The sequence below is a fragment of the Mesorhizobium sp. P171375 genome (assembly GCF_057786075.1).
This window is the reverse complement of record NZ_JBYNWF010000001.1, coordinates 3,844,287-3,897,782: the sequence shown is the minus strand read 5'-3', so window position 1 is coordinate 3,897,782 and position 53,496 is coordinate 3,844,287. Positions and strand designations below refer to the sequence as shown.

Annotated in this window: 60 protein-coding genes (2 of these 60 running past the window's edge); 21 read left to right on the top strand and 39 right to left on the bottom strand. The window is 63.0% G+C overall.

All coding sequences use genetic code 11. The features are described from left to right. The 4 genes from ACYHH6_RS18780 to ACYHH6_RS18765 all read right to left on the bottom strand — a co-directional run. Positions 1–34, bottom strand: the 5' end (the start) of a protein-coding gene (locus ACYHH6_RS18780; RefSeq protein WP_352590134.1) for an SMI1/KNR4 family protein. The gene continues 365 nt to the left of window position 1, outside the view; 34 of the gene's 399 nt are visible here — the first part of the coding sequence; the start codon lies at positions 32–34; the stop codon falls past the left edge of the window. After that, the gene (locus ACYHH6_RS18775; RefSeq protein WP_352590131.1) at positions 31–2,271 is read right to left on the bottom strand and encodes a hypothetical protein; all 2,241 of its coding nucleotides are present in this window, start codon (positions 2,269–2,271) and stop codon (positions 31–33) included. The genes ACYHH6_RS18780 and ACYHH6_RS18775 overlap by 4 nt, the downstream gene beginning before the upstream one ends. A 360-nt stretch (positions 2,272–2,631) precedes the next feature. Then, positions 2,632–2,955: a Bbp19 family protein gene (locus ACYHH6_RS18770; protein WP_352590128.1), complete on the bottom strand. Its 324-nt coding sequence runs from the start codon at positions 2,953–2,955 to the stop codon at positions 2,632–2,634. Then, on the bottom strand, positions 2,952–4,721 hold the full coding sequence (locus tag ACYHH6_RS18765) for a portal protein (RefSeq protein ID WP_352590125.1): 1,770 nt from the start codon (positions 4,719–4,721) through the stop codon (positions 2,952–2,954). Before ACYHH6_RS18765 ends, ACYHH6_RS18770 begins: the two co-directional genes overlap by 4 nt. 100 nt (positions 4,722–4,821) lie before the next feature. Between ACYHH6_RS18765 and ACYHH6_RS18760 the strand changes: the two genes are divergently transcribed. After that, a complete protein-coding gene (locus tag ACYHH6_RS18760; RefSeq protein ID WP_352590122.1) occupies positions 4,822–5,931 on the top strand; it encodes an acyltransferase family protein in 1,110 nt (369 codons plus the stop codon). Between the two features lie 152 nt (positions 5,932–6,083). Here the strand turns inward: ACYHH6_RS18760 and ACYHH6_RS18755 are convergent, their stop codons facing one another. Next, positions 6,084–7,250, bottom strand: a complete 1,167-nt coding sequence (locus tag ACYHH6_RS18755) for an acyltransferase family protein (protein ID WP_352590398.1) — start codon at positions 7,248–7,250, stop codon at positions 6,084–6,086. Between the two features lie 569 nt (positions 7,251–7,819). Further along, positions 7,820–8,389 (bottom strand): hypothetical protein, encoded by a 570-nt coding sequence (locus tag ACYHH6_RS18750; RefSeq protein ID WP_352593182.1) that lies wholly within the window; start codon positions 8,387–8,389, stop codon positions 7,820–7,822. 410 nt (positions 8,390–8,799) lie between these two features. Here ACYHH6_RS18750 and ACYHH6_RS18745 point away from each other — a divergent pair, with 410 nt between their 5' ends. Then, positions 8,800–9,171 (top strand): nuclear transport factor 2 family protein, encoded by a 372-nt coding sequence (locus ACYHH6_RS18745; RefSeq protein WP_352593179.1) that lies wholly within the window; start codon positions 8,800–8,802, stop codon positions 9,169–9,171. A gap of 294 nt (positions 9,172–9,465) precedes the next feature. On the opposite strand, the gene ACYHH6_RS18740 is transcribed toward ACYHH6_RS18745, so the two are convergent. From ACYHH6_RS18740 to ACYHH6_RS18730, 3 genes are all read right to left on the bottom strand, one after another. Continuing rightward, positions 9,466–9,657 carry a hypothetical protein gene (locus ACYHH6_RS18740; RefSeq protein ID WP_352593176.1) on the bottom strand — a complete coding sequence of 64 codons (192 nt, stop codon included), beginning with the start codon at positions 9,655–9,657 and terminating at the stop codon, positions 9,466–9,468. A gap of 118 nt (positions 9,658–9,775) precedes the next feature. Beyond that, positions 9,776–10,534 (bottom strand): phage terminase large subunit family protein, encoded by a 759-nt coding sequence (locus tag ACYHH6_RS18735; RefSeq protein ID WP_352593173.1) that lies wholly within the window; start codon positions 10,532–10,534, stop codon positions 9,776–9,778. 300 nt (positions 10,535–10,834) lie between these two features. Continuing rightward, positions 10,835–11,536, bottom strand: coding sequence for an alpha/beta hydrolase (locus tag ACYHH6_RS18730; protein WP_352593170.1), 702 nt, complete (start codon positions 11,534–11,536; stop codon positions 10,835–10,837). A gap of 106 nt (positions 11,537–11,642) precedes the next feature. Between ACYHH6_RS18730 and ACYHH6_RS18725 the strand changes: the two genes are divergently transcribed. Next, positions 11,643–12,569 (top strand): LysR family transcriptional regulator, encoded by a 927-nt coding sequence (locus tag ACYHH6_RS18725; protein WP_352593167.1) that lies wholly within the window; start codon positions 11,643–11,645, stop codon positions 12,567–12,569. Here ACYHH6_RS18725 and ACYHH6_RS18720 read toward each other — a convergent pair. From ACYHH6_RS18720 to ACYHH6_RS18705, 4 genes are all read right to left on the bottom strand, one after another. Further along, complete coding sequence (locus ACYHH6_RS18720) at positions 12,533–12,757, bottom strand: hypothetical protein (protein WP_352593164.1); 225 nt, start codon at positions 12,755–12,757, stop codon at positions 12,533–12,535. The genes ACYHH6_RS18725 and ACYHH6_RS18720 overlap by 37 nt on opposite strands. 502 nt (positions 12,758–13,259) lie before the next feature. After that, positions 13,260–13,814, bottom strand: coding sequence for a terminase large subunit domain-containing protein (locus ACYHH6_RS18715; RefSeq protein ID WP_352593161.1), 555 nt, complete (start codon positions 13,812–13,814; stop codon positions 13,260–13,262). 79 nt (positions 13,815–13,893) lie between these two features. Further along, complete coding sequence (locus tag ACYHH6_RS18710; RefSeq protein WP_352593158.1) at positions 13,894–14,262, bottom strand: hypothetical protein; 369 nt, start codon at positions 14,260–14,262, stop codon at positions 13,894–13,896. Next, positions 14,255–14,671 carry a hypothetical protein gene (locus tag ACYHH6_RS18705; protein WP_352593155.1) on the bottom strand — a complete coding sequence of 139 codons (417 nt, stop codon included), beginning with the start codon at positions 14,669–14,671 and terminating at the stop codon, positions 14,255–14,257. The genes ACYHH6_RS18710 and ACYHH6_RS18705 overlap by 8 nt, the downstream gene beginning before the upstream one ends. Positions 14,672–15,013: 342 nt before the next feature. On the opposite strand from ACYHH6_RS18705, the gene ACYHH6_RS18700 reads away from it, so the two are divergent. Together ACYHH6_RS18700 and ACYHH6_RS18695 are read left to right on the top strand one after the other, a co-directional pair. Beyond that, positions 15,014–15,454, top strand: coding sequence for a Ros/MucR family transcriptional regulator (locus ACYHH6_RS18700; protein WP_352593152.1), 441 nt, complete (start codon positions 15,014–15,016; stop codon positions 15,452–15,454). Between the two features lie 33 nt (positions 15,455–15,487). Beyond that, complete coding sequence (locus ACYHH6_RS18695; protein ID WP_352593149.1) at positions 15,488–15,682, top strand: hypothetical protein; 195 nt, start codon at positions 15,488–15,490, stop codon at positions 15,680–15,682. A gap of 164 nt (positions 15,683–15,846) precedes the next feature. On the opposite strand, the gene ACYHH6_RS18690 is transcribed toward ACYHH6_RS18695, so the two are convergent. Both ACYHH6_RS18690 and ACYHH6_RS18685 read right to left on the bottom strand, forming a co-directional pair. Further along, positions 15,847–16,131, bottom strand: coding sequence for a DUF1330 domain-containing protein (locus tag ACYHH6_RS18690; protein WP_352593146.1), 285 nt, complete (start codon positions 16,129–16,131; stop codon positions 15,847–15,849). A 167-nt stretch (positions 16,132–16,298) separates the two neighbouring features. After that, on the bottom strand, positions 16,299–16,760 hold the full coding sequence (locus ACYHH6_RS18685; protein WP_352593143.1) for a cupin domain-containing protein: 462 nt from the start codon (positions 16,758–16,760) through the stop codon (positions 16,299–16,301). A 145-nt stretch (positions 16,761–16,905) separates the two neighbouring features. On the opposite strand from ACYHH6_RS18685, the gene ACYHH6_RS18680 reads away from it, so the two are divergent. Together ACYHH6_RS18680 and ACYHH6_RS18675 are read left to right on the top strand one after the other, a co-directional pair. Next, a complete protein-coding gene (locus ACYHH6_RS18680) occupies positions 16,906–17,175 on the top strand; it encodes a hypothetical protein (RefSeq protein WP_352593140.1) in 270 nt (89 codons plus the stop codon). 133 nt (positions 17,176–17,308) lie between these two features. Next, a complete protein-coding gene (locus tag ACYHH6_RS18675) occupies positions 17,309–17,614 on the top strand; it encodes a hypothetical protein (RefSeq protein ID WP_112566876.1) in 306 nt (101 codons plus the stop codon). Between the two features lie 12 nt (positions 17,615–17,626). Here the strand turns inward: ACYHH6_RS18675 and ACYHH6_RS18670 are convergent, their stop codons facing one another. Both ACYHH6_RS18670 and ACYHH6_RS18665 read right to left on the bottom strand, forming a co-directional pair. Next, positions 17,627–18,040, bottom strand: a complete 414-nt coding sequence (locus ACYHH6_RS18670; protein WP_352593137.1) for a DoxX family protein — start codon at positions 18,038–18,040, stop codon at positions 17,627–17,629. Between the two features lie 126 nt (positions 18,041–18,166). After that, entirely contained in the window at positions 18,167–18,640 is a 474-nt protein-coding gene (locus ACYHH6_RS18665; RefSeq protein ID WP_352593134.1) for an Lrp/AsnC family transcriptional regulator, read from the bottom strand. Between the two features lie 112 nt (positions 18,641–18,752). On the opposite strand from ACYHH6_RS18665, the gene ACYHH6_RS18660 reads away from it, so the two are divergent. Beyond that, on the top strand, positions 18,753–19,319 hold the full coding sequence (locus ACYHH6_RS18660; protein WP_352593131.1) for an RBBP9/YdeN family alpha/beta hydrolase: 567 nt from the start codon (positions 18,753–18,755) through the stop codon (positions 19,317–19,319). 84 nt (positions 19,320–19,403) lie between these two features. Beyond that, positions 19,404–19,769, top strand: a complete 366-nt coding sequence (locus tag ACYHH6_RS18655) for a VOC family protein (RefSeq protein WP_352593128.1) — start codon at positions 19,404–19,406, stop codon at positions 19,767–19,769. A gap of 206 nt (positions 19,770–19,975) precedes the next feature. On the opposite strand, the gene ACYHH6_RS18650 is transcribed toward ACYHH6_RS18655, so the two are convergent. Both ACYHH6_RS18650 and ACYHH6_RS18645 read right to left on the bottom strand, forming a co-directional pair. Then, on the bottom strand, positions 19,976–20,152 hold the full coding sequence (locus ACYHH6_RS18650) for a hypothetical protein (protein WP_352593125.1): 177 nt from the start codon (positions 20,150–20,152) through the stop codon (positions 19,976–19,978). Between the two features lie 102 nt (positions 20,153–20,254). Continuing rightward, the gene (locus ACYHH6_RS18645) at positions 20,255–21,220 is read right to left on the bottom strand and encodes an SDR family oxidoreductase (RefSeq protein ID WP_352593122.1); all 966 of its coding nucleotides are present in this window, start codon (positions 21,218–21,220) and stop codon (positions 20,255–20,257) included. Positions 21,221–21,411: 191 nt separating this feature from the next. Here ACYHH6_RS18645 and ACYHH6_RS18640 point away from each other — a divergent pair, with 191 nt between their 5' ends. Together ACYHH6_RS18640 and ACYHH6_RS18635 are read left to right on the top strand one after the other, a co-directional pair. Beyond that, entirely contained in the window at positions 21,412–21,588 is a 177-nt protein-coding gene (locus ACYHH6_RS18640) for a hypothetical protein (protein ID WP_185970293.1), read from the top strand. A gap of 185 nt (positions 21,589–21,773) precedes the next feature. Further along, entirely contained in the window at positions 21,774–22,079 is a 306-nt protein-coding gene (locus ACYHH6_RS18635) for a DUF982 domain-containing protein (RefSeq protein WP_352593118.1), read from the top strand. 33 nt (positions 22,080–22,112) lie between these two features. Here ACYHH6_RS18635 and ACYHH6_RS18630 read toward each other — a convergent pair whose 3' ends face one another. Beyond that, entirely contained in the window at positions 22,113–22,832 is a 720-nt protein-coding gene (locus ACYHH6_RS18630; RefSeq protein ID WP_352593115.1) for a Crp/Fnr family transcriptional regulator, read from the bottom strand. 197 nt (positions 22,833–23,029) lie between these two features. On the opposite strand from ACYHH6_RS18630, the gene ACYHH6_RS18625 reads away from it, so the two are divergent. Together ACYHH6_RS18625 and ACYHH6_RS18620 are read left to right on the top strand one after the other, a co-directional pair. After that, positions 23,030–23,260 (top strand): DUF6894 family protein, encoded by a 231-nt coding sequence (locus ACYHH6_RS18625; protein ID WP_352593112.1) that lies wholly within the window; start codon positions 23,030–23,032, stop codon positions 23,258–23,260. Between the two features lie 114 nt (positions 23,261–23,374). Next, positions 23,375–23,875, top strand: a complete 501-nt coding sequence (locus tag ACYHH6_RS18620) for a hypothetical protein (protein WP_435053484.1) — start codon at positions 23,375–23,377, stop codon at positions 23,873–23,875. Positions 23,876–23,908: 33 nt separating this feature from the next. Here ACYHH6_RS18620 and ACYHH6_RS18615 read toward each other — a convergent pair whose 3' ends face one another. The 4 genes from ACYHH6_RS18615 to ACYHH6_RS18600 form a co-directional block, all read right to left on the bottom strand. Then, on the bottom strand, positions 23,909–26,005 hold the full coding sequence (locus tag ACYHH6_RS18615) for an EAL domain-containing protein (protein WP_352593109.1): 2,097 nt from the start codon (positions 26,003–26,005) through the stop codon (positions 23,909–23,911). Positions 26,006–26,129: 124 nt separating this feature from the next. Next, the gene (locus tag ACYHH6_RS18610) at positions 26,130–26,699 is read right to left on the bottom strand and encodes a sigma-70 family RNA polymerase sigma factor (protein ID WP_352593107.1); all 570 of its coding nucleotides are present in this window, start codon (positions 26,697–26,699) and stop codon (positions 26,130–26,132) included. 106 nt (positions 26,700–26,805) lie between these two features. After that, complete coding sequence (locus tag ACYHH6_RS18605; protein ID WP_352593104.1) at positions 26,806–27,195, bottom strand: DUF427 domain-containing protein; 390 nt, start codon at positions 27,193–27,195, stop codon at positions 26,806–26,808. Positions 27,196–27,241: 46 nt separating this feature from the next. After that, positions 27,242–27,343 carry a putative RiPP precursor gene (locus ACYHH6_RS18600; protein ID WP_376740466.1) on the bottom strand — a complete coding sequence of 34 codons (102 nt, stop codon included), beginning with the start codon at positions 27,341–27,343 and terminating at the stop codon, positions 27,242–27,244. Between the two features lie 698 nt (positions 27,344–28,041). Between ACYHH6_RS18600 and ACYHH6_RS18595 the strand changes: the two genes are divergently transcribed. From ACYHH6_RS18595 to ACYHH6_RS18580, 4 genes are read left to right on the top strand one after another with little or no spacing between them, the layout of a single operon-like run. Then, entirely contained in the window at positions 28,042–28,533 is a 492-nt protein-coding gene (locus ACYHH6_RS18595; protein ID WP_352593101.1) for a Csu type fimbrial protein, read from the top strand. A 26-nt stretch (positions 28,534–28,559) separates the two neighbouring features. Further along, on the top strand, positions 28,560–29,282 hold the full coding sequence (locus tag ACYHH6_RS18590) for a fimbrial biogenesis chaperone (protein WP_352593098.1): 723 nt from the start codon (positions 28,560–28,562) through the stop codon (positions 29,280–29,282). After that, positions 29,254–31,671, top strand: a complete 2,418-nt coding sequence (locus ACYHH6_RS18585) for a fimbria/pilus outer membrane usher protein (protein WP_352593095.1) — start codon at positions 29,254–29,256, stop codon at positions 31,669–31,671. Before ACYHH6_RS18590 ends, ACYHH6_RS18585 begins: the two co-directional genes overlap by 29 nt. 14 nt (positions 31,672–31,685) lie before the next feature. Further along, positions 31,686–32,642, top strand: a complete 957-nt coding sequence (locus tag ACYHH6_RS18580) for a Csu type fimbrial protein (RefSeq protein ID WP_352593185.1) — start codon at positions 31,686–31,688, stop codon at positions 32,640–32,642. Here ACYHH6_RS18580 and ACYHH6_RS18575 read toward each other — a convergent pair. The 9 genes from ACYHH6_RS18575 to ACYHH6_RS18535 all read right to left on the bottom strand — a co-directional run bounded on the left by ACYHH6_RS18575 (position 32,636) and on the right by ACYHH6_RS18535 (position 42,053). Continuing rightward, the gene (locus ACYHH6_RS18575; RefSeq protein ID WP_435053482.1) at positions 32,636–33,616 is read right to left on the bottom strand and encodes a branched-chain amino acid ABC transporter permease; all 981 of its coding nucleotides are present in this window, start codon (positions 33,614–33,616) and stop codon (positions 32,636–32,638) included. The two genes, ACYHH6_RS18580 and ACYHH6_RS18575, sit on opposite strands and share 7 nt — an antisense overlap. A gap of 1 nt (position 33,617) precedes the next feature. Next, the gene (locus ACYHH6_RS18570) at positions 33,618–34,505 is read right to left on the bottom strand and encodes a branched-chain amino acid ABC transporter permease (protein ID WP_112566970.1); all 888 of its coding nucleotides are present in this window, start codon (positions 34,503–34,505) and stop codon (positions 33,618–33,620) included. Between the two features lie 210 nt (positions 34,506–34,715). After that, complete coding sequence (locus tag ACYHH6_RS18565) at positions 34,716–35,879, bottom strand: IS4 family transposase (protein WP_352593680.1); 1,164 nt, start codon at positions 35,877–35,879, stop codon at positions 34,716–34,718. A gap of 200 nt (positions 35,880–36,079) precedes the next feature. Then, positions 36,080–36,784, bottom strand: coding sequence for an ABC transporter ATP-binding protein (locus ACYHH6_RS18560; RefSeq protein ID WP_352587854.1), 705 nt, complete (start codon positions 36,782–36,784; stop codon positions 36,080–36,082). Further along, positions 36,777–37,559 (bottom strand): ABC transporter ATP-binding protein, encoded by a 783-nt coding sequence (locus ACYHH6_RS18555; protein ID WP_352587851.1) that lies wholly within the window; start codon positions 37,557–37,559, stop codon positions 36,777–36,779. Before ACYHH6_RS18555 ends, ACYHH6_RS18560 begins: the two co-directional genes overlap by 8 nt. Before the next feature lie 14 nt (positions 37,560–37,573). Further along, positions 37,574–38,782 carry an ABC transporter substrate-binding protein gene (locus ACYHH6_RS18550; RefSeq protein WP_352587848.1) on the bottom strand — a complete coding sequence of 403 codons (1,209 nt, stop codon included), beginning with the start codon at positions 38,780–38,782 and terminating at the stop codon, positions 37,574–37,576. 356 nt (positions 38,783–39,138) lie between these two features. Continuing rightward, a complete protein-coding gene (locus ACYHH6_RS18545) occupies positions 39,139–39,846 on the bottom strand; it encodes an SDR family NAD(P)-dependent oxidoreductase (RefSeq protein ID WP_352587845.1) in 708 nt (235 codons plus the stop codon). A 340-nt stretch (positions 39,847–40,186) separates the two neighbouring features. After that, the gene (locus ACYHH6_RS18540) at positions 40,187–40,783 is read right to left on the bottom strand and encodes a YdeI/OmpD-associated family protein (RefSeq protein WP_352587842.1); all 597 of its coding nucleotides are present in this window, start codon (positions 40,781–40,783) and stop codon (positions 40,187–40,189) included. Between the two features lie 358 nt (positions 40,784–41,141). Continuing rightward, the gene (locus tag ACYHH6_RS18535; protein ID WP_112566930.1) at positions 41,142–42,053 is read right to left on the bottom strand and encodes a S1C family serine protease; all 912 of its coding nucleotides are present in this window, start codon (positions 42,051–42,053) and stop codon (positions 41,142–41,144) included. A 379-nt stretch (positions 42,054–42,432) separates the two neighbouring features. Here ACYHH6_RS18535 and yghU point away from each other — a divergent pair, with 379 nt between their 5' ends. Further along, on the top strand, positions 42,433–43,302 hold the full coding sequence (gene yghU / locus ACYHH6_RS18530) for a glutathione-dependent disulfide-bond oxidoreductase (RefSeq protein ID WP_352587839.1): 870 nt from the start codon (positions 42,433–42,435) through the stop codon (positions 43,300–43,302). A 185-nt stretch (positions 43,303–43,487) separates the two neighbouring features. Here yghU and ACYHH6_RS18525 read toward each other — a convergent pair whose 3' ends face one another. Then, positions 43,488–44,696 (bottom strand): aminotransferase-like domain-containing protein, encoded by a 1,209-nt coding sequence (locus ACYHH6_RS18525; RefSeq protein WP_352587836.1) that lies wholly within the window; start codon positions 44,694–44,696, stop codon positions 43,488–43,490. A 259-nt stretch (positions 44,697–44,955) separates the two neighbouring features. Between ACYHH6_RS18525 and ACYHH6_RS18520 the strand changes: the two genes are divergently transcribed. Further along, positions 44,956–45,696 (top strand): sulfotransferase family protein, encoded by a 741-nt coding sequence (locus ACYHH6_RS18520; protein WP_352587833.1) that lies wholly within the window; start codon positions 44,956–44,958, stop codon positions 45,694–45,696. A gap of 109 nt (positions 45,697–45,805) precedes the next feature. On the opposite strand, the gene ACYHH6_RS18515 is transcribed toward ACYHH6_RS18520, so the two are convergent. Together ACYHH6_RS18515 and ACYHH6_RS18510 are read right to left on the bottom strand one after the other, a co-directional pair. Beyond that, a complete protein-coding gene (locus ACYHH6_RS18515) occupies positions 45,806–45,961 on the bottom strand; it encodes a DUF1127 domain-containing protein (RefSeq protein WP_142867119.1) in 156 nt (51 codons plus the stop codon). 245 nt (positions 45,962–46,206) lie between these two features. Next, positions 46,207–46,863, bottom strand: coding sequence for a class I SAM-dependent methyltransferase (locus ACYHH6_RS18510; protein ID WP_352587830.1), 657 nt, complete (start codon positions 46,861–46,863; stop codon positions 46,207–46,209). A gap of 197 nt (positions 46,864–47,060) precedes the next feature. Between ACYHH6_RS18510 and ACYHH6_RS18505 the strand changes: the two genes are divergently transcribed. Both ACYHH6_RS18505 and ACYHH6_RS18500 read left to right on the top strand, forming a co-directional pair. Further along, a complete protein-coding gene (locus tag ACYHH6_RS18505) occupies positions 47,061–49,238 on the top strand; it encodes an adenylate/guanylate cyclase domain-containing protein (RefSeq protein ID WP_352587827.1) in 2,178 nt (725 codons plus the stop codon). Positions 49,239–49,342: 104 nt separating this feature from the next. Further along, positions 49,343–51,532 carry an adenylate/guanylate cyclase domain-containing protein gene (locus tag ACYHH6_RS18500; RefSeq protein WP_488500456.1) on the top strand — a complete coding sequence of 730 codons (2,190 nt, stop codon included), beginning with the start codon at positions 49,343–49,345 and terminating at the stop codon, positions 51,530–51,532. 12 nt (positions 51,533–51,544) lie between these two features. Here the strand turns inward: ACYHH6_RS18500 and ACYHH6_RS18495 are convergent, their stop codons facing one another. From ACYHH6_RS18495 to ACYHH6_RS18485, 3 genes are all read right to left on the bottom strand, one after another. Continuing rightward, complete coding sequence (locus ACYHH6_RS18495; protein ID WP_352587821.1) at positions 51,545–52,048, bottom strand: YHS domain-containing (seleno)protein; 504 nt, start codon at positions 52,046–52,048, stop codon at positions 51,545–51,547. Between the two features lie 12 nt (positions 52,049–52,060). Further along, positions 52,061–52,651 carry an ankyrin repeat domain-containing protein gene (locus ACYHH6_RS18490; RefSeq protein WP_352587819.1) on the bottom strand — a complete coding sequence of 197 codons (591 nt, stop codon included), beginning with the start codon at positions 52,649–52,651 and terminating at the stop codon, positions 52,061–52,063. Between the two features lie 140 nt (positions 52,652–52,791). Beyond that, a protein-coding gene (locus tag ACYHH6_RS18485; RefSeq protein ID WP_352587816.1) for an adenylate/guanylate cyclase domain-containing protein crosses the window boundary here: on the bottom strand, positions 52,792–53,496 show its 3' portion. Its footprint extends 366 nt past the window's final position; 705 of the gene's 1,071 nt are visible here — the last part of the coding sequence; the start codon falls outside the window, past its right edge; the stop codon is at positions 52,792–52,794.

Sequence of the window (53,496 nt, the reverse complement as noted above, 5' to 3'; positions counted from 1 at the left end):
CGTCAAACTGTCCCTCGGTTAAGATATATCTCACTGATATCCTCCCAAGTCTTTAAGCAACTGATTCCACCATGGCGTAACTTGTTGCCGATGGACATCGCGAGGCAGGACGATCTTGTTGGCTGGGTCAATCGGACTACCGCCAAACTTCACTGGATTGATTTCATGCACATCCACGGACTGGCCAACAAGCCCTTGCTTTCGGCGAATGATGCGGTTGGCCTTGTCGGCAGCGATTCTAGCAGCACTGTGTTCTGGCCTCGGAATTAGCGTCGGATAGCCTGTCCAATCTGAGATCGAGAAGCTGCCTGAGGGGAGATCGGCGAGCTCGCCGGGCCGCTTGGCGACGAGGCCTTCGGCACGCTCCGCTGCGATGGCACTCATCGACTCAACTGCTCGCGGTATGCCTTTCTCGGCGGCGCGACCAAATCCTGGCACCGGTATCGCCCAGCCGAATGCGTCCCCTCCCTGACGCATCATCACCTTCTCGGTAGGGTTTGCAGGCTCGTAGTAGAAACCCGAGAAATCGGGAGGGCTTAGTGTCGCCTGGGTATTGCCGTCGGCAGCCAAAGTACCGACTTTGGCCGCGAATTCGGCCGCGCCGATCCCGGCATTGGCTATCTTCTTGCCAAGGGCGTTGACGTCCGCCCGAAACACCTCGGCCGCAGAAAGGCCTGGCTTGCCGCCGGGGAGTATCCCGCCCAGGCCGGCATCATCCAATTCCCGGACCAGAGCTGCCCGCGAGACTGGATCTTTCGTGCGCGCGAACAACTCGCTTGCCTTGGCGTAGTTGTCCATGAAGTACGCGCTTCCGCTGTCGCGCTGTTCGGCAAGCTTGAGCAGGTTGGAAAACGGTATGGGCCGAAGATTTTCATCTTCGATGCCCAGTGCTTTTTGTTGGGCGACGGACAAGGCTATCGTCTGATCGTAAATGTCAGGATCGTAGCTCCGCGGATTCGAAGGCCCATTGCCAAACACGGCTTCCCAGCCTTCGGAGATCTTTGGAGACAATCCGCTGACGTAGTCACCGGCAAAGACCCGTCGCTTCTCCAGAACCAGATTTGCCGCGACCGTGGTTGTCTCATGGTTCGCCTGATCCGCTGGTGAAGCGTTCGGTCCCGGCTCGGCATTGACAATGGCGGCGTTGATCGCATGGTTCGACATGGTCCCCATGTCGAAAATCTTCTTCCCGACATCGGCCCGCCATTCGAAAACCTGCCGGCGCCTGTCGCCCTCATCGAGGCCGTAGATGATCCTGTAGGCATCCTTGCTGGGCATGCTGCCGGGGAAGGCGCCGGTGCGTGCGATCTCGTCCGGCGCTTCCGCCTCGGCGCGACCGATCGCGACGCGCGTCTGGATGTCCTGCGCGAACTTGGCCAGCTTCGCCTTTAAGGCCAGCGCATCCTGTTCCTGCTGCGGAAGATCGTCCCTGAATGTCCGCGCGATGCGTTCGTCCGGAGTCTCGGCGCCGACGCGGCCTTCTTTCCCCGGCACCATCTTTGGGCCGTCCGCATAGGAATTGCCCTCAGCTTGCGCGCTGTCGCCCGTAGCCCCGCCGCCCGCGGCCGACGTGCCGAATATTTCCAGCGCGCGCTTCGGATCCCTGGTGATCAGCGCCTCGAACCGCGCCTTGGCGGCGGTGCTGTACCAGTCCTTGGCCATTTGCTTCCTGATGCCGGGATCGACCCCCATCTTGTCGATCAGGTCGAGCCCTTGCTGGCGGGCCGCTTCGAAGGTGACGAGGTCGTCGGGGTCGGCTTTGCCTATCGCGATGGCGTTGGTCGTCAGCGTCGTGTCTACGGCAGCCTTCTCGTAGTCCTTGCGGCGCTGCAACTGTCGCCCCGCCATGCGCATGGCGCCCACCTCGCGCATCGTTGGCTTCTCTCTGATGAAAGAGGCGCGCTGACTGGCGGGCATGCTCGGCAGGAAGGCATCGAACAGCTGGTCGAACAGGCCCGTTTTCACCACCATGCCATTGAAGGGGTCGACCTGGCCGTACATCTTGTCATGCAGGCCGCTGCCATCGGCGGGCGCGTTGGCCGTCGCCTCATCTTCCGCCTGCGCTATCTGCGCATTGAAGCTGCGACGCGCGATTTCGACGTCGAACGCGTCCTGCTGGTCCTTCATCTTCTGGTAGTGCTCGGCGAGAGCGGAAAGCTCGTCACCGAGCCCCTGCATGGCGCCGCCGATCGGCGAGCCCTGCGGGTATTGCACGGCGCTCCCGGTATCGAGCCGGCGCTGCGCAACGGAGAGTGGGATGATGTGTACCATTGTCTGTTCCCTGCGCACCCGGCTTTGAACAAAAGCGCGCACGGCAGCGGTCACGGCACGGCCATGGCGCACGCACGTTGGCTGTCGCGTTTGCGGGTTTTGTCGGATTGGCGGCTTGGAGAGGCCGTGGAGTCAGATGCTGCGGGTGGGCGGGACCTAGCCGCTGTCGGGACCGCTACGACCGCATCTGGATCGAAGGCGCGACGGCCGGAGCGCTAGCCCTTCTCCCCGTTCACGGGGAGAAGGTGCCCGAAGGGCGGATGAGGGGCAGCGCAGACGTCTGAGGAGCCGGCGCCGCCCCTCACCTGCCTGCCGGCATCCTCTCCCCGTAAACGGGGCGAGGAAGAAAGCTTCAGCGCCTCACCCCTCCTCCGCCCTCGCCGCCTTCTCCAGCTCGGCCAGCTGCGCAGCGTCCAGCGTCAGGAACCCCATAATGTGCTGCACCACCTCGGCTCGCGCATTGCTCAAGGCACTGTGCAGCTCGAAGCCGTTGGGCGTCCTGGTCCTGGCCATCCACTCGCCATAGGATGGGCGGCGGTAGTAGCCGACGGTTGCCGCGAGATCGGCCAGCACCATTTCGCCGTCCTCGCCGGAGAAGACCCTGAGATAGGCCTTGGTCAGCGCGTCGCGCGCCTTGGCGGGGCCGCCGGCTTGTCCCGACCGGGCGAAGCGTTTGGCGCTCATGCGCCCCGCTCCGGCGCGGCCGATCCGGCCGTCGCCTCTCCGCCGCCGCCTGCCTGCTGCATCAACGCGTCGAGCAACCCGCTGTCGCGCGCCTGGACGGCCGCCGGCACCGCATCCTTGGCGACCTTGCCGGCGGTGGCGATCGCCGCCATGCCGTCCTGCGCCTGCTGGGCTTGCGCCCTGGCTCCGCGCATCCCCTCCACCTCCTCCTTGCGGCGAAAGATGCGCTGCGGGCTGCGGCCGGCGCTCTGCACGATCTTCAGCGCCTCGTCGCCGTCGATATTGTCCATGATGCCGGGATCGAACTGCGCCATCTGCATGGCCGTCGTCACCACCTGGATGGTGTCGCGCGCTTCAGCCGAACGCCTGAGCACATCGAGCGGGCCGGTAAAGGTCGGGCGCACCGCCTTGCCAGCGAGGCTGTCCGGCGGCGCGAAGCGGCTGTCCTCGTCATAGAGGCCCTTGTCCTCGAGAATGCCGAGTTCGCGGTCGAGGTTCGAGGCAAACCCAGCCTGGATGATCGAACCCGATGGGCCGAGCAGCGCGCCCTTTTCCTCCTGCCGGATCAGCGCTTCGGTCGCCGTCATCTGCGGGTTCTGCACCAGCGTCTGGAACAGATTGACGAACATCATGTCGCGGATTTCTTCCGCCCGGGTTGCCGCATAGTTGAAGGCGTAGGTCGGGTTCTGTCCGGTCGCGATCGGCTGGATCAGCGGCCTTCCATTGTCGTCGATGAGGCCGGGATAATTCTCGCCGGGGTTGAGCACCGGCACATAGTCGAGCCTGGCTTTCGAGGCCGTGGCCGGATCGGTGATCTGCTGCAGCGCGCGCAAGCCGGAGCGGCGCACGGCGTTTTCCTCGCGCACCGTGGTCAGTGCCTCGATGGTCGGCGAAATGCCGTAGGGATCGCCCTCGTAGCGGCGCCAGTTGAAGGTCGACACCGGGAAGGAGCGGAAGCCGCTTTCCCTGACGATCTCTTCCTCGTCCTCGATGACGTGATAGGAGGCGAAAGCGGTGTCGAGATACTGGTAGTCGCCCGACAGCCGGTACATCTTGCGCTCGTCGCGCGGCTGGATGCACTGGATCAGCGAGATTTTCGTCTCGCATTTGGCGGGATCGTCGACCAGCATTTTGATCCGCGCCGGCAGTTTGTCGTAGCCGAGCAGCTGCGCCGCCTGCCGTGCCGTGCGCTCGTAGCGGCGGTGGAAAATATCGACCTGGCCCCAGCGGTTGCGGGCGAGATAACCCTCGACCACGGGGATCGAGGCATAGCGGATCAGTGTGCCGCCAAAGCCTTCCTCGGCATAGAGATAGGCCGGGCCATAGCGCACGACATTGCGCAGGCAGGCCTGCGTCGCCGGCACGAAGTTGGAGTTGGCGGAATAGCGCAACGCAAACAGGAAATCGCGCAGGTTTTCCGCCCACTCCTTCTCCTCGTCGGTCTCCTCGTCGTTCATTTCGGCAGTGGTCAGCCCGTGCCATTTTTCCGACTGCGGGATGATCAGGCTTTCGAGCCCCGCGGCCAGCCGGTTGGCGGCCGAGTTGATGGTGTTGGCATAGACACGCGCGCCACGCCGCTCCTGCCGCTCGGCCTGCGAGTCCGGACCGCCGGTTCGCCGGCCGCTCCAGACATCGGGCGCGTCGGGATCGCAGAATTCCGCGACCTGCTCCCACACCGCCTCATACTGGCCGCGCTCGGTTTCGAGCTCGGACTGGCGGGACAGGATATCGCGGGCGCGGCTGGTCGAGCCTTCTGCATTGGCCATGTGAGGCTCCTGGGTATGAGTTGAGTGTGCGCCGCAAAACTTTCTTGTGCATCGCAGCAATCAGTGTGTAGATAGGCAAGGTAAAACTGACGGAAACGGGATGACCGAGACGCGGGATTCAAGGACGGCCCACTTCGACGCGCTGCATGGACTTAGGGGCATTGCTGCTGTCTTGGTGATGCTCGGCCACTTCAGCGAATACACGGGCCGGCGATATGATCTGGCGCCTTCAGGGTTCCTCGCCGTGGACCTGTTTTTTCTGCTGAGCGGCTTCGTGATCGCCCACGCCTACGACGACAAGTTCCGAAAAGGCATGTCATTCTGGGGCTTCGCGGAGACCCGTCTTCTCAGGCTCTACCCGCTCTACTTCGCCGCCCTCGGCCTGGCCATGATCGGCGTCGGTGCAATCATCGCGACACAAGGGATCGGTGCGTATTCGCGGCTGGATTTGTTTGTAACCCTCGGGTTTTCCGTTCTTTTCCTGCCCACGCCGCCGGCGCTCTCGACGGCTCCCGACCTGCTTTTCCCGCTTGATGGTCCGGCATGGTCGCTGTTTTATGAACTCGTCGCCAATGCCTTTTTTGCCGCGTTGGCGACAAGGCTGGTTGCGCGTTCGCTGGCTGTCATTGTCGGCGTCGGCTTGCTGGCCCTGGTGCTGATGGCCTGGCATGGTGTCGTGCTTGGCGGCGGCGCCTACTGGGACAACACGATCGCGGCTCCCGCCCGGATCACCTTCTCGTTCTTTCTCGGGGTCTTTCTCAACCGGTATGCGACCGGGGACAGCCGGGACGGCAATCTCTATATGCTGGTCCTGCTGGCGCTATGCGGAGCGCTGATGTGCTTCGATCCGGCCGAACATGTCCAGTTGTACAGTCTGGTGGTTATCGTCCTGATCTGGCCCTGGCTCGTTCTCGTGGCGTCGCGCTTGCGGCTTTCCGGTTTCTGGCGCTGGATTGCGCTCTTCTCCGGCAACATCTCCTACGCCATCTATGTCCTTCACACGCCGCTCATCCGCCTTTCGAACGCCGCGGTCGAAGCTGTGACCGATATTTCATGGAACGAGCACGGCCTGCCGTTCATCCTGGTGACATCCACCCTGATCATCACGGTCTCGGCATTCGCGCATTATGTCTACGACAAGAATATCCGCGCCCTGCTGCGGTATTGGCTCTCACTTCGCCGCGCACGCGAGGGCGTGACCCAGTTCTAGAGCATGATGCCGAAAAGTGTGAAGCGGTTTTCGGACAACATCATGCTCTATCTCTTTGATTTAGAGCCGGATTCAGATTTCAGGTCGACTCGACCTGAAATCATCCGGCTCTAGGGTGGATTCAGTTCGAGGAGACCGGCTGGCTTCGCGCCCTACTCCGCCGGTGTCCTCTCCAGCGCCGCCGCGCCGCCCTTGCGGCCAAAGCGCTGGACGACGAAGCGACCAGCCTTCTGGCCGGGGACCTCGATCAGGTTGTAGGTGATCCAGGACAGCAACGTCACCGTCGGCAGCACCACAGCAACGACGATCGCGAAGCGCAACGGCGCCGCCAGCTCGTTTCCGTATTGGCTGATGACAAACGCCGCGACGGGCTGCAGCACCAGCAGATGGATCAGGTAGATGCTGAAGGAAAGCTCTCCCATGAGATGGAAGAACCGGTTGCTGAGCGTCACGGCGATAGCCCTCGCCAGCGTTCCCGCCCTTCCCGGCAGCATGCGGTAGAGAACCAGCGCAAAGAAGCCCGCCACCAGTGCTTCACGCACCAGAAGCTTGCCCAGCCCGTAGTCGCCGCCAAAGGGCAGCGCCGCCAACAGCAGCGCCAGCGCCAGGTACAGGATCGGCCGTGGCTGGGTCTGATGCACGATACCGGCAAGCAGCATCCCGCACAGAAATATCTGCATCTTCAGCGGCAGAAAGGACGGCATCGGAAAATGGATGGACAGCAGCCGCATCGCAAACACAATGGCGCAGCCGACGGCCGCGACCAGGATGGCGCTCCTGATCCAGTCCAGCCTGCGCACCAGCAACATGACGGCCGGGAACACGGCGTAAAACTGCATTTCCAGCCCCAGGCTCCAGTCAGGCAGCGGCGTGCGGTAGGCGAGGTTCGGCACCAGTCCGAACAGGAAGGTGAGATGGGCAACGATGTTTTTCAGGCCGCCGTCAAGGTAGCGTTCGGGCGCCTGGTGCGATCGCGACAGGAAATCGTCGATGATGATCCGGCAATCGTAGAGATAGGGGCCAAGCGCCAAAGCCGCGAAAAGCATGACGTAGAACAGTGGCGCGATCCGGAAATAGCGGCGCGTCCAGAATTTCAACCAGGTTTGCGGTCTTTGCCAGGGTTCCTTGTCCTGGCGCAGCTGATAGTGGAACACCATCAGGAAACCGGACAGCATGATGAACAGGTCGACGCCGAGATCCGGCTCGCCGACGATCGGAATTTGCCAGCCGGTCAAAAGCAGGCAGTGCCCGACAAGCACCCAGATCGCCGCAAGCGCGCGGAGCCCGTCCAGGCATTCGATGCGCGACGACCTGATGATGCTGGGCCGAGAGATAGCAGGAGCGCCGGCGATACGGCTGCGACGCGGAGCGGTGCGCGGGAGGGGTGCTGCCACGATAAATCCTCGTGCAAGGTCGAGAACCCGCCCACGGAGAGTTTCGGTCTACCGGCCGCATATCGCAATGCAACAAATCTAACGCAGTGCAACACGAACGGAGGTTTGAGGGGCGAAGGCGCCAGCGCCGAAGTGCCAATCTCCCCCCTCGGCGCCTTACCCTCCCCCTTGTGGGGAGGGTCGGCGAGTTCGCTTTGCAAAGCAAAGCGAGGGAGACGGGGTGAGGGTGCGGCGCAGACCCCGCTGATTGAACCGCACGTGCCGTGCGGTTCAATCAGCGACCCTCCCCACAAGGGGGAGGGTAAGAGGCGTCACCGCCTTCTCAGCAACCTCGCATGCCGTCGCCAATACCACCACGCCAGCACGCGCCTTCGGAAACTGCGTTTCATCGCAGTCATGGTCATACCCCCAAAAGCACGCGGCGCTGGCCGGTGAGGTCGCCGGGCGCGAGGTCGGTTTTGACCGTTGCCGCCGTGCCCTGGCGCTGTTCGAGTTCAGCCCGCAAGGCTGCCTCTCGCGCCTGCACGTCCTTGTCGGCGATGGTCGGCGTCGGTGGCAGTGGCTTCAGCGCCGGCGGCTTTTGAAAGAGACACATGGTTCCAGCCTTCCCTTGTCCAGTCGTAGAGGAAAAAGTCTTGGCCGTTGCGGCCGTAGGCCGGCAGCAGGCAGCGTTGCGTGGCGCCGAGCCGGCCGAGCCAGCGCAGCGCGAGATGATTGTCGGCCAACGCCCGCGCCTCGACCCGCCAGGCGCCCCGCGCCGCCACCTCCGGCCCGAGCACGGCATGAAAATGTGCGGTGATGCCAGGCACGCAGCGCTTCATGCGGCGCGTGCCCCAGCTCCAGGCGATCCACAGCCCGCTGCGTTGCTCGGCGGCGCCGAAGCCCGCCTCCGGATTGCCGTCGAGTTCGGCGACAAAGGCAAAGCCCTGCAGCGCGGTGAGCGCCAGCAGCGCCGGCGACCAGTGGTCAAGCTGGCAGTTGATCTCGGCCCGGTCCTGCGGGCGCAGATTGGCGGCGATGTAGGAGAGATCGCGCAGCGTGGCGGGGATGATGCGGAGGGTCATGAGCAGGCCATGGGTACACTTCCCGTTTCGGGCGTATCGAAGGCAGGGCATTCGCTTCAGTTTGAATGGCCCGTCACCTTGGGCGTTTGCGCTGCCCCTCACCTGCCTGCCGGCATCCTCTCCCCGTATAGTGACGGGGAGAGGGACACTCTCATCGCCGGTTTCGCCAATCACCAGCGTTGCAAGAAGGACGCCGACGTTGCGGCCAGCCCCTTCTCCCCGTCACTATACGGGGAGAAGTGCCCGGCAGGGCGATGAGGGGCGGTGCCAACTTCGACGATTGGCTCGTCACAAGTGCAACCCGTCATTGTCCGAAGCGATTGCCCTCAAAGGCCTGCGCACTTGACCGGCCCCGTTGCCAGTGACCTACTTCGGACCCGCACGCTATCGGTTATCCAGGAGACGGGCGAATGGACATTCGATCGACACTGACGGAGCTATGCGACGCCTTCAACGCGCACGACCTCGATCGCATCATGGCGTTCTTTGTCGACGAATGCGTCCTGGAGATGCCGAGGGGAAGCAACCCCTGGGGCTCGCGCTTCGAGGGCAAGCGGAACGTGCGCGACGCGCTGGCGACACGCTTCGAAGGCCTGCCCGATGTCCACTATGGCGACGGCGAGCATTTCGTCGATGCGGCTGCCGATACCGGCATGTCGAAATGGATCCTCACCGGCACCACCCGCGAGGGCGTGAAAAAGGTGGTCCGAGGTTGCGACTTCTACACGTTCCGCGACGGCAAGGTGATCCGCAAGGATTCTTACTGGAAGATCGTGGAGTAGAAGCTGGCTCCGTAGCGCCAATTCGCGAGATCCGGCAAGACTGGCAGCCATGTTCTGGGATCGCGCAGGGTGGCGGGATGATGCGGGGGCATGCGCATCCTTCGTCATCCCAGGGCGGAGCAAGGAGCGAAGCGACGCGGCGCAGACCCTGGGATCCATTCCGTGACATCAGAGCGCCGCAGCGGTCCAGAATTCCGATGCGCCGCGTTCCTCGGCGACCGTTACGGCATGGATCCTCGGGTCAAGCCCGAGGATAACGAAACGCGAGGGGTCGCGCGACCCCGAGTGATATGGTCAGTCCCGGCTCGGCTTCGCCGTCAGACGGTTGTCCATGTCGGTCAGCTTGGCCAATATTCCTTCCTGCGCTCGCACCATCGCCTGCAGAACGCGGATGATTTTGAATGTGAGCCAAATTTGGATTGCGAGATAAAGCAGGTATGGCAACCAGGAAATGAAGTAACCGAACAGTGAATTTCCCGATTCCATAATACCCCCGAATTATTGATGCCGTGATGTCCTCTATTGCCGCCGGGCACGCATAAAGGCAAGCCTCGAGCTTGCAATATTGATGAACTGGTTCGTCGCCGGCGATGCACCCATTCGCCTACCGAAACGCCCCCAGCGGATCGCTCTGCCCCGCCGAACGTTTGCGTCCAGCCTTGAACTCCGCCGGATCGACCACCGCTTCCCGCAGCATCATCACGCCGTAGCGCGTTGCGGCCATCAGGTCGTCGCGCAGTTTGACCACCTGGCCATCCTTGCGGTGGTAGAGGCGGAATTCCTCAAACCAGGACAGCAGCGTCGAAAACACCTTGAAGCGGCCGGATTGCATGCGGTCGAGCATCTCCATCAGCCCGGCCTCGACCGAGACCGAGCCGTCGGCGAAGCGGGCGTGACCGGTGAGCATGTTCAGCCCGTGTGCGGCATATTGTTTGGCGAGCGCCGTGCCCGCCCCTTCCAGCGTCTCGCGGCGGCCGTCGCGCGGCCAGGCCCAGGGCAGCCATTCGCCCCACGGCTTCAGCGCCAGCACCTGCATCGCCGGCGTCTGCTGCGAGGCCCGCGCCGCCTTGGTGACATACACGACATCGGCCTCCGTATCCCAGGCGAGCTCAACGGCGGCCGACGGATGGTCCCAGCCGAAATCGAGCGCGCCGATCCGCGGCCAGTAGCGCGGCAGCCGGAACGGCTCGCAGGCGATCAGCTCCTCGGCAAGCGGAAAGATGCGGCCGGAGCCGAGCACTGGAATGCCGCGCGCACGCGCCTCACGCTCATGCTCGGGATAGGCGGCAATGATCGCGGCGCGCTCGTCCGGCGAATAGTGTTCGGCATCGTCGATGGTCATGAAGGTGACGTGTCGGGACATGGGGCCTGCCGGATTGATTCAGGGTGTGGTCGTATGATGTTGTTTTGAACCGGCTTTACGGCTCGCAAACCAGCGTCGGCACCGCCCCTCATCTGGCTGCCGCCATCTTCTCCCCGTGAACGGGGAGAAGGGCGCTCTCGCCGATTGTTTAGCCAATCGCCAACGTTAAAGAGATGGCGCGGCGGCGGGCTCAGCCTCTTTCGCCCCGTTTACGGGGAGAAATGCCCGGCAGGGCAATGAGGGGCGGCGCTTACGGAAAAATGGCGGGCGCATCACGTGGCGGGTCATCAGCGGCTGCTCTCAACCGTTTTGAACAGCACCCACAGCTTTCCGGATTACGTCGATGACGACGGCAGGCTGAGAGAGCATCGGTACATGGCTGCTTGCCACCTCGGTGACGGTCGCTCCCATGCGCTTCGAAACCCAGCGCTGGAGATCGGGATGCACGGTGTGGTCGTTCGTCGCCAGCACATACCAGCTCGGCTTCGACTTCCACGCAATGCGATCGGCGCTCAGCTTCTGCTGGTGGAACAGATCGAAGACGGGTGCATAATGCGTAGCCCAGACGAGCTTCTGCTCTTCCGCGGAGAGGTCACCGGCAAAGAACTCCGTTCCGCTCGGAAGCATCCAGGCACGGCCATCCGCGACCTCGACGCGAGAGAAGATGTCCGACGGATACTTGTCGAGCTGGTCTTGCACAGTCTCGCCGACATCCGGGGCGACGGCGGCGACGTAAACCAGGCCGATCACACGCTCATCGACGCCCGCAGCTGTGATGGTGGCGCCCCCGTAGGAATGGCCGACGAGGATGCCCGGACCGCCGACGCGGTTGAGCGTGCGTTTGACCGTCGCCACATCCTCTTCGAATGAATCCAGACCATATTGGACAGCAATCACTTCATGTCCGTCCGCCTGTAATGCCGGGATCACCTTGCTGAAGCACGAACCATCGGCCCAGACGCCGTGGCAGAACACGATGGTTGGCTTGGGTGCTGTAGTCATATTTCTTTCTCCTTCGTTGACTTCAGCGCGAAGGTAGATGGACCTTTTATCGGTGACAAAGACCTTGTACGTTCGACCTATGCCTTGGAGGTATAGCGGGGACCCGATGGAACTTCGCCATTTACGCTACTTCATTGCAGTTGCCGATGAAGGCAGCTTGTTGACCGCCGCACAGCGGCGACTGAACACCTCGCAGCCGTCGTTGAGCCGGCAGATCCGCGATCTCGAAACTGAAGTCGGCGTACAACTGCTGGAGCGGCAGGCTCGCGGCGTTGTACTGACCGCTGCGGGGCGCGTTTTTCTGGATCACGCTCGGCTGGCACTTCTCCAGGTCGAGGCTGCGGCCGAAGGTGCCCGGCGGACAGCGCAGCCTAAAACCCCCGTACTTGCCATGGGGTTTCTCGTTGGGCTTGAGGTCACATGGCTGCCTCACCTATTGCGCATGATTCGCGAGGAAGCACCGGAGATCGAAGTCACGCTGTGTAGTCAGTCCTCCCCGGAACTCGCTCTCGCGCTAATGCGCGGGAGGTTGGACGTAGCCTTCCTTCGCCCCGAGAAACAGAGCTTGGGCCTATCCTTCAAATTATTAGCGAAGGAGCCTCTGATCGCCGTGTTGCCGGCAGGCCATCACTTGGCATCGCACAAAAAGATTCGGCCGCAGGATCTTGCCCGCGAAATTTACGTCAGCTCGGCGAGAACGTCTCCGGTCCTGCAATCTGTAATCCAGGATTACGCATTGAGAACTGGGATCACGCTCAAGGCAAAATACGAAGGCGAGAACATATCGTCGGCAATGTCGCTCGTTGCGTCCACGGGCGGAGTTACTCTTGTCCCGCTTTATGCGCAAAACATGCTGGCGCCAAACGTTGTTGCCAGAGCGCTCGAGGGTGAGCCTCCGACAGTGGATCTCACTTTGGGATACAACGATGCAAATTCCTCTCCCCTGCTCCGCAGGCTTTTGTCTCGAGCGGATGAATTGGTCGAAAACGTGCAGAATCAGAGCATCATCCAATACGTTGAAGCTCTACAATGAGAGCGCAAACAGCTGCTTGCCAGGCCTTTGCCTTCGTCCATTGAATTGACCTTGTCTGCAGACAAAAACCGCAGCACCACATCCGACATCCCAAGCAGCAGTGTAAAGGTGGCGATGGTGATGCCGCCCGTGGCATTGGTGCGGGCTACCCCTTCGGAAGAGATGTCGAGCGGCGGCTCCTCGTTCAAACCAATCTTGCCGGATCTGCGTCTGTCAGCCGGCGGCCAATGGTATTCTCAATGGGACGCTAATATACATAGACGCTCCAGCAAGCAGCGCCTGCCGGATGCTTGAGGAATGCCATGCGAAGATTCATCTTCACGGCGATGTTTATCGCTGCCGCGACGGCCGCTAGTGCCCACGATTGGTACGAAGACAGGGTTGACCCACAGACGAAATTCAGGTGTTGCGGTGGTTCTGATTGCCGCGCCATACCTCAGTCTTCGGTGCGGTCCAGGATCGACGGTGGCTATATCTATTTGCCGGATAATTTCATCATCCCGCCGGACCGCGTGCAGGAATCCCCAGACGGCCAATACCATATCTGCGAAGGTACCTACATCATAACCAATCAGCTGTATTTGCGTTGCTTCTTTGCACCTCGTGTAAAGATCTCTCTACTTCTTCCGCGTTGAGGTAGATACCGGGCGTCGCTGCGGCAGCACCGGCGCCTTCCCCCTGCGGGAGGCTCTACGTCACTCCCCCGCCCTCCACCTCCTGCGCCGACAAAAACCGCAGCACCACATCCGACATGCCCAAGAGCGGCGTGAAGGTGACGATGGTGATGCCGCCCGTGGCGTTGGTGCGGGTCAGCCCTTCGGAATAGATGTCGAGCGGCGGCTCTTCGTCGAACCAGACGCCGTGCAGCGTTTCGCCCTGCCACTTTTCGCGGCCTTTCTCAAAGCTCTTGAACGACAGGACCGATTCATCGGCCTGCACGTCGCCGCCGCCGCCCCAGCGCACCACGATGCTGTCGAGCGCGCCCGGCGCGCCACGGCCCATGGTAGTGTGCAAAATGGCGTCGGCGGGGATCATGCCGGTGCCCCAGGCGGCCTGCTGCTGCGGCGGGCCGACCAGCACGCGCTGCGGGTTGTCGCGCGTGCCCTCGCCGGTCACGCCGGCCGCCCATAGCCGCACGCCGGTGTCGAAGGTCTTGCCTTGCCACCACGAGGGATAACGGCCGGTGAGATGCATGGCCCATTCGGCGCCGCCGGCCCTGGTCTTGCCGAGCTGGTTGCCGGCCATGAACAACCGCTCGCGATTGGTAGCACCCGCGGCGTGAAACTCGGCCTGGCGTTCATACGGCGTGTAAGATGAAAGCAGATTAGTCCTGCGTCTTCGGTCCAGCTCCTGCAGCAGCGCCAGATAGTGGCGGCGTGCCACCCGGCTGGTCGCCGAACGGACCGAGGACGGCTTCGAGGCCGCGGATACGGCGGCGGATCTCGTCATCGCTCAGGGTTTCCAGATGGTCGAGGGAGACATGTAAATCCTTGGGAAGCACCGATTGCACGATCTTCAGATACTGGTCGGGCTTGTCGGCCCTGACCGCGGCAATCACACCGGCGCCGTGGGCACGAAAATCGGCGCGCACGGCGTTGAGGAAATCGTCGCCAAGCGTCTTCTTCGTCCGCTTCGTTGTGCCGGCTGGCGCCTTGCGGCCAGGGCGCGCACGCGGCGCCGTCCGGTCAGCCATGATCCGGAATCCCGGCGGGCTCGGCCTTGCTGGCGGCAACCTGCTTTGCCGGTCTCGCCCGCTTGATTTTGCCGGCCTTGCGCCGTTTTGCCTTCGCCGGTTTCCGGGTGGTCTTGCGGTTGGCCGCATCAGCGGCATCGGCCGGCGCTTCGCCCCTTTCGGCAGGCGCACCTTTCAGGCTTGCCCTGACAAGGCCGATCGCGCTTCCGTCGTGCGTGCCGCGCGGAAAGCCGAAGCCGCCGATCGCATCGACGGGACCGCCGCGGATCATGCCGATCAGCACGCCCGGCACGACCGGCTCGGCGCGGCCGACACGCGCCTGCGGGGCAGTGCCTTCGAACAGGCCGATGGCGCTGACGAGCTCGCGGCCGTCATCGTCGATGATGATGGTGGCATAGCGGTTGGACATGGGCTTCTCGCGGATATTGCAGAATGAACCGAGGACAGCGTTCCTTCGCGCCCCGCTCTGTCCCGCCGACATTCGATATCGGAACCTTGTGGGCATCAGAAAAACAAAACCCGCCTCGGCGGCGGGTTGCTGGCGCAAATCAGCACCATGGAGAAATGATACGATAGCTGCCCTCATCCGTCAATAGGAAATAAGAAACAATTCCTATATCGGTCAAGGACTCAGCGGTGTTAGCGCTACCATATTTATCGTCAAGTCATATGCATATGTGCTAAAGTGCGATGCCGCTGGGTAAGTTTGTCTGATAATTTGTACTTTGGCATCAAGGGGGCACGAGAAGCCATGTCTGACGACAAAATCCGAAATATAAATTTGACCGCCGACATCGTCGCGGCCTTCGTGCGCAACAATTCGGTGCCTCCGGAAGGCTTGCCGGCGTTGATCGAGAGCGTCAACTCGGCGCTCGCGGCCGTGGACAATCCCGTTGCTCCGCCGCAACCGGCACCGGAGCCTGCCGTCAATCGCAAGCGCTCGGTGACGCCGAATTTCATTTACTGCCTCGAGGACGGCAAAAAATTCAGGTCGCTGCGGCGCCACCTTGGCTCCGCCCATGGCATGACGCCGGAGGCTTATCGCACCAAATGGGATTTGCCCGGAGACTATCCGATGACGGCGCCCAGCTACGCCGCCAAGCGTTCTGAGCTGGCAAAGGAGTTTGGGCTCGGCATCAGGACAGAGGCGGCCGCCGCCAAGGCGCCGGCCAAGCGCAAGACCAAGGCGTAACGCGACGCCCCTGCGCCGTCCGGGAGGTCGATCATGGTGGCCGACGAGCCCAATGACGTTCGTGTCGAACGCGTCGGTCGCCGCCAATGGGCGGTGCTGGTTGCCAAGAACGGCACGGTGACCCAGCGCCTGTTCGAAGCCCAGGAAGCAGCCGAGGATTTTGCCGATGGCGAGAGGACAAGGCTCGGCCTGCCCGCCAAGCCGCCGGCGGAGGATCCGCTGGCCTGACTGACCTTCAACCGCGGGATATCGCCCGAAACAAAAAACCCGCCTTGGCGGCGGGTCGCTGGCGCAAATCAGCACCATAGACAATCATAGCATAACTGCCTTCAGCCGGCAATCGCCGCGGACCGCAAGCCTTGCAGGCATCGGTAGTGTCTCAGTTTGAAATGCTATGCCTCGATAGCGAGCAACACGTTCGTTGCCGCTCCTTCGCGAATGCCAATCAGGGATTGGTAGTCAGGCGACTCGTACATGGCCTTGAGGGCCGCCATATCGGCAAATTCCAAGACAACGAATCTATCTGGTCGCCACGAGCCTGCGAGCACCTCAATGCTACGAGCGCCTAAGAAAAGCTTGCCACCATAGCGATCTACGGCAGCCAAAGCCTTGCTCCGATACTCCGCATACACAGTCGGGTCGGTAATCTGATGTTCGGCTACAAGATAGGCCGCCATCTGCCATCCTCCCACGGGTTGAGAAGTCTGACAGGTTAGCACAAAACGACTAAGTTCGCTTTCTGTACGACCCGCACTTGCCCGGCTTCGCGTCGGCTTCCTCGCCTGTGGCAATGCGCATGACGCGGACGGCATTGCCGATCACGTCGGCGCGGCGCTTCTGGCCTTTAGGTCCGGTCGGCATCGATGAACTCGATTCCGTGCTTTGCTGCAATGTCCCTGAGCTCTGTCGCGCCCTGTCTTGAGGCGCTACCGCTATCAATCTGGGATTCGACGACTTCTGCAACAAATGCCTCAAACAGACCGGACGGTGAGGTGATCCCCAACTGTCGTCCGACACCTGGACCAAGGTTCTTAACACCGTGCGGAGTTCCTCCGGGGGCAAACATCGTATCCCCCGGACCAAGCGTGCGAACATCGTCGCCAACGCGACCCTCGTAGCGACCTTCGATGACCACGTGCCATTCATCAAAGGCGTGACGGTGAAGGCCCGCACCTGAACCGGGAACACTGCTCGTCTCGCAGAGGCTGTAATCCCCGCCAAGAGTGGGCTTGAAGGTCATTCTGACTTGCCCCAACTGGTAGGTCTTGCCCTCGCCTACAAGGAAAAATCCCGACGCTTCCGGCACGCGCGCCTCCTCATGCTTTCCGCTAAGCATAAAGGCGCTTTCGCATATTTCAAATTTCAAACTGAGACACTACCCAGGCATCGACCGACTGGCCATTAGCCGGCGCTTATGGAATCATTCTGCTCCGACTCGGGGAGAATGCAGCATGGACAAACCAGCCATGGCATCCGTGTTCAGGATGAGGCATGCGCCAGCCACTGTTTCGGGCGTCCGCAGCGTCGGCCGGGGCCAGGCCGATCCGGTCATCGGCAGGAGGCCGCTCGGCGAAGCGATCCGCTTCGTCATCGACGCCCATCCCCATTACGACATCAGCGCCGTTTCGGTCGCCTATGGCGACGGCTCGGCCCCGCGCCTCGGCAGCAGGGAGGTCAAGGCGCTGTGGGCCGAATACGGCCGTCGCTGGATGGAAGAGTAGGACCGGACTACGCCTCCCTCTGGATCGGAACAGGCGCTCATGCGTTGACGCTGGAGTTTTGTTTACGCAATTCCGGACGGAAAACCGCCTCGCACTTTTCCTGGAATTGCTTTAGCCAATGGGAGCAAACGCCATGAATGTCGCCAACCTGCAACTCGAAGGCCTGCTGATGGCCGTCGCCTCGATCAACCAGGTTCTAGTCCGCAAGGGCGTGCTGTCGGTCGAGGACATCGACATCGCCTTGCGCAAGGCCGAGGCCATCGAAACCGGCGAGGAGCGTTCCGGCGGCATGTCGGAGTCCAGCCGCGACGCCGTCAACTTCCCGATCCGGTTGCTGCAACTGGCCAATCAGTGCCAGCCGGAGACGGACATGCCTTCCTTCTCGAAACTGGCGCGCATGGTCGGCCAGATGAAGGAACCCTACAACGACCAGATGTGAGACTTGCCGGCCTCACCACCGGCCGCGCTTGGAGGCCAGCACGCTGCCCGGTCCATGCACGGCGGCAAACAGCAAGCCGGCGGCGAACGGGAAATGCGACATGAAGGCGCCGAACTCGGCCTGGTTGCCGGCCCAGTGCGACGGACCGTGGAAGGCAAAGCCGAGGAAGACCACATAGACGGCAGCGACCAGGGCCGCCGGCGTGAAGAACGCGCCGGCCAGGAGGGCGATCACCAGCAGCGTTTCTAGGATCGCGGCGCACCAGGCCAGAAACAACGGGAACGGGAAACCGGCGGCGGCGATGTAGCCGGCGGTCATGCCCATGTCCATGAACTTGAAAGCCGCCCCCATCGCGAACATGGCGGCCAGGATCAAGCGGGCGATGAGAATGGCCGCGGTCTGCCACGGCGATTGAACGGTTTCCATAATGTCCTCCTGGGATTGCTAGGCGTTTCGCTCCAAGGACGGGCGGCACGCCGCCGATCCGACATCATCCGGCAAAAATTCTTGGCTGGCAAAGCGGGACGTCTTGGCGGCGCCTGGGAATCCCGCTCAGAGCTTCGCCATCAGCTCCCGTCCCAACCGCTTCGGCGGCTCGGCGCGCAGCACCACATTGGTCGTCACCGCGCCGTAGCGGCCGATGGCGTCGACGATGCTTTCGAGGTCGGGCGGCGACGGGACGACGACCTTGACCAGAAAACAGTCCTCCCCGGTCACCCGCAGCACCTCGACCACCTCCGGCATGGCTGCAAATTTCTTCAGGCAGGTCTGGATGTGCTCATGCGTGGTGCGCAGGCGGATCATGGCCATGGTGCCGAGACCGAGGGCGGCGGGATCGATCGCCGCCCGGTAGCCGGCGATGATGCCGCGCTCCTCCAGCCGCTTCACCCGCTCCGACGTCGCGGGCTGGGACAGGCCGACGCGGCGGCCGAGTTCGGAAATGCCGATGCGGCCGTCCTCCTGCATGATCTCGATGATCGCCATGTCGGTGGGGTCGAGCCGTGGCCGGTAATCGCCGTTTGCCATGAGCACCTTCAATCCATCGGAATTCTTCGCCGCTTTCCGATGATCTCTCATTCCGTGGACGAGGAGAAGACCTAGAATTGACGCCATCGTTCACGAGGAGACAGGACATTCCATGACCGACTTCATCATCTTGCCGGGCAGCGGCGGATCGGCCGAGGCCCATTGGCAGACACGCTGGCAGCAGGCCAACCCGGCGATGCGCCGCTTCAGCCCGGCGAGCTGGGATCTGCCGGATTTCGACGACTGGGTGGCAGCGCTGGAGACCGCGGTGTCACAGGCAAAGTCGCCACCAATCCTCGTCGCCCACAGCCTCAGCTGCCTGCTGGTGGCGCATTGGCAGGCAGCGTCAAGCCGCCAGATCGGTGGTGCGTTCCTGGTTGCGGTTCCCGATCCGGCATCGCCAGTCTATCCCGCTTACGCAATTCCCTTCGCCGACACGCCGCGCGACCCGTTCCGCTTTCCCTCGCTGATCGTCGCCAGCACCGATGATCCTTACGACCCGTATGGCTATGCCGTGGCGAAGGCCGGGCAATGGGGCAGCGCGCTGCACATCGCCGGGCCGCTCGGCCACATCAACAGCGACAGCGGGCTGGGCGACTGGCCTGCGGGAATGGAGCTGCTGATGGCTTTCGAGAGAGGGATACAGGCCGCCGGCCAGGAACCCGCGATCGCACGGTAGGCGCCCGAACCGGGCGCCGGGGCCTTGCCGCGACTTGTCGTGCCAGCTATCTCTCGCGAGGGGCGTTTGTGAGGGAGCCTGCGTATGGTGTCCGTCCGGTATCTGGTCCGCGATGTCGAAGCGTCCATCGCGTTTTATACGAGCCATCTGGGCTTCGCGCTGAAGCAGCAATTCGGTCCGGCGATGGCCATCCTGACGCGCGGCGGCCTCTCATTCTGGCTCGCCGGCCCCATGGCGTCGGCAGCCAGGCCGATGCCGGATGGCCGGACACCCGAGCCGGGCGGATGGAACCGCATTGTGCTCGAAGTCCAGGAATTGCCGGCTATCGTCACTGAGATGCGCGAGGCCGGCGTGCGGTTCCGCAACGACATCGTCGAAGGTCCGGGCGGGCGACAGATTCTTTGTGAAGATCCGTCCGGCAACGTCGTTGAGTTGTTCGAGCCCAGGTAGGTCGCGAGCCTCACTTTGGCGCGGCCGCCGGCGCGCTGAGCTCCAGGAACGGCACCGCCGATCCCGGGATCATCGATGTCGGCAATTGCCCGTCGCACTTCTCGGCCCTGGTCAGTTCGATCAGCGGATTGTTACGAGGGCCGCGGCACGGCCTTGATGGGTTCGGCGGTCGCCCCGCCTTGGGCGCGGGCTATCGGCGGAGCGGCTCAGACAGGCGCGCGGAGTTGCCGGGTCCGATCCTTGTCACGCTCCGGGTCGGCGGGCCTTTCGTTCTGCCGCTCGGCGTCGGCCTTGCGCTTCGGGCAATCCTCGTAGTCGTGGTCGCGCGAACCGCAATAGGAGCAGCATTTTGCCGGGGTGTCGGAGCGAAGCGTTGTGGCCATGCACAAGAATGCACGAAAACCCATCCGGTTGCAGCAGCGTCTGCGACGGCGCTGCTCAGACGCGTGTCTTGCGCTCCGAAAGAGCCGGGCCAGCGCTGCCCTTCAATAGCCGCCGACGATCGGCAGGATTTCGCCGGTGATGTAGCTCGAGCATTGCGGCGAGGCCAGGAACACATAGGCGGGCGCGATCTCTTCGGGCTGGGCCGGGCGCTTCATCGGCGTCTTGGCGCCGAACTGCGAAACATCGGCCGCCTGTTTGTCGGACGGGTTGAGCGGCGTCCACACCGGCCCCGGCGCCACCGCGTTGACGCGGATGCCCTTGCCGATCAGATTGCCAGACAGCGCGCGGGTGAAGGCGTGGATGCCGCCCTTGGTCATCGAATAGTCGACCAGTTCCTTCGAGCCGTCTATGCCGGTGACCGAACCGGTGTTGACGATGGCCGAGCCCGGCTTCATATGCGCCACCGCCTCCTGAGCCATGTGGAAATAGCCGTAGAGGTTGGTCTTCAGCGTGGTGTCGAAATGCTCCTCGGTGAGGTCGGCGAAATCGGCCGAGTGGACCTGGAAGGCGGCGTTGTTGACCAGCACGTCCAGCTTGCCGAGTTGCTTGACCGTGCGTTCCACCGCGCGGCGGCAGAAGGCGCGGCTGGCGACATCGCCGCGCAGCGCCAGGCAGCGCCGGCCCTCGGCCTCGACCGCCTGCCTGGTCACTTCGGCATCCCTCTCTTCGCTGAGATAGACGATGGCAATGTCGGCGCCCTCGCGTGCAAACAGCACGGCCACGGCGCGGCCGATGCCGGAATCGCCTCCGGTGATCAGCGCCACCTTGCCGTCCAGTTTCCTGGAGCCCTGCCAGAACGGCGCATCATAAAGCGGCGCCGGCTTGATCTCGCCTTCCTCGCCGGGCTTGGGATGGTGCTGCTTCGGAAAAGGCGGCTCGGGATAGAGCCGGGCGCCGGCCTGCATGGCGGCGTCAGGTTTGGCTTTTGCCTTGTTGCGGTCGTCGGCGTCGACCTTGCGTTGCACGCTGCGCTGCTTGCGCACCGCCTTCGAGGTTTTGGTCAGCATGGCATCCTCCTTCCGTGTCGGAGGACAACGCGCTCCGAGCAAAAAGGTTGGCCGGGCAAAAAGGTTGACGGCAGGCATTGCGCACAAGCGGTCGCATTCGTCCGGACTACATCAAAGTTAAATGCGAGGCACAGGCGTCTGGTGGTAGGTGAGTGAAAAAGGGGGGACTGTAAAACTCTAGGGAGGAGTCCATGGAGGTTCGAAATCTGGTTGCCAAACTGTCGGCCGCACTGCTGCGCCGGCGCGCCGCATCGCCGCCAATACTGTTCAGACCAATCCGCAACTCGCTCGCCGACATCCCCTTGAAGTCGCAGTCGCGACCGCCCTACCGGCCACGCCAACCGATCCGGCCGGCCAGCAACATGTAGCCTTCGCAAGCTGCAACCACTTCGCGATTTCCTCGTTTATGGCGATCCCGATTCACGGAGGCGATCCATGAAATCGATACCAACAAACAACCCCGTCCTGGTTCTGGGCGCCGCTGCCTTCCTGGTCGCGCCTTTCGCCGGGCTTTTGTGGCGGACGCGGGAATGGTTCGGATGGTGAATTTCTCATGAGCCGATTTCTTCCCCTGACGATCAAATTCGTGGACGGCAGTACGATGACGGTGTCGTCGATCGCCGACGCCAACAGGGCCCTGGACGGAAAGTGGAAGAACAAGGACGCTCAGGCCTACAAGGCGGCCGTCAGGCTGGTCGATGATGCGCTGAACGGAATTTGCCGCCCGGCCATTGCCTTTGCCGCTTTCAAGAATGCCGCCGATCAACAGGGCTTGCTGAAGCCGGCGAAGCCAAGTGCCGCCCTTGCCATGCTCGACGAATTGGCGTCGCTGAACGGACATCATTCAAAGGCAGGCTGAGGCGAAGTCGCGTCCCTTCGGAACGCCGATGACCTACCTCGGCTCGCGGTTCATGCTGAGATAGGTCGGATCGAACTCGGCGATTTCCACCAGCCGCTGCCAGTCCAGGATCGTCACCATGTGGTTTGCCCAGCCGATGACGCCGAGCCTGCGCAGCGCGCCGATGACCCGGTTCATGTGAACGATCGACAGCCCCAGCACGTCGGCCAGTTCGGCCTGCGACAAAGGCAAACGGAAACTCATGCCATTGGTCTGCTTGACCACTTGAAGCCGGACGAACAGCTCGCACACCAGATGCGCCAGATGCGAGGTCTTGGATCGCCTGCCCATGGCCACGATCCATTCACGGTGGATGGCGCCGTCGACGAGTGTGTCCAGCCATAGCAACCGGGTGAGATGCGGCGCCTGTTCGGTGATGGCGCGCAGCCGGCTGTGGTCGGCGGCGATGACCCGGCATGGCGAGAGCGCGATGATGCCATGGTCCATGGTCTTGAGCAGAAAGGCGTGCAGGTCGACGAAATCACCCGGCACCTGCAGCGAGGTGAACTGCCGGCCGCCATCCTCCAGCACCTTGTAGCGCGCCGCCAGACCTTCGATGATGAGCGTGCTGTAGCCGGGTCTCGATCCCTCCGAAACGATGTCCTGGCCGGTGGCAAAGTTCATCTCGACCGTCATGGCGCCGGCCAGCAGCCCCTTTTCCTCTTCGGAGAGGGCGTCGTGCTGACCAAGGTTCAGATAAAGAGATTCCAGCATTGAGGGGTCTTCCGTCCGCGATTGGTGGGCCGACACTGGTGGGCATAGCTCAACGCCGCAGATCGGGCGCGGTTGCACTCAGCCGGGACGGCGGCACCCCGCCCCAAGTGGTGATGGCGAGAAATCTGTTTGGGATCAGCCGGATGGAACCATGGCTGCGGATAGGGGTTTAGCGTCTCATGCAGGATGCTTACGCCATGGAACGGTTCTACTTCGATCTCTACAACACCGAAAACCAGATCGATGAAGAGGGGCAGCTGTTCCCAAGCCGCGAGCGTGCGGGAGCCGAGGCGCTGCGCATATTGCACGATGTCGCGCGCGACGAGATGCCGGAGGGCGAGCACCGGCAGATCACCGTCAAGATGCTGAACCAGAACAGGGAGCAGATCTTCGAAGCGTCGCTGACCATGGCGTCGTTGTGGAGTTGAGCGTCGGCCGCCCTGTCGACCACGGCATGGAACCTCTTGCCCTCCCCTCTGTTTCCTAAGGGAGGCCTAGCGGCAGGAGCTGCTGGCCCAGCTGATTGATTGGAGGCACGACCAATGTCCTTGCAAAAGCTTCATCCCGAGCAGGTCGACGCGACACGCGACCATGCCTATTCGACCTTTGCCCCGGTGCTCATCGGTTCGCTGACCAAGCGACTGGCGCGCTGCCAGGGAGCCAAGGAACTCAGCGATCTGGAGAAGTCACTGATCCGCCTGATCGAAAACTCTGACGTCAATGAGCCGCAAGCCGAGGCGATGAAAGAGTTTGCCATCGAGTTGGTGGTGTCGACGATATCGGAGGCCCGCGCCCAACCCGACAGCAAGAGTGACGTCGAGGCCGTCGGCGAGCGCCGCGCGGAGGGCCGCTCGGAGAATCCCGACACGCTTGAAGAACAGCTCCAATCCGGGCTCGAGGATAGTTTTCCGGCAAGTGATCCGCCGGCCGTTGTCTCAACCTCGATCTCCGGCGGGTCGAAGGATCTTGTCGGCACCGACGAGGTGTTGCGCCGCAAGAAGGAGGCCGCGCAGCGCAAGCAGGAAAAGGCCGACGCCGGTTGAGCGGACCGCACCTCCCGGCGCGGTTCGGCCGTTTCAACCGAACCGCTTGCGCGGCGCCTCGGCGCTCGCTCTTGCCACGATCGCCTCCAGCGGCTCCGGCCGGTGCAGCAGAAAACCCTGGCCGTAGGCGACGCCCATGTCGCGTAAAATGTCGAGCGCGGCCTGCTCTTCGATCTTTTCGGCCACCACCGCGCAGCCGAGGCTTTTGGCGATGCCCGTAATGGCTGAAACGATCTCTCGGTCGAACCGGCTTTGCGCGATGTTTTCGATGAACGAGCCGTCGATCTTGATCTGATCGACAGGAAAGCGCCTGAGATATTCGAACGAGCTCATGCCGGCGCCGAAATCGTCGAGACTGACGCGGCATTGCCGCTCGCGCGCCTTGCGCACGAACTGTTCCGCGGCGTCGAAATTGGTGACGGCGGCGGTCTCGGTGATCTCGAAGCCGATGCCGGAATGCGGCGCGCCGGTTTCGGCGATGACGGCGTCGACGAAATCCCACAGCAGCGGGTCGCTCAGTGTCTGCGCCGACAGGTTGAAGCCGAGCGTGATGGCGCCCGATTTCATGGCCGGGCCATGCTGCGACAGTGCGGTCCTGATGATCCAGCGGTCGAGCCGCGAGGCAATGCCGAAGCGCTCAGCGACCGGAATGAACTCGCCCGGCGGGATAAGCTTGCCATTGCGTCCGGCAAGCCGCGCCAGCACTTCGACATGACGGCTTTCGCGCCAAGGTTTCCCAAGCAGATGAATCTCCTGGCCGAACAGTTTCAACCGACCGTCGTCCATGGCATCGACGGTGTCGGCGGCGACACGCGCCGCGTTGAGGCCGCCGGAGCCCGAGGCCGAGTCAGCCGAAAACACAGCAAAGCGGTTGCGCCCTGCAGCCTTGGCCGCATAGCAGGCGTCGTCGGCGCAGGCCAGCGCATCGGCCACCGTCGTGGTGGTGTCGTCGACAAAGGCGATGCCGATGCTGGCCGCAAGCTTGCGCGACGTGGCCGGCAGGCCGAGGTCGGCGTCGCGCACCGCCGCAAGGATTGCGCCGGCCAGTGTCTCGGCCGCGGCCGGCTGGCAATTGGGAACGAGCAGCGCGAACTCGTCGCCGCCCAGGCGCGCGGCGCGCGCCGATAACGGCAGGCAGCCCAATATGCCGCCAGCGACACCCTTCAGCGCCAGGTCGCCGGCGGCGTGGCCGGCAAAGTCGTTGAGCGCCTTGAAGTAGTCAAGATCGACATAAAACACCGCCAGCGGCAGAAGCCGCGCGGTGGCGATGTGGACGGCCAGCAGCCGGTCGAATGCAGCGCGGTTCAGCAAACCGGTCAGCGCATCGTGGTGCGCGGCGTAGGCGAGTTCTTGCTCGCGCTTCTTGTCCTCGGTGATGTCGCGCACGGTGCCGAGAATCTGGCCCGCAGAGTCCGGAGCTGCGATGAAGCGCACCAGCGATTCGACATGACGGATTTCGCCGTCTCGCCGGATGATGCGGTATTGCGAGGCAACGACTGCGTCGGTCGCAAGCGGGGCCAGATGGGCGCGCTCGGTGGTGTCCTTGTCGTCGGGGTGGAGATAGGTGTGCCAGAGGTCGGCGGCCACCTCGTCAGTGTCTGCGACCAGGCCGAAGATCTCCCTGGTGCGGGCATCCCAAAAACTCTTGTTGGCGTCGATATCGTGATGCCAGATGCCGGTGCCGCTGGCCGCCAGCGCCAGGCGGAAGCGCACATTGACCCGCTCCAGTTCGGCTTCGGCCTCTTTCTGCCGGCTGATATCGGTCTGGACGCCCATCAACCTGACCGGCCGGCCTGTCTCGTCGCGCTCGACAATGCCGCCGCGGTCGAGCACCCAGATCCAATGACCGTCCTTGTGTCTCAGGCGCAGCTCGGTCTCGATCAAGGTGGTGAGGCCGGCAATGTGCCGCTCGCCGCTGGCCAGCGCCCGCTCGCGGTCGTCGGGATGCGTCAGTTGCAGCCAGAGGTCGCCGGTGTTGGCAAGCTCGCCATCCTCATAGCCCAGCATGTGCGACCAGGTCGGCGAATAGAAACAGTCGCCGCTCAAAATATCCCAGTCCCATACGCCCAGATGAGCGCGTTCGAGCGCAAGCGCCCAGAACTTTCCATTGCGTATTTTCTCGTCGGGCATGCTCTGGTTTCGTCCACCGCGTCGCCGCCACCATGCACGCAAGCAGACAAGAAACCGTTACCGGGCGCGCCGCGCGGATGCGCGGGACAAAGCCTGCAACCGGGCCGCATCGTGTGGAGCTTTATCATGACATCGGCGCCCTGATTGCATTCGGATTCTTGCGGCTTGCCGCCGTTTCGGTTTCGACGATCCTTATCGAGCTGCGGCGCGCGGCGTCTTCGAGCAGGCCGCGCAATTCCTCGCGGCCACGCGCAATGCGCGACATCAGCGTGCCGGCCGGCACGCCGAGGATCTCGGCGGCCTCGGCGTAGGAAAAACCCTCGATGGCGACCATGGTCAGGGCAGCGCGGCGGTCGGGGCTGATCGCCTGCAGCGCGTCGATGATCTCGCGCGCCGCGACGTTCCCCAGCTGGTCGGCGGGAGAGGCCTGCACCTCGCCGGCTTCCAGCGGCAGCATCGAGGCCTCGCCACGCCGGTTCACCTTGCGCATCTGGTCGATGAACAGATGATGCATGATCGTGAACAGCCATTTTCGCGGGCTCTCTCCCGTCTGCCAGTTGTCCAGCCGCAGCAGCGCCCGTTCGAGACAGTCCTGGACGAGATCGTCTGCGGAATCGCGGTCGCGCAGCAGGGAGCGCGCATAGCGCCGTAGACGCGGGATTTCGTCGAGGATGGCTCTCTGCTTTTCGTCCATGACCGACCTTGTTGTCTTCGTTGTCGGCTTGTCGCCGATGCAAAACCGCTGCCCTCGGGTCGAGCCCGAGGGCAGCTTTGGCCGGCATGAAAATCGCTACCCGCGTTCAGCGCGGCGTGGCGTCGATGGTGACCCTGTCGGGATAGAAGGCGCCGTGGTCGCGAATCCCCGCCGCCTCATCGAATGGCTGCTCATAAGCCCACATCGCGTCCTTGCCGGCTCCACCCGCCGGCAGCACGTCCCAGTAGCTGGCGTCGCCCTTGTAGGGGCACAGCGTCGACAGCGCCGTCTTCTTGAGCTTGCGAAAGTCGATGTCCTCGAACGGGATGTAGAAGGAGAAGGGATGAGGCGGCTCGGTCACTATTTTGGCTTTCGCCGACGAGGCGATGATGGCGCCATTGGCAAACACGACGACACGCCCCTTGAAGGGCTCGATGGTGATCACCTTGCCCGGATTGCGCCGAAAGCCGGGCGACGGGTTCGCATGCTGATCCATGGCCGTTCTCCTTGTCTGCAGTTAGGTCCGAAGCCGATCGAAGGCGTCAGCTGCCGTTTTCGACGGGGCCCGACAGGATGATCACTGCCGTGACGCGGGTCAGTTTTTCGCGCTTCTGAAGCCTTGGTTTCTCGTATGTCTTCTTCATCGTTCTTCCTTTTCTTGACGTCTGCAGCCGGTCCGCGCGGCTACCGGTGTGCGATCATGGCTCGAAGGGACAACAGGCGCATCTCCCGTCCGGCCGATGCGCGGCCGTCGGAAATCGGGGTGAGCGTGGCAACAATGATTCCCCAAATGTTTCCCGCGATCCGACGACGGTGGATTTATCTCAGCCGGCACGACCATGCTTGGGCTGGGCGGAACACGGTTTTGGGGAATGCGGCCCTGACAGCACGATTGCCAGGCTTGGCAGACCGGGACAGCGTTTTGGGCTGTGCGGACCAGCGGCGACGGCGATGGCCGCTTGGCGCCCGGCATACCCGGCGAAATAATCGACAATAGGAGGCGACAGCCCAGAGTCTATCAAATCAAGATGATTTGGCCTGAATATTCGCCTTTTTAGCAAAGTTTATAAAATAAATTGTCGAATGACGAAACTATCACTTTCAAAAAAATGTCTATTTTTCCCAAATTAACCAAATCTTAACTAAAATTATCCGATACAATTGAAAGCTATTCATCTGTTATAATTCGAATCTAAGTTGTAATAATCATTGCGCTGATCGCTTTTGACATTGCCGATATCGTTGATGTCTTTGCGAGGCGCATAGCGGGAGGGGCTGCAGGGTTGAAATCCGGGTAAGGACTGTTCGCGAGGAACGGTCTGCCCGACGGAGGAACATACGCATGAGATGGCTGAAATATGCGCTGCTGGCGGGAGCGTCGCTGCTCCCAACCTTGCCCGCGATCGCCGCGACCGCGACGGGCAGCATGAATGTCCGCATCACCATTACCGACGAATGCAAGGTACAGACGGCAAGCGATCTTGATTTCGGCTCGCACGGCGTCATCGATGCGAATGTCGACCAGACCAGCACCATCAACGTGCAATGCACGACCGGCAAATCCTACAATGTAGGTCTGAGCGCCGGAGCGGGCTCGGGCGCAACGGTTGCGGTTCGCAAGATGACCGGGCCACTGGCGGCGACGATCGACTACACCATCTACAGGGAAAGCACCCGGACGCAGCTTTGGGGCACCACGATCCCCACCGACACGGTCGGCGGAACCGGCAATGGCGCCATCCAGCCGCTGACGGTCTACGGGCGCGTTCCGCCGCAGACGACACCGCCGGCGGGCCTCTACACCGACACCGTTTCGATCACCATAACGTACTGACCATCGATACCAACACGAGGACGATCATGCGATCCATGCTTTCATGCATCGGCGCGACGGCTGTTCTGTTGCTGTGCGCCGGTCTCTCACACGCCGCTTCGCTCAGGGTGGCGCCGACAGGTCTCGAGCTGATCGCGCCCGACGCCTCGGCGGTCCTCAACCTCAGCAACGACGACGCCAAGCGGGCGATCAATGTGCAGATCAGGGTCTTCGCCTGGAGCCAGTCCGGCGGCATCGAGACGCTGACGCCAACCACGGATGTCGTCGCCAGCCCGCCATCGACCAAGCTCGGACCCAACGCCCAATACGTGGTTCGCGTCGTGCGCGTCTCGAAGGCGCCGGTGCGGGCCGAAGAGAGTTATCGCGTCATCGTCGACGAACTGCCCGACCCCTCGCGCAAGAAGGCCGGTACGGTTGCGCTTGCGCTGCGCTATTCGGTGCCGGTGTTTTTTCGCAACGCCGACGCAGCCGCGCCGGCGATCGCGTGGAGCCTTTCGCGCAATGGCGGCAGCCTGATGCTCACCGCCAGCAACAGCGGCCAGAGCCGCTTTCGCCTGTCCAACCTGACGCTGACCCAGGGCGGCAAGAAGCTCAGCAACCGAAACGGGCTCGTCGGCTATGTGCTGGGCGGCGCGACCATGCAGTGGCCGATCGGCAGCAGCAAATCACTGTCCGCGGGCTCCGTGCTTTTGAAGGCACAGAGCGATCTTGGACCCTTCGATGCCAAAGTTGCCGTCAAGGGCCGCTAGCACCGCGATTGTCGTCGCGCTCGCGACTTTCACACCTTGCCCGGCAGTGAACTCGCAAGAGCCGCCGGCCGTGACGAACACTGAAGCGCCTGATCCCGTTTTGCCGGCCCGCCGCAGCCTCTATCTGGAGGTGTTCATCAACGACACCTCTACGAAACTGATCGGCAATTTCACCGAAATGCCGGATGGCGGCCTGGCGGCGACGCCGCAAGAGCTGAAGGACGTCGGGCTGAAACCGCCGGAGGGTGCCGAAGGTGCTGGCGGCCTGGTCAGGCTCGACCAACTGGCGGACGTGTCGTTTCAGATCGACGAGGCGGCGCAACGGCTCTACGTCACCGCCGCCAATGACAGCCGCGAGCCGCGCATCGTCGATCTCGGCCTGCGCCTGCAGGACCGGCCGGCGCCGCAATCGGGCTACGGCGCGGTGCTCAACTACTCGCTGTTTGCCAGTTCCAACACATTGTTCGACGGCGACAACGAACTGTTCCAGGGCATTTCGGGCGGCTTCGACACGCGTGTGTTCAGCCCCTATGGAACGCTTAGCCAGTCGTTCATCGCCGGCTATTCCGACGGCAGGCTCGGCGGCTTCACGCGGCTCAACACGACCTGGAGCTATTCCGACCCCGACCGGCTGATGACCTACCGCGCCGGCGACTTCGTCTCCGGCGGACTGTCGTGGACGCGGCCCGTCTATCTCGGCGGCCTCCAGGCGCAGCGCAATTTCCGCCTGCGCTCGGATCTGGTGACCTTGCCCCTGCCCTCCTTCGGCGGCACGGCGGCGGTGCCGTCGACACTCGAAGTTTATACGCAAAACGTCCGCACCTATTCCGGCGACATCCAGCCCGGGCCGTTCCAGGTCACCAATCTGCCGGTGTTCACCGGCGCCGGGCAAGCGCAGGTGGTGCTGCGCGACAGCCTCGGGCGCGAGACCACCGCCACCTTGCCGTTCTACGCCTCGAACATGCTGTTGCGTCAGGGACTGCTCGATTTCTCCGTCGAGGCGGGCATGGCGCGGCGCAATTTCGGTATCTCCTCCGACGACTATGACGGCCGCGCCATGGGCGTCGCCACGGCACGCTATGGCCTGAGCGACCGGCTGACGCTGGAAGCCCATGCCGAGGGTGGCGCCGACCTGATCAATGGCGGCGTCGGCGCTGCCTTTCCGCTCGGGCCTTACGGTGCGGCGTCGGCGGCAGTGGCGGGCAGCCGCCATGACGGGCGCGCTGGCGCGCTGGTCGATGCCAGTGTCGAATTCGGCTATGATGGCTGGGCGATCAACGCGCACATGCAGCGGGCCTTCGGCGGCTATGAAGACATCGCCTCGGTGACGGCGCAGCCGATTCTCGACCCCGACGACTTCACCCGTTTCAGCGCCGGCGTGCCACGCGCAGTCGATCAGGTGACGCTCAGCGTGCCGATGCCGCTCGATTTCTCCAGCCTCAACCTCTCCTACACCCATCTGAAAAGGGCCGAGGGCGATACCAGCCAGATCGTCGGCCTCTCCTACAGCCAGGCGATCTTCAGCCGCGGCACGCTCTATGCCACCGCCTTCGCCGATCTCGACGACGACAGCAGCTATGGCGTGTTCGCCGGGCTTTCGATCCCGTTCAACGACGACATCACAGCCTCGACAGGGGTCGAGCAAGGGGCTGACGGCCTCAATGTCGTTGCCGACCTCGCCAAGTCGGAACGGGCGGAGGACTTCAGCATCGGCTGGCAGCTGCGCACGTCGGAGGGCGAGGTCCCCAACCGCTCGGCCGCTGTCAGCTATCGCGCGCCGTTTGCGCGTTTCCAGGCCGGCGCCCAGCAATTCGACAAGGATTTTCGCGTGACCGGGCAGATGGACGGGGCCATCGCGATGGCGGGCGGCGGCGTGTTCGCCACCAACCGCATCGACGATGCCTTTGCCGTCGTCGACGTCGGCACGCCTGACGTCGAGGTGCTGCATCAGAACAGGCCGGTCGGAAAGACCGACAGCAAAGGCCGCATCCTGGTCACCGGGCTCAACTCCTATGAGCTGAACACGGTCTCCATCGATCCGAAGAACCTGCCCGTCGATGCCGATGTCCCGACCACCAAGGAGACCGTCGTTCCGGCCGACCGCAACGGCGTGGTGCTGAAGTTCGGCGTATCGGAGGCGGCGCAGGCAGCGCTGGTGACGCTGGTCGATGCGAGCGGAACGCCGCTCGAGGCCGGACTGTCGGGGCGTGTCGACGGCGGCACGGAAGACTTCGTCGTTGGCTATGACGGGGAGGCCTACATCAAGGGCCTCGGCAAGCAGAATGCAGTGGCAGTCGGCCTGGCGGACGGCAGTTCGTGCCGGGCAAGTTTCCCCTTCGAAGCGGCGCGCGGGCAGCAAGTGACGATCAAGAATGTGGTGTGCCAATGACAATGCCAGGCCGGATGCTGCGCGCCGCAATCGTTGCAATCCTGGTGGCGATGTTGCCATCGATCGCCCTGGCGCAAAGCTGCAGCTTTACCGTCACCAACATGAATTTCGGCGCCGTCGACACGCTGTCGGGCAGCGCGGCGACATCGACGGCCACCCTCAACGTGACCTGCAGCGGCAGTTTGCCGTTGCTGCTGCCCATTCTGGTCTGTCCGCATCTCGCCGCCGGCACCGGCGGCGCAACCTCGGCGGCAGCCAGGCAGATGCTGAGCGGCGCCAACAGCCTCGACTACCAGATCTATTCGGACCCGGCGATGAGTGTCGTCTGGGGCTCCTATGCCTGGGCCTATGCCTCGCGCCCGCCGCCGCTGCAGCTGAGCCCCAGTATCCTGGGCAACTCATCCGGCACCTTGACGCTCTATGGCCGGGTTCCCGGCGGCCAGGCGACCGTTCCGCCCGGCACCTATCTGTCGACGTTTTCGGGGGGGCATGTCGAGTTCCGCTACCGGACAAACCTGCTGGGCAGCAATTGCGACACCGGCCTGGGCACCCTGGCCGCCTCTCCGACCTTCACCATCAACGCCACGATTGCGGCCAACTGCCTGGTCACCACCCAGAACATCGATTTCGGCCCCAAGGGCGTGCTCGACGCCAATGTCGACGCCACCGGCCAGGTCACGGTCACCTGCACGCCGTCGACCGCCTATACGGTGTCGCTGAATGGCGGCACGACAGGCGGCACACCGACCAACCGCAAGATGTCGAAGGGTGCCGAGCGGGTCACCTACGGTCTCTACAAGGACAATGCGCGCACGCAGCCCTGGGGTGACGCCGGGACACCGGGAAGCACGGTCGCCGGCATCGGGACCGGCGCGGCGCAACCGCTCACCGTCTACGGCCGCGTGCCGCCGCAGACCACGCCCTCGGCCGGCGTCTATACCGATACGGTGGTGGTGACCATCACCTATTGATCGCGGCCGCCGTCAGCGGGCGCCAGCCACCGCGCGTAGATCTCGCCGACGATGCCGCGGCGGAAGACGAGCACGCAGATCATGAAGATCAGCCCGGTGGCGATGGTCACCGGGAAGCCCGAGGTGGCGAGGGTGTTTTCCAGGCCGACGACGAGGCCGGCGCCGACGACCGGGCCGACCATGGTGCCGATGCCGCCGAGCAGCGTCATCAGGATCACCTCGCCCGACATCTGCCAGGTGACGTCGGTGAGCGTGGCGAACTGGAAGACGATCGCCTTGGTGGCGCCGGCAAGGCCGGCGAGCGCTGCCGACATGACGAAAGCGGCGAGCTTGTAGCGGCCGACCGAATAGCCCAGCGAAATGGCGCGGTTCTCGTTCTCGCGGATCGAACGCAGGATCATGCCGAAGGGCGAATTGACGATGCGCCAGACGGCGAAGACGCCGATGAGGAAAACGGCGAGCACGAAAAAATACATGTTGAGGGTGACGTTGAGATCGACGACGCCGAACAGATGCCCGCGCGGCACGCCCTGGATGCCGTCCTCGCCTTCGGTGAACGGTGCCTGGACGCAGAAAAAGTAGAACATCTGCGCGAGCGCCAGTGTGATCATCGAGAAATAGATGCCTTGTCTTCGAATGGCGAGGAAGCCCATGACCAGTCCGAGCACGGCCGCGCCGGCGGTGCCGAGCAGGATGCCGGCTTCCGGCGGCCAGCCCCAGTCCTTGACGGCGTAGGCACAGAAATAGGCGGCGGCGCCGTAGAAGGTGGCATGGCCGAAGGATAACAGCCCGGTGTAGCCGAGCAGCAGGTTGAAGGCGCAGGCAAACAGCGCGAAGCACAGCATCTTCATCAGGAAGATCGGGTAGACGAAGAAGGGCGCGGCGATGAGCGCCAGTATGGCCAATGCTATCAGCACCCGCTCAAGCCGAACGGAAGCGGCGGTACGCTGTTCGTGAAGGGTCGCCTCGCTCATCTCAGGCATCCCTTCCAAACAGGCCGGCAGGGCGCAAGAGCAGCACGATCGCCATGATGACGAAGACGACGAGGTTCGATGCCTCGGGATAAAACACCTTGGTCAGGCCCTCGGCGAGACCGAGCATGTAGCCGGTGACGATGGCGCCGAGGATCGAGCCCATGCCGCCGACCACGACGACGGCGAAGACGACGATGATCAGATCCGAGCCCATCAACGGGCTGACCTGGTAGACGGGTGCCGCGAGGATACCGGCGAGCCCCGCAAGGGCCGCGCCCAGCCCGTAGGTGAGCGTGAGCAGCAGCGGCACGTTGACGCCGAAGGCCTGGACCAGCTCGGGATTTTCGGTCGCGGCGCGCAGGTAGGAGCCGAGCCTGGTCTTTTCGATCAAGAGCCAGGTGCCGATGCAGACGATGAGCGACGCCACCACCACCCAGCCGCGATAGTTGGGCAGAAACATGAAGCCGAGATTGGTGCCGCCGGCGAGTTGCGACGGCACGGCGTAGGGATTGCCCGAGACACCGTAATAGAAACGGAACACGCCTTCGATGACCAGCGCCAGGCCGAAGGTGAAGAGCAGGCCGTAGAGCGGATCGAGGCGGTAGAGCCTGGACAGCGCCAGGCGCTCGACCGCCATGCCGAACACGCCGACGACGAGCGGCACCAGGACCAGCGCCGGCCAGTAGCCGATGCCGAGATGGACGAGCATCAGGTAGCCGATGAAGGCGCCGAACATGTAGAGCGCGCCATGGGCGAAATTGATGATGCGAAGCAGGCCGAAGATGACGGCTAGCCCGAGGCTGAGCATGGCATAGAAGGAGCCGTTGATCAGCCCGACCAGCATCTGCCCGAGCAAGGCCTGGACAGGGATGCCGAAGATCATCGTCATGGCGTCACCGCTGAAACATGTGCTGAAGGAGGCACGGCCAATTGCCAACATTGGCGCTGCCCCTCATTGCCCTGCCGGGCATTTCTCCCCGTAAACGGGGAGAAAGAGGCTGAACGCGATGCCGGCTCGCTTCCTCTGACGTTTGCGATTGGCGAAATCGTCGGCGCCAGCGTCCCTTCTCCCCGTTTACGCAGGACTGTCCGGGGAAAGTTATTCATATATGAAGGCCATCTGATTGAGGGAGGATCGGTCTCTTGGTCGGCTCGGATTGACCGGCGGCGGCTTGTCGATGGCGTTTATTTTTCGCCGCCCGAACAAGTATTGGGCGACCAGCTCTGTGAACCGCAGGATTGGAATGGCGACACCTCGGGTGCGCGCGACGATGCGCAGCAGTGCATAGGCGATCATTGCCGCGAAGAGCTGCAGGCGGATTGCATTGCCGTTGTTGCCCAGGAACTTGCCGATCTTGAGGTGCTGCTTGATCCAGCGGAACAGAAGCTCGATTTGCCAGCGGCCTTTGTAGAGCTGCCCGATCTCGACTGCGGAGCGCGCCATGTCGTTGGTCAAAAGCATGATGGTGTCGCCTTCCTGGCGCTGGATGCGCAGGCGCCGCAGGCGTATCGGCAGCTTGCAAGCGCCCTTGCTGACCAGGTTCACCTCACTGTCTTCCAGGATCAGGAAGCCGTCGCCCTGCGGCTCGGCCACGGGGCGGTTGCACAGCTGCGCCAGCCCCATGTTGGTCTTGGGCCGCGTTACGAAGACCGACCCGGCCTCGGCGATCGCCGTCCACCAGCCATAGTGGCAATAGCCCTTGTCGAACACATAGGTCGCCGCGGGCTCGATGGTGATCCGGCGGCCGATCTGGGCGTCGTTGACGTTGGCGTCGGTGATGTCGAGGACGCGCGGATGGTCGGCCTTCGGGTCATAGACGACATGGACTTTCATGCCGCGGATGCGTCCGTTCGACTTGGCCCACTCGCACAGCTTGCCCAGTGGAATGGGGGTCGAGTCGATCAGCCGCAGCATTTCTTTACCCTCTTGCCGCGTCTGCCGGTCGAGCAGACCCGCCACCAGGCTGAAGGCCTCGGCAAAAATGGCGACCGGGCGCCGTGCGTTGGCGTCCGACAAGGTCGAACGCATCAGCGGACCGCTGCCCAGGTGGTAATGATGCTGGCTGTTGGCGTTCCAACCGGCTTCCAGGCCACGCAGGCTGTCGCTGCCGCAGAACTGGGCATAGATCAACGCCACCAGATGATCCCAACTCCTGAACGATTTGTCGTAGGCATCGCCGTCGTGACGATCCACAATGGCTTGGAATTGACGGCGATCCATGGCTTCAAGAAGCTGCCCGAAGATGCTAGGTGCAAAGCGCATGCCCCGTTCCTTTTCTGAGTCTCGACAACCAGAGAGAAGACGGACAAACCCCGTTTTACGGGGCATGCACATGCGGCATTTCGATTCACTCAAAACTTTCCCCGGACAGCCCTGCCGTTTACGGGGAGAAGATGGCGGCAGCCAGATGAGGGGCAGCGCCGACGCCCAAAAGATGACAGCCCTCCCATCGATTACTGACATCATACCCCAAGCACCTCGTGCAGCTGGTCGGTGTGAGCAGAAAGCTCGCTTACGGCAAAACCCTCCACCACCTTGCCGTGCTCCATCAGATAGAAGCGGTCGGCAATGCGGGCGGCAAAGCGGAAATTCTGCTCGACCAGCAGGATGGTCATGCCGCGCTTTTTCAGGGTCGCCAGCAATTCGCCGATGCGCTGGACGATGACCGGCGCCAGGCCCTCGGTCGGTTCGTCGAGCAGCAGCATCTGCACGCCCGTGCGCAGGATGCGGGCGATGGCCAGCATCTGCTGTTCGCCGCCGGAAAGTTTTGTGCCGGGGCTGTTGCGGCGCTCCTTCAGATTGGGGAAGAGATCGAAGATTTCCTCGACGCTCATGCCGCCCTCGGCCACCACCGGCGGCAGGATCAGGTTCTCGTCGACGGTGAGCGTGGCGAAGATGCCGCGTTCCTCCGGCACGAAGCCGATGCCGCGATGGGCGACGCGGTGCAGCGGCAGACGCATCAGATCGCCGCCGTCGAAAGTGACGCTGCCGCTGCGCTTGCGAACCAGCCCCATAATGGCGCGCAGCGTGGTGGTCTTGCCGACGCCGTTGCGGCCAAGCAAGGTCACGGTCTCACCGCGAAAGACGTCGAGGTTGACGCCATGCAGCGCATGGCCCTCGCCATACCAGGCATGCAGATCGCGCACGGCAAGCAGCGGCTCACTCATGCTCGGTCCCCATGTAAGCGACGCGGACACGCTCGTCCGTGCTCACTGTTGCGTAGTCGCCGGCGGCGAGCACCTGGCCGCGTTGCATGACGGTGATCCAGTCGCAAAGATCGGCGACGACGGTGAGGTTGTGCTCGACCATCAGCACGGCGCGGTCTCTGGCCAGCGAACGGATGATGCCGGAAATGGCGCCGACATCCTCGTGCCCCATGCCAGCCATCGGCTCGTCGAGCAGCAGCACCTTCGGATCGAGCGCCAGCGTGGTGGCGATCTCGAGCACGCGCTTCCTGCCATAGGAGAGATCGCCGGCCAGACGATGCGCGACATCGTCGAGGCCGACGATGGCGAGAAGCTCGCGTGCCCTCGGTGTCAGCTGGTCGAGTGCGGCCAGCGAGCGCCAGAACTGGAAGCCCAGCCCGCTCGGCCGCTGCAGGGCGACGCGGACATTGTCCAGCACACTCAGATGCGGAAAGATCGCCGAGATCTGGAACGAGCGGACGAGACCCATGCGCGCCACCCTGGCCGGCGCGGTGCGGGTGATGTCGTTGCCCAACAATTCGATCCTGCCGCTGGTCGGCTGCAGGAATTTGGTCAGCAGGTTGAAGATCGTCGTCTTGCCGGCGCCGTTCGGTCCGATCAGCGCATGGATCTGGCCGTGGTGGACGTCGAGGTCGACATTGTTGACGGCAACGAAACCGGCGAAATCACGCCTGAGGCCGCGGGCGGAAAGCACCACCCGCGGCGTGTCCTTTGCGCCGCCCGACTGGCCGGCCACAGCTTGCGCCGCTGTCACTTGGTGACGAGCGGGCAGCCGCTGTCTTCGGCCTTGGTGAAGGCCTTGTCGCCGGGAATGGTCGCCAGATAGGTGTAGTAGTCCCAGTCCTTCTTGCTCTCCTCGGGCTTCTTGACCTGATAGAGATACATGTCGTGCACCATCGAGCCGTCGGCCTGCACCTTGCCGTTGGCGGTGAAGACGTCGTTGACGGGCATCTCATGCAGCTGCTTGGCCACCGCCTCGGTCTCGTCGGTGCCGGCCTTGTCGATGGCCTTCAGATACTGGGTCACCGCCGAATAGGTGCCGGCCTGGACCATGTTGGGCATGCGGTTGGTGCGCTTGAAGAAGCGGTCGGCGAATTTGCGGCTCTCGTCGTCACGGTCCCAGTAATAGCCTTCGGTCAGCACCACGCCCTGCGCCGCCTGCAGGCCGAGGCCGTGCACTTCGGCAAGGGTGAAGAGAAGTGCCGCCAGCCGCTGGCCGCCGGCGACGATGCCGAACTCGGCCGCCTGCTTGATCGAGTTGGAGGTGTCGAGGCCGGCATTGGCAAGGCCGATGACCTTGGCGCCGGAGGACTGCGCCTGCAGCAGGAAGGAGGAATAGTCCGTGGACCCCAGCGGATAGCGCACCTCGCCGAGCACCTTGCCGCCGCTGGCTTCCACCAGCTTGGCGGTCTGGTCCTTCAGCGAATAGCCGAAGGCATAGTCGACGGTGATGAAATACCAGCTGTCGCCGCCCTGCTTGACGAGGTCGCCGCCGGTGCCGACCGCCTGCGAATGCGTGTCGTAGGCCCAATGGAAGCCATAGGGCGAGCATTGCTTGCCGGTCAGCTCGGTCGAAGCGGCGCCGGTGACGATGTCGATCTTCTTCTTTTCCTTGGAAAGCCCCTGGACGGCGAGCGCCACCGAGGATGTCGTCAGTTCCATGATCGCGTCGACTTGCTCGGTGTCATACCACTGGCGGGCGATATTGGAGGCGATGTCGGGCTTGTTCTGGTGGTCGGCGTTGACGATCTCGATCGGCGCGCCCTGGACCTTGCCGCCAAAATCCTCGACCGCCATCTTGGCGGCCTCGACCGACCATTTGCCGCCGAAATCGGCATAGACGCCCGACTGGTCGTTGAGGATTCCGATCTTGACCTTGCCGTCGGAAATTTCAGCCGCTGCCGCGGGCATGGCGGTCGCCGCAAGAAGCGCGGCGGAGACGAGATAGGATGCTTTCACAGGTAGTTCCTCCCTTGTGGCCGACGCCGGGAAACGCGGCGGCCTTGCAATGGTTCAACAGTTCCGTCCGGTTTTCGCTAAAAATTCGGGCCGTCGCGCCCGCCACTCCTCTTCTTGCGCCCCTCCGCCCTGGGTGCGCCGGGAACGTAGCATCACATTTCGCAAGGCGAGAATGCTATTTTCGTAGCATGGCGTGCGGGCATCTCGGCGGCTTCCAGACCCAACGAGCTGGGTTTCGGCTGCTTGCTGGCTAAGGCAATGACCCGGCTGATTTTTCCACTCTTATCTCGATTTCACGTCGATCGAGTGGAAAACCCATGTTTTTCAGCGGCTTACCTTGCAAATCTCGGCTTCATTCACCACGGCAGCCTTTTGCCATCGCGGAAGAAGCCGCCGGTCGGGCCGTCGTCCGGCAAGGTCGCGGCCCAGACGATGCCGGCCGCCCCTTGCGCCACCGGGCGCCCGCCCGGACCGCCCATGTCGGTCGCGACCCAGCCGGGGCAGATGGCGTTGACCAGCACGCCGGCGCCGCGCAATTCGGCCGCCAGGATGCAGGTCAGCGCGTTGAGCGTCGCCTTGGTCGTCGAATAAGCCGGCGCGCCGGCGCCCATCGAGGCGAGCGAACCGCCCTCGGAGGAGACGTTGACCAGTCGGCCATGGCCGGAGGTGCTGAGGAGCGGCGCGCAGGCGGCAGCTATGCGCCAGGCGCCGAAGACATTGGTCTCGAAGGCTTCGCGGATCACCGTCCAGTCGGGTTTTAGCGCCCGCGCACGCGGGTCGTAGTGGATGGCGGCGTTGTTGACGAGCACGTCGAGGCGGCCGAAGCGGCGCTCGATTTCGGCCGCGGCAAGGGCCGCCGCGTCGGGTGCCGCGACATCCAGAGCGATGGCCTCCACCTTGCCGCCGAGTTGCCTCGCGGCCGCCTCGCCCTTGGCGAGATCGCGCGTGCCGAGCAGCACGGTGAAACCGAGCGCCGCCAGTTGGCGGCCGGTCTCCAGGCCAATGCCGCGATTGCTGCCGGTGACGAGCGCGACCTTGCCTGAATGGGGTGTGGTGGTGGTCATTGGCGGGGACCTGTGCCGCATGAATAGTGCACGAAAGATCGCATAGGTGGGATCGAATGATTAGGGCGTGGAGACGACAATCGCTGTGCGATGGGGTGCATCAGTGGCGAAGGCCGATGCGCAAGGCCGAGTTCCTTCACACCCCCCTCTGTCCTGCCGGACATCTCCCCCGCAAGGGGGGAGATTGGCAGTTCCATGGACGGCGCTTCTCCGGCGAAGTTGGTGATTGGCGAAAGCATCGGTGACATCTGATCTCCCCCCTTGCGGGGGAGATGGCCGGCAGGCCAGAGGGGGGTGTCCAAGTGCTAGCCTATCAAAACTGGATGGCCAACGCCCGCCCTCACCGCCTCTGCGGATAGATCGTCTCGCCACGCTTCAGCATATCGACGAAGGCCTCGATCTTCTTCCTGCGCCCGGCTTCGGTCTTCATGTTGTGGGTGCGGAAGGCGAGCGCGAAACGGTTCTGGGCGGAGAGTTTTGCCAGCATCGCTCTCGCCTCAGGTTCGGCATCGATGGCGGCCTGCAGATCGTCGGGGATCTTCATGTCCTTGCCACTGGCATAGGCGCGGTCCCAGCGGCCGTCTGCCTTGGCCGCCTCGACCTGTCGCAACCCGTGCTCGGTCATCCGGCCGTCCTCGACCAGGCGGGCGACATTGTCGATGTTGATCTTGCTCCAGATGCTCTTTTTGCCGCGCGGCGTGTAGCGCTGCAGAAAGCTCTTGTCATCGAGCGACTTGCGCACGGCATCGATCCAGCCGAAGCACAGCACCACGTCGATGGCCTGCTTGGGCGTGATCGAGGCGAGGCCGGAGCCGACCTTGTGCACCTTGATCCAGACCTCGGTCTCGCCGGCGTGGTTCTCCCGCAGCCAAGCGTAAAAACTTTCGGGATCTGGGAATTCGCGAACTTTTTCCGGATCGACCTTGATCGGCGCCATCATCACCTCGTTTGTTGCCGGACCGGCTATATCGGCTGTCGATGCCAGTTTCCGTCAGCAGCGTCGATAACCCTTAGCCTATTTCGAAGTTGGCTTGCGCCTCAGACGGCGCCCATGGCAGTTTCCCGGCGGGCCGAGCTGGGCAAGGCAGACTGCAATCAGGGGGAAATGCCATGCGAGCTATGTTACTCGGCCTCATCCTTCTGCTGCCGACCGCGGCGCTCGCCGAGCCGAACGCCAGAATTGGCGACGCCCAAGTCGTGTTTCTCGTCAGAAAATAGGTCGGGAGGGTCGCGTTCCTTCGCGCCCCCCTCTGCCCTGCCGGGCATCTCCCCCACTTGGGGGGAGATTAGCAGCTTCACTGCAAATGCGGCTTCTTCAGAAAGCTGTTGCGGTCAGCCGACTTTACCCTGAGCCAGGTTTCGCGGCCGTCGCGTACCACCCTGAGTGGAATCTCGGAGCCGGCGGGGTTCTGCCATAGCTTGCGGTAGAAATCGGCGAGACCGTCGACCTCGCCGTCGCGCACGTCGGAGATGATGTCGCCCTGGCGCAGGCCGGCCTTGGCGGCGGGGCCGCCTTCGGCGACACTCATCACAATCACGGCGCCGTTCGACTCCGCCGAGAAGGCGCCGAGCCACGGCCGTGGCGGCTTCGCCACCTGGCCGCGTGTCAGCAGGTCGTCGAGGATCGGCGTCAGAAGGTTGATCGGCACGACCATGTTGATGTCGGCGACCTCGCCATTGCGGCTCATCTGCAGGAGCAGGGAGCCGATGCCGAGCAGGCTGCCGTCCTGGCCGATCAACGCCGCGCCGCCCCAGGACGGGTGCGCCGGCGCGATGAAGATCGCCTCGTCGAGCAGATATTCCCAATAGCCGGCGAATTCCTGCTTGGTGACGATGTGCGCCTTGACCGAGCGGCCGGTGCCGTCGGCAAACACCACGGGGTCGCCGACCTTGGCTTTCTCGGCATCACCCAAGGCCACCGCCGGCAGGCCGAGCGGCGCCAGCGCCTGCACCAGGCCGAAGCCGGTTTCCTGGTCGTAGGCCAGCGCATGCGCCGGCACCACGCGGCCGTCCTGATCGGTCAGCCAGACCTCTTCCGCCTCGGTGATCAGATAGCCGATAGTGAGCACGAGCCCGTCAGCGCGGATAACGACGCCACTGCCTTCCCGGCGCGTGCCCAGGGCGTTCGCCGTAAAGGCGTCGTCGGGAACCGTGGCGCGCACGGCGACGACGGAACGCAAGAGCGGGGACAGGGGATCTATGGGCATGCTCTCATCCTGGCAGATATGCGTGGGCAGTATCCTCTATAGGTATGCCGCGCTGCACGAGACGCAAGGGTGAGAAGTGATCTGCGCAGCAGACGAAAAGCCAATTGCTTGGCTTTTCGAGCTTCGAACGCCCTGAGCCATGCGAAGGGCCGGGACAACCTTCGGCCTCGCGCTGCCCCTCATCCGCCCTTCGGGCACCTTCTCCCCGTCAACGGGGAGAAGGGAAAAGGCGCGGATATTGATAATAGTTCAACGGAAGTTGAACCTTTCTGAATTGCACCTATCTCTATCAGTATCTACGTTCCGCCGACTTTTCCGCCATCAGTCTCGCGCCGTCGCGCAAGCCGTTTCCGCCCGCTAAATCCAAGGAATTTCTCGCATGACCGAATACACCCCGCCGAAAGTATGGAGCTGGAAGAAAGCCAATGGCGGCACGTTCGCCAACATTAACCGGCCGATTGCCGGGCCGACGCATGAAAAGGTGCTGCCGGTGGGCAAGCATCCGCTGCAGCTTTATTCGCTGGCGACGCCGAACGGCGTCAAGGTGACCGTCATGCTGGAGGAGCTTCTGGCGCTCGGTCACAAGGGCGCCGAATACGATGCCTGGCTGATCCGTATCAACGATGGCGACCAGTTCGGTTCGGGCTTCGTCGACGTCAATCCCAATTCCAAGATCCCGGCGCTGCTCGACCGCAGCGGCAAGACGCCGGTTCGCGTCTTCGAGTCCGGCTCGATCCTGCTTTATCTCGCGGAAAAATTCGGTGAATTCCTGCCGACCGAACAGCCGGCGCGCGCGGAGACCTTGTCCTGGCTGTTCTGGCAGATGGGGTCGGCGCCCTATCTCGGCGGCGGCTTCGGCCATTTCTATGCCTACGCGCCGGAGAAATTCGAATACGCCATCGACCGCTTCGCCATGGAGACCAAGCGCCAGCTCGACGTGCTCGACCGCCGGCTGGCGGAGACCGAATATCTCGGCGGCGCCGGCTATTCGATCGCCGACATGGCGGTGTGGCCCTGGTATGGCGGCCTGGCGCTCGGCCGCATGTACAATGATTCCGCCGAGTTCCTGTCGGTGCAGGACTATGAGCACGTGCAGCGCTGGGCCAAGGCGATCGACGCCCGCCCGACGGTGCAGCGCGGCCGCATGGTCAACCGCGCCTTTGGCGATCCGGCCATGCAGTTGCACGAACGTCACGACGCCGGCGATTTTGAGACCAAGACGCAGGATAAGCTGGTGGCGGCGGAGTGAAGCGCAGGAGCTGCTGATCTCCCCCCTCGTGGGGGAGATGGCCGGCAGGCCAGAGGGGGGCGCGAAGGAACACGATCTTTCCTTGATCTGTCGGTGCAGGGTGCAAAGGCAATAGAAATCTGGCAACGCCGGCGGGACAGCGCCCCCCTCTGCCCTGCCGGGCATCTCCCCCACAAGGGGGGAGATTAGCTCTTCATCAACTTCGCCAACCTCGGCACGCCCTCACCCACAGCGCGGTCATCGGCCAGGGTAAAGCTCATCCGCATCGTGTTGCGCCCCGTTCCATCGGCATGAAACGCATTGCCTGGTACGAACGCCACGCGGGCCTCCTTGACCGAGCGGGCGAGCAGCGCTGTGGCATCCGAGCCCTCGGGCAGCGTCAGCCAGACGAACATGCCGCCCTCGGGGCGGCTCCAGCTCACACCGTCGGGCATTTCAGCCTCGAGCGCGGCAAGCAGAGCATCGCGGCGACCGCGATAGGCGTCGATCAGCTTTTCCACCTGGCGGTCGAACACGGCCTCGGAGACGCGGTGCATGACCAACTGGTTGATCGACGGGCTGTGCAGGTCCGAGGCTTGCTTCATCAGCACCAGGCGCTCGACCACGCGGCGCGGCGCGCAGACCCAGCCGACGCGCATGCCCGGCGACAGGATCTTCGAGAACGAGCCGCAATAGAGCGTGCGCGCATTGTCGATACCACCGGAGCGTTCGCAGTCGAGTGCCAGGATCGGCGGCTCGCCCTCGCCGTCATAGCGCAGCGCGCGGTAGGCGGCGTCCTCGATGACGGCGATGTCGAGTTCGCTGGCGAGGTCGAGCACCGCCTCGCGTTGCGCGCGGTTCAGCGTCTCGCCGGTCGGGTTGGCGAAATCGGGCACCAGATAGGCGAATTTCACCTTGCCGCCAGCGGCAGCGGCCGCCTGCTGGTAGGCGGCCGGCGTCATGTTGCCGCCATCCGGGGTCAGCCGGTCATAGCGCGGCTCATAAGCGTTGAAGGCCTGCAGCGCGCCGAGATAGGTCGGCCACGTCACCAGTGCGGTGTCGCCGGGCGACAGGAACAGCTTGCCGAGATAATCCAGCGCCTGCTGCGAGCCGGAGGTGATGAAGATGTTGTGCTCATCGCAAGCGATGCCGAGCTTGCCCATCTGGCCGGCCAGCCAGCGCCGCAGCGGCAGATAGCCTTCCGAGACCTGGTATTGCAGCGCCGTGCCCGCGTCCGGGCCGCCGAGCACCGAGGCATAGGCATCGGCGATGGCTTGCGAGGGAAACAAAGCCGGATCGGGGATGCCGCCGGCAAACGAGATGATGTCGGGCTGGTCGAGCAGTTTCAGCAGTTCGCGGATTTCCGACGCCTTCATGCGCGAGGCGCGCGACGCCAACAGGTCCATCAAACTCATCAGCCCACCTCCCGGGATACGGCATCTGGTCAAGCATGATCGTTCCGACCATGCAAATTTAGGTCAATCTAGCTGACCTATTATCAGGCTCCCTCGCCTGCTGGAATAGCCAGAATGCCATTCCGCGTGGCCCAGGCGCAAAAGCAAACACATTTTTACCGCTCAACGTGGAAAATTGTTGCGCGCCCGAAGGCGTGGATGCAACCTCGTTCCGAGCCCACCGGCATAAAAAGAAAAGTGGTCTCAAGCAGGGGATAGAATGACGCTCGAGCTCATCGGGGCCGGATTCGGCCGCACCGGCACATGGTCGACCTTTGCCGCGCTGAACAGGCTGGGCCTTCCCAGCTACCACATGCAGGAAGTCATCCTCAACAAGGCCAACAAGGGCCATCTCGACTTCTGGCGCAAGGTGGCGAACAGCCCGCCCGGCACGCAGCACGACTGGAACCGGGTCTTTGCCAACTACAAGGCGACGGTCGACAACCCCGGCTGCTGCGTGTGGCGCGAATTGATGGCCGCCTATCCCGACGCCAAGGTGCTGCTCACCCTGCACCCGCGCGGCGCCGAAGCCTGGTACGACAGCACCATCGACACGATCTACTTCACCAAGAATGTCTGGCAGTTCAAGATCCTGGAGTGGCTGACGCCGTTCGGCCGGAAATTCGGCGACATGTCGAGCAAACTGGTCTGGGGCCGCACGCTGGCCGGGGTGATGGACGACCGCGCCAAGGCGATCGCACGCTACAACGCCTATACCGAGGAGGTGAAGGCGGCGGTGCCGCCGGAAAAGCTGCTGGTGTTCAAGGTAACGGACGGCTGGGCTCCGCTCTGCGCCTTTCTCGGCGTCGCGCTGCCCAACGAGCCCTTCCCCAACCTCAACGACCGCGAAAGCGTCAAGAAGATCATCCGCGACATCATCAAGGGCAGCTACATCATGCTGGGGCTGTCGGTCGCGGCGATCGTGCTTGTGTTGGCGGCGCTGTGGTGGTGGCTGGGGTAGGCAAGGAGAGCAAGATGCCTGCCTCCACTTTGGGAGTTGGGCGACCGGCTTGCCTCAGCAGTCGCCGCGCCTCGCGCGTGCGATTTCGGCGCCGCGACCGCTGCTGCGCCTAGAACGGCAGCCGTATCTCATCGATCGCCTTCGACTCCGTCCAGCCAATGTCCTTCTGGATCTCCGTCGGCAACGCATTCAGTGCCCGCACGGTCTTCCTGTGCCTGCTGGCGCGCGCCAAGGCGGCGCGAATTCTGGTGAGACTTTCAAACATCGGTAACCTCCATGCAGCAGAGCGCTGCCTCGGGCCCGCTCTTGCACGGCCCCTGTAACCGATCGATTGCGCGGCAACGGTGAAGCGGTTCACATAGCGATGCCAGTCAGAAACATTTGCATGCAAATCAGTTTAGGGGATTGACGAAGCGCACGAAGGGCCGCGCAAGAGTACACGCGTGCAACGATGTCAGACACTTGGCCTGCTGGCCTGAAGTGTCGATTCAGCCGCCGTCGGCTAAGCCCTTATTCCGGAGCCTGCGAATCTTCGGATGAGGCTTTTCTGAAAAAGCCGGACAGAATATTCGGACCCGCTTCGCCCGGCCGCAGCCTGATGCCGTCCTCGAAGCCATTCAGCGTCACGCATTCGAAGCCGTGATGCGCCAGCAGCGCTACCAGCGAGTCCCGGTCGAAATGGTGCAAATGCTCGTTGGGCAGACGCATGCGCCACGTTTCAAACCACGCGTCGCCATCGGCGCCGAGTTCACGCCAGCGGCAATAGGGCACGGCAATGGCCAGATGGCGGGTCTGAAGGCGAGCGAGAAAACTTAAGTCAGGGATGTGCTCGAGCACGTCGAACATCGCCACGAGATCCCACGCGCCGGCGAGCGCCTCATCCCAATCGACAAAGCGCACACCCTTGGGCAGCGGAAACCTGGTGATGTCGCAGCCGGCGCAGTCGGCAACCCCGGTAATCTTGGCCGCCTCGATAAACGTGCCAGTGCCATAGCCGATCTCGAGCACCGACCGCGGTATCTCACCAGTGATCCCCAGCACCCAGCCAAGCCGCTGATAGCCGAGCTTGATGGTGCGGTCGCTCAGGTCCTCGTAGTAGGACATATATTGCTTGTCATATTTGATCGGCGTGACGTCGATCTGGTGGATTACGCCAAACCGGTCCACCTCGTAATTGTCTAGCATTGGCGTACGGGCCCCGGGAGTGCGAAGCCTTACATGATGGAGCTGAACGTAAAGTAAGTGGCCAGGGGGTGGTGGTTGCATTGACCGCTGCCCCAAGGGGGCCGAGCACGCTCGCAATCAAGGTAGTACTAGAATACGCTCGTCAGCGAAGCGTTGACCTAGGGGCAAGACACCTGCACATGGAGCGAAGGCTTACCGCAATCCTTGCTGCCGATGTGGTTGGCTACAGCCGCCTCATGGGCGAGGACGAGGTCGGCACGCTCGAGCGGTTGAAAAGTTGCCGTCGCGAACTGGTCGACCCTGCGATCAAGGAATTCCACGGCCGCATGGTCAAACTCATGGGCGACGGGGCGCTGGTCGAGTTCGCCAGCGTCGTCGATGCCGTCCAGTGCGCTGCCATGATCCAACGCCGGATGGCCGATCGCAACAATGGCACCGCCGATGCCCGGCAGATCCAGTTTCGCATCGGCGTCAATCTTGGCGACGTCATTGTCGAGGAAAATGACATCTACGGCGATGGCGTCAACATCGCCGCGCGCCTCGAGGCTATGGCCGAGCCAGGGGGTGTATGTATCTCGGGCACGGCGTTCGATCACGCACTGCACAAGGTTGATGTCGGCTTTGCCAGTCTTGGCGAGCAGCGCCTCAAGAACATTGCCGATCCGGTTCGCGCCTATCGGCTGCTGCTGGATCCCGCGGCATCGGGAAAGATCACAGCCGCGCCACATCGCCCGGGATCGCGCGTCATGATCCTGGCGAGTGTCGCGGCTCTGGCATTCGCCGTGCTTGCCGGCTTTTTCGCATGGCAGAAGTTCTCGATGCCATCGCGGCCATCGGTTGCCGTGCTGCCGTTTGCAAATCTCGGCGGCGATCCGAGCCAGGACTATTTCGCTGACGGCATCACCGAGGATTTGATCACCGACCTCACCAAGCTTTCCGGTCTCGATGTCATCGCCCGCAATTCCGTCTTCGCCTACAAGAACAAGCCTGCAGCGCTGGCGGACGTCGCGCGCGACCTTGGCGTCCGCTTCGTTGTCGAGGGCAGCGTCCGCCGTACCGGCGAGCAGATCCGCCTCAATGCCCAGCTCATCGATACAGCAACGGGCGACAATCTGTGGGCCAACCGGTTCGACCGTGGCATGGCCGGCGTGTTTGCCGTCCAGGACGAGATGAGCGGGGAGATCGCCAAAGCGCTCGGCATCCGGGCTTCGGCAGCGGAAAGCGAGCGCATGGCGCGCCCGCCGACCGAAAACCTCGAAGCCTACGACTTCTACCTTCGGGCCGAGCAAACAGCACGAACCGGCCGGCGCGGCGGGCTGCGGGAGGCGCTTGCGCTCTACGACAAGGCGGAAGAGCTCGACCCCGCTTTTGCCGAAGCTTTCGCTGCGGATGCAAGCACGACAGTCTATATCTGGCGCGAATCGTTCAACGAAATCATTCAGAGCGCGCCGGCGCGCAAGCGAGCCTATGAGAAGGCAAGCCGCGCGCTGCAACTCGACACGGATCTTTCGTCGCCTTATGCGATTGTTGGCATCATGCAGGTCGTGGATCGCCGCTACGAGGAAGCCATCGCTTCGGCCAAGAAGGCTGTTTCAATCGGTCCGGGCGATGCGGAGACGCAAATAGCTCTAGGATACGTGCAACTGTTCGCCGGTAATCATGCCGAGGCAGCGGCAGCGGTCGAGACAGCGCTCAGGCTCGATCCCAACCTTTCCCCCATCAACCGGCAAATTGCCGGTCTGGTCTTTCTCATTCAAGGCAACACCGACAAGGCGATCGAGGCGCTCGAACGCGCCCGCGACGAGGCGCCGTCAGTTGGAGATTTCAGGATTGACCTCGCTGCGGCCTACGCCCGCGCCGGCCGTTTGCCCGATGCAAGAGCGGCGGTCGCCGAGGGACTACGTTCCACGTCGACAGCTGGGTCCGATTCATTGTCTGCATATCGGCTCAACGGTGCCCAATATCGTAACCCGCGCGATTTGGCTCTCATCATCGACGCGTTGCAGCAGGCCGGCTTGCCCGAATGGCCGTTCGGCTTCACCGGCGACGAGCACAACCGCTTGAAGGGCGAGGAGATCGCCTCGCTGGTGCTGGGCCATACGCTGCAGGGCCAGCTTGAACCCGGCCTCCAACCAGCCTTCCTTCAGATCGGGAGCGACGGCAAGGCGGCCTTCCGCTCCACGACGCGGCTGGTCACCGAGACCGTCCGTGTCGATGGCGACCTGTTGTGCGAGCTGAGCGAGAATATGTTCGGGCGCCCGGACTGCGGACCTGTCTACAGACGCAATGACGAAGCCGGCAAAGGCTACTCCTATGCCAATACAAGCAAGGTGTTCCACTTCGTGGTGATTCAGTAGATGCACGCGTCTCGGTGAAAGCGGCTGCTTACGCTCGCGTCCGACCCGGGACTGGAATAGGCTGCAACGAAGCCGCGTGATCGGACGGGAGGGCGCAGGCAGGTATGGAGCGACGGCTCACCGCAATCCTTGCTGCCGATGTGGTTGGCTACAGCCGCCTCATGGGCGAGGACGAGGTCGGCACGCTCGAGCGGTTGAAAAGTTGCCGTCGCGAACTGGTCGACCCTGCGATCAAGGAATTCCACGGGCGCATTATCAAGCTCATGGGCGACGGCGCGCTGGTCGAGTTCGCCAGCGTCGTCGATGCCGTCCAGTGCGCTGCCATGATCCAACGCCGGATGGCCGATCGCAACAATGGCACCGCCGATGCCCGGCAGATCCGGTTTCGCATCGGCGTCAATCTCGGCGACGTCATCGTCGAGGAAAATGACATCTATGGCGATGGCGTCAACATCGCCGCGCGACTGGAGTCGATGGCCGAGCCGGGGGGTGTATGCATCTCGGGCACGGCGTTCGATCATACGCTGCACAAGGTTGATGTCGGCTTTGCCAGTCTTGGCGAGCAGCGCCTCAAGAACATCGCCGATCCGGTTCGCGCCTATCGGCTGCTGCTGGATCCTGCAGCCGCAGGGAAGATCAAGGTGGCGGTTCGCCGGCCGGTATCCCCCCGGGCGATCGGGATGGCAGGAATCGCGGTCCTGCTCGTCGTGCTCCTTGCAGGATTGTTTGCGTGGCAATCGGGGACATCTTCCCTGGCCGACCGACCATCGGTTGCCGTGCTGCCGTTTACAAACCTCGGGGGTGATCCGAGCCAGGACTATTTTGTGGACGGCATCACCGAGGATTTGATCACCGACCTCACCAAGCTTTCCGGTCTGGACGTCATCGCGCGCAACTCGGTGTTCACCTACAAGAACAAGCCTGCAGCGCTGGCCGATGTCGCGCGCGACCTTGGCGTCCGCTACGTTGTCGAGGGCAGCGTCCGCCGCACCGGCGAGCAGATTCGCCTCAATGCCCAGCTCATCGATACGGCAAGCGGCGACAATCTGTGGGCCAACCGGTTCGACCGCGGCATGGCTGGCGTGTTTGCCGTCCAGGAAGAGATGAGCGGAGAGATCGCCAAGGCGCTTGGCATGCAACCTTCGGCAGCGGAAAGCGAGCGCATGGCACGCCCGCCGACGAACAATCTCGAGGCCTACGACTACTATCTCCAAGCCGAGACGGCGTCACGCAACGTCCTGCTGGCCGGGCTGCGGAAGGCGCTTGCGCTCTATGAAAAGGCGGAAGGGCTCGACCCAGCCTTCGCGGAAGCCTTTGCGGCCGACGCGCGCACGACAGTCTATATCTGGCGCGAGGCCGTCAACGACATCATGCAGAGCGCGCCCGCGCGCAAGCGAGCCTATGAGAAGGCGAGCCGAGCTTTGGAACTCGAACCGGACCTTTCATCGCCCTATGCAATTCTCGGTATCATGCAGGTCGTGAATCGCCGCTACGAAGATGCGATTGCCTCTGCCAAGAAGGCTGTTTCAATCGGTCCGGGCGATGCAGAGGCGCAAGCAGCCCTTGGATATATTCAGTTATGCGCCGGCAATTATGCCGAGGCAGCCGCGGCGGTCGAGACAGCGCTCAGACTCGACCCCAACCTTTCACCCATCAACAGGGAAACTGCAGGGCTGGTTTTTCTTCTTCAGGGGAATATCGATAAAGCGATCGAGACTCTCGAACGCACCCGCGACGATGCGTCCACGGTTGGCAACTTTCGGTTTACACTCGCTGCGGCGTATGTCCGCGGCGGCCGTCTGCCGGATGCGAAAGCCGAAATCGCAGCTGGGCTCCACCTCGTAGCAGGGTCCAGCTACGTGGACTCCCTGGCTGGGTGGCAGATGACTCATGCACATTTCCGGAATCCGCAGGATCTGGCGATCCTCGTCAACGCACTGCGCCAGGCAGGCCTACCCCAATGGCGCTACGGCTTTACCCCGGACGAGCACGACCAGTTGAAGGGCGCTGAGATCGCGTCCCTCGTCATTGGCCATACATTGCAAGGCCAGATCGAACCCGGTCTCCAACCAGCCTTCCTTCAGATCGGGAGCGACGGTAAGGCGGCCTTCCGCACGACGACGCGGTTGGTCACCGAAACCGTCTACGTCGATGGCGACCTCTTGTGCGAGCAGAGCGAGAACCTGTTCGGGCGCCCCGACTGCGGTCCCGTCTACAGACGCAACGACGAAGCCGGCAAAGGCTACTCCTATGCCAACACAAGCAAGGTGTTTCACTTCACGGTCGTCCAGTAGGCGAACCTGGGCTCAGTGATACTTGTCGAGCTCCAAATTGGCCGCGACCTGCGGCCAGTTGGCATCGGCTTTCGGTATGTTTTCAGCCGCATGCGCGGCGAAATCATCCGCGTTGTCGACGTCGTAGATCAGGTAGAGCTTGCCATCGATAATCTTGAATGCTTCGGGATCGACATTGACCGTGACCCCACCGCCCACAACTTCGCCAGCACAGTAGCCACCATATTGAGGAGCGTACTTGACCGGTTCGCTCATGAACATTTCCTGGTGTTTCTTGCTGGCGAAATGCCAGGGTGTCCCCAGCCATTCATAAGTGAATTCCTCGGAGCCCTTCACGGCCTTGCCGTCGGTGAAGTAAGCGACCGTGTCGTAGCCCATGATCGCCACACCGCCGAAATAACCGGTGTTTACCGAATCGTCGGCCCGGGCCGATCCCGCGCCGGCGACCGCAGCGACCGCGACCAGGGCGGCCGCCCCCAAATTCCGAACCAGTCGTGACTTGATCATCGTGCTCATCTGCATCCTCCTTCAATCGTGGATTTCTGCGCACTTCGCCGCGTTCGCCTCGCCAAGGATTTTGGCTTGGCAGGTACCACCATGGCGTTTGAACAGTCGTAAGATTTCCGTGTTGCCCTTCCAGAATGCGCGCGTTGTCGGCATGTAGCCATGACCCTCGGGATGGTTCACATCCGCACCTTTCGCGATAAGAAATTCGGCCAGTTCAAGGTGGTTTTCCTCGCCGGCCACCAACAACGGCGTAGCGCCCGCCTTGTTGGCGGCATCGTCGAGCACCGCGCCTTTTTCCAGCAGCAGCTTGGCGATTGGCAGGCTGCCCGAGAAGGCCGCCGCATGAAGCGGGGTAAAGCCGCCCGAGTTACGCGCCATGACGTCGGCACCCTTGCCCAGCAGCAATTCGGCGATTTCCGGCTGGTTGTCGAGCGCTGCAGCGATGAGGAGTGTTGCCTGGTCGCGCGCCCGGCTGTCGACGTCGGCACCGCCTGCCAGGGCTTGCTCTACGGCACCCTTGTCGCCGGCGGCGATGAAGTCGAACAATTGCTCACCTGCGGCTGCAGTTGTAGCCGCCAATACCAGCATACCAAGTGCCAGCAGTCCGCGCATGACGTAGCGGTAGCATATATTAGCCTGGAATCATACAAGCTGCGTTGGACTTATCGGGGCAGATGCTGGCGGACGGCGCGGTCGGGCTGGCTGGCTTGAGACGCAATGCGCTCCAGGGTCGTCACTGCCAAGCGGCAAGATCAGGCCGGGAGCCGCCACATTTGCACACGACCTGCACCACGCAATTCCGTTTCCTCGAGTGGGTCGCAAGCAAACTTTGGTCCGAGCAGTTGATGCGTTGCGTCCGAAATACGGATTTCATCGGGCTCCGCGGACGTTTGAATGCGTGAGGCGAGATTAACGGTCTCACCCCACAGGTCATAGGCGAACCGCCTCTTGCCTATGACGCCGGCGACGATTGGGCCCGAGTGAATTCCAATCCTGAGCCTTATCGGTTCTCCCGCGAAGCGTTCGCGCTTAACCGCCTTGCGCAGCTCAACGGCATACTGCGCGAGAGCTTTTGCATGATCGGATCGCGCGGTGGGCAGGCCAGCGACGACCATCACACAATCGCCGATTGTCTTGATCTTTTCGCAGCCGTGTCGTTCCGAGAGCCTATCCGCCGCCTTGAAGAAGTAATTCAAAATAGCGAGCGTCGTCACGGCACCGACGGTCCGCGCTCGTTCCGTAAAGCCGACGATGTCGGCAAAGAGCACACTCACCTCTGCGTGGTTGTCAGCAATTTTCTTGTGTGCTTTCAACCGTTCCGCGATCGACGCCGGAAGAATGTTGAGGAGCAAGGCTTCGGCGCGCTGGTATTCACGCGCCAATCCCTCCTGGCTCTTCCTCAAAGCCTCGTTCGCCGCCTGCAGTTTCTCGTTGAGTTCACGCTCCCTCTCTTGCAG

Bases quoted from the DNA above. Each gene is read 5' to 3' on its own strand.
- ACYHH6_RS18595 (WP_352593101.1), top strand. From the start codon at position 28,042: ATGAGATGGCTGAAATATGCGCTGCTGGCGGGAGCGTCGCTGCTCCCA.
- ACYHH6_RS18695 (WP_352593149.1), top strand. From the start codon at position 15,488: ATGGTGGCCGACGAGCCCAATGACGTTCGTGTCGAACGCGTCGGTCGC.
- ACYHH6_RS18585 (WP_352593095.1), top strand. From the start codon at position 29,254: ATGCCAAAGTTGCCGTCAAGGGCCGCTAGCACCGCGATTGTCGTCGCG.
- ACYHH6_RS18520 (WP_352587833.1), top strand. From the start codon at position 44,956: ATGACGCTCGAGCTCATCGGGGCCGGATTCGGCCGCACCGGCACATGG.
- ACYHH6_RS18560 (WP_352587854.1), bottom strand. From the start codon at position 36,784: ATGAGTGAGCCGCTGCTTGCCGTGCGCGATCTGCATGCCTGGTATGGC.
- ACYHH6_RS18500 (WP_488500456.1), top strand. From the start codon at position 49,343: ATGGAGCGACGGCTCACCGCAATCCTTGCTGCCGATGTGGTTGGCTAC.
- ACYHH6_RS18635 (WP_352593118.1), top strand. From the start codon at position 21,774: ATGAGCCGATTTCTTCCCCTGACGATCAAATTCGTGGACGGCAGTACG.
- ACYHH6_RS18645 (WP_352593122.1), bottom strand. From the start codon at position 21,220: ATGCTGACCAAAACCTCGAAGGCGGTGCGCAAGCAGCGCAGCGTGCAA.
- ACYHH6_RS18590 (WP_352593098.1), top strand. From the start codon at position 28,560: ATGCGATCCATGCTTTCATGCATCGGCGCGACGGCTGTTCTGTTGCTG.
- ACYHH6_RS18715 (WP_352593161.1), bottom strand. From the start codon at position 13,814: ATGGCCGGCAACCAGCTCGGCAAGACCAGGGCCGGCGGCGCCGAATGG.
- ACYHH6_RS18735 (WP_352593173.1), bottom strand. From the start codon at position 10,534: ATGTCCCGACACGTCACCTTCATGACCATCGACGATGCCGAACACTAT.
- ACYHH6_RS18730 (WP_352593170.1), bottom strand. From the start codon at position 11,536: ATGACTACAGCACCCAAGCCAACCATCGTGTTCTGCCACGGCGTCTGG.
- ACYHH6_RS18580 (WP_352593185.1), top strand. From the start codon at position 31,686: ATGCTGCGCGCCGCAATCGTTGCAATCCTGGTGGCGATGTTGCCATCG.
- ACYHH6_RS18760 (WP_352590122.1), top strand. From the start codon at position 4,822: ATGACCGAGACGCGGGATTCAAGGACGGCCCACTTCGACGCGCTGCAT.
- ACYHH6_RS18640 (WP_185970293.1), top strand. From the start codon at position 21,412: ATGGAGGTTCGAAATCTGGTTGCCAAACTGTCGGCCGCACTGCTGCGC.
- ACYHH6_RS18710 (WP_352593158.1), bottom strand. From the start codon at position 14,262: ATGGCTGACCGGACGGCGCCGCGTGCGCGCCCTGGCCGCAAGGCGCCA.
- ACYHH6_RS18495 (WP_352587821.1), bottom strand. From the start codon at position 52,048: ATGAGCACGATGATCAAGTCACGACTGGTTCGGAATTTGGGGGCGGCC.
- ACYHH6_RS18490 (WP_352587819.1), bottom strand. From the start codon at position 52,651: ATGCGCGGACTGCTGGCACTTGGTATGCTGGTATTGGCGGCTACAACT.
- ACYHH6_RS18565 (WP_352593680.1), bottom strand. From the start codon at position 35,879: ATGCGCTTTGCACCTAGCATCTTCGGGCAGCTTCTTGAAGCCATGGAT.
- ACYHH6_RS18605 (WP_352593104.1), bottom strand. From the start codon at position 27,195: ATGGATCAGCATGCGAACCCGTCGCCCGGCTTTCGGCGCAATCCGGGC.
- ACYHH6_RS18575 (WP_435053482.1), bottom strand. From the start codon at position 33,616: ATGAGCGAGGCGACCCTTCACGAACAGCGTACCGCCGCTTCCGTTCGG.
- ACYHH6_RS18740 (WP_352593176.1), bottom strand. From the start codon at position 9,657: ATGGAATCGGGAAATTCACTGTTCGGTTACTTCATTTCCTGGTTGCCA.
- ACYHH6_RS18610 (WP_352593107.1), bottom strand. From the start codon at position 26,699: ATGGACGAAAAGCAGAGAGCCATCCTCGACGAAATCCCGCGTCTACGG.
- ACYHH6_RS18745 (WP_352593179.1), top strand. From the start codon at position 8,800: ATGGACATTCGATCGACACTGACGGAGCTATGCGACGCCTTCAACGCG.
- ACYHH6_RS18765 (WP_352590125.1), bottom strand. From the start codon at position 4,721: ATGGCCAATGCAGAAGGCTCGACCAGCCGCGCCCGCGATATCCTGTCC.
- ACYHH6_RS18625 (WP_352593112.1), top strand. From the start codon at position 23,030: ATGGAACGGTTCTACTTCGATCTCTACAACACCGAAAACCAGATCGAT.
- ACYHH6_RS18660 (WP_352593131.1), top strand. From the start codon at position 18,753: ATGACCGACTTCATCATCTTGCCGGGCAGCGGCGGATCGGCCGAGGCC.
- ACYHH6_RS18600 (WP_376740466.1), bottom strand. From the start codon at position 27,343: ATGAAGAAGACATACGAGAAACCAAGGCTTCAGAAGCGCGAAAAACTG.
- ACYHH6_RS18775 (WP_352590131.1), bottom strand. From the start codon at position 2,271: ATGGTACACATCATCCCACTCTCCGTTGCGCAGCGCCGGCTCGATACC.
- ACYHH6_RS18705 (WP_352593155.1), bottom strand. From the start codon at position 14,671: ATGTCCAACCGCTATGCCACCATCATCATCGACGATGACGGCCGCGAG.
- ACYHH6_RS18630 (WP_352593115.1), bottom strand. From the start codon at position 22,832: ATGCTGGAATCTCTTTATCTGAACCTTGGTCAGCACGACGCCCTCTCC.
- ACYHH6_RS18670 (WP_352593137.1), bottom strand. From the start codon at position 18,040: ATGGAAACCGTTCAATCGCCGTGGCAGACCGCGGCCATTCTCATCGCC.
- ACYHH6_RS18650 (WP_352593125.1), bottom strand. From the start codon at position 20,152: ATGGCCACAACGCTTCGCTCCGACACCCCGGCAAAATGCTGCTCCTAT.
- ACYHH6_RS18570 (WP_112566970.1), bottom strand. From the start codon at position 34,505: ATGACGATGATCTTCGGCATCCCTGTCCAGGCCTTGCTCGGGCAGATG.
- ACYHH6_RS18750 (WP_352593182.1), bottom strand. From the start codon at position 8,389: ATGACCCTCCGCATCATCCCCGCCACGCTGCGCGATCTCTCCTACATC.
- ACYHH6_RS18545 (WP_352587845.1), bottom strand. From the start codon at position 39,846: ATGACCACCACCACACCCCATTCAGGCAAGGTCGCGCTCGTCACCGGC.
- ACYHH6_RS18725 (WP_352593167.1), top strand. From the start codon at position 11,643: ATGGAACTTCGCCATTTACGCTACTTCATTGCAGTTGCCGATGAAGGC.
- ACYHH6_RS18665 (WP_352593134.1), bottom strand. From the start codon at position 18,640: ATGGCAAACGGCGATTACCGGCCACGGCTCGACCCCACCGACATGGCG.
- ACYHH6_RS18675 (WP_112566876.1), top strand. From the start codon at position 17,309: ATGAATGTCGCCAACCTGCAACTCGAAGGCCTGCTGATGGCCGTCGCC.
- ACYHH6_RS18615 (WP_352593109.1), bottom strand. From the start codon at position 26,005: ATGCCCGACGAGAAAATACGCAATGGAAAGTTCTGGGCGCTTGCGCTC.
- ACYHH6_RS18680 (WP_352593140.1), top strand. From the start codon at position 16,906: ATGGACAAACCAGCCATGGCATCCGTGTTCAGGATGAGGCATGCGCCA.
- ACYHH6_RS18690 (WP_352593146.1), bottom strand. From the start codon at position 16,131: ATGGCGGCCTATCTTGTAGCCGAACATCAGATTACCGACCCGACTGTG.
- ACYHH6_RS18620 (WP_435053484.1), top strand. From the start codon at position 23,375: ATGTCCTTGCAAAAGCTTCATCCCGAGCAGGTCGACGCGACACGCGAC.
- ACYHH6_RS18655 (WP_352593128.1), top strand. From the start codon at position 19,404: ATGGTGTCCGTCCGGTATCTGGTCCGCGATGTCGAAGCGTCCATCGCG.
- ACYHH6_RS18700 (WP_352593152.1), top strand. From the start codon at position 15,014: ATGTCTGACGACAAAATCCGAAATATAAATTTGACCGCCGACATCGTC.
- ACYHH6_RS18540 (WP_352587842.1), bottom strand. From the start codon at position 40,783: ATGGCGCCGATCAAGGTCGATCCGGAAAAAGTTCGCGAATTCCCAGAT.
- ACYHH6_RS18770 (WP_352590128.1), bottom strand. From the start codon at position 2,955: ATGAGCGCCAAACGCTTCGCCCGGTCGGGACAAGCCGGCGGCCCCGCC.
- ACYHH6_RS18525 (WP_352587836.1), bottom strand. From the start codon at position 44,696: ATGAGTTTGATGGACCTGTTGGCGTCGCGCGCCTCGCGCATGAAGGCG.
- ACYHH6_RS18535 (WP_112566930.1), bottom strand. From the start codon at position 42,053: ATGCCCATAGATCCCCTGTCCCCGCTCTTGCGTTCCGTCGTCGCCGTG.
- ACYHH6_RS18515 (WP_142867119.1), bottom strand. From the start codon at position 45,961: ATGTTTGAAAGTCTCACCAGAATTCGCGCCGCCTTGGCGCGCGCCAGC.
- ACYHH6_RS18505 (WP_352587827.1), top strand. From the start codon at position 47,061: ATGGAGCGAAGGCTTACCGCAATCCTTGCTGCCGATGTGGTTGGCTAC.
- yghU (WP_352587839.1), top strand. From the start codon at position 42,433: ATGACCGAATACACCCCGCCGAAAGTATGGAGCTGGAAGAAAGCCAAT.